The 56,214-nt window shown below is 61.0% G+C and carries 51 protein-coding genes, 2 rRNA genes and 3 pseudogenes (2 of these 56 running past the window's edge); 39 read left to right on the top strand and 17 right to left on the bottom strand.

Annotation, left to right across the window (positions count from 1 at the left end):
• The 8 genes from CXQ82_RS26560 to CXQ82_RS26525 all read left to right on the top strand — a co-directional run.
• Positions 1–686, top strand: a 23S ribosomal RNA gene (locus CXQ82_RS26560) (it extends 2,206 nt beyond the left edge of the window).
• A gap of 170 nt (positions 687–856) precedes the next feature.
• Positions 857–972: ribosomal RNA gene (rrf, locus tag CXQ82_RS26555) — 5S ribosomal RNA — on the top strand.
• A gap of 137 nt (positions 973–1,109) precedes the next feature.
• The gene (recC, locus tag CXQ82_RS26550; protein ID WP_101273001.1) at positions 1,110–4,562 is read left to right on the top strand and encodes an exodeoxyribonuclease V subunit gamma; all 3,453 of its coding nucleotides are present in this window, start codon (positions 1,110–1,112) and stop codon (positions 4,560–4,562) included.
• Positions 4,559–8,233 (top strand): exodeoxyribonuclease V subunit beta, encoded by a 3,675-nt coding sequence (gene recB / locus CXQ82_RS26545; protein ID WP_101273000.1) that lies wholly within the window; start codon positions 4,559–4,561, stop codon positions 8,231–8,233. The genes recC and recB overlap by 4 nt, the downstream gene beginning before the upstream one ends.
• The gene (gene recD / locus CXQ82_RS26540; RefSeq protein WP_101272999.1) at positions 8,230–10,284 is read left to right on the top strand and encodes an exodeoxyribonuclease V subunit alpha; all 2,055 of its coding nucleotides are present in this window, start codon (positions 8,230–8,232) and stop codon (positions 10,282–10,284) included. Before recB ends, recD begins: the two co-directional genes overlap by 4 nt.
• 64 nt (positions 10,285–10,348) lie before the next feature.
• Positions 10,349–10,915, top strand: a complete 567-nt coding sequence (locus CXQ82_RS26535; RefSeq protein WP_101272998.1) for a YfiR family protein — start codon at positions 10,349–10,351, stop codon at positions 10,913–10,915.
• Positions 10,912–12,174 carry a diguanylate cyclase domain-containing protein gene (locus CXQ82_RS26530; RefSeq protein WP_101272997.1) on the top strand — a complete coding sequence of 421 codons (1,263 nt, stop codon included), beginning with the start codon at positions 10,912–10,914 and terminating at the stop codon, positions 12,172–12,174. Before CXQ82_RS26535 ends, CXQ82_RS26530 begins: the two co-directional genes overlap by 4 nt.
• A gap of 4 nt (positions 12,175–12,178) precedes the next feature.
• Positions 12,179–12,670, top strand: coding sequence for an OmpA family protein (locus tag CXQ82_RS26525; protein ID WP_101272996.1), 492 nt, complete (start codon positions 12,179–12,181; stop codon positions 12,668–12,670).
• 113 nt (positions 12,671–12,783) lie between these two features.
• Here CXQ82_RS26525 and CXQ82_RS26520 read toward each other — a convergent pair.
• Positions 12,784–12,948 (bottom strand): annotated as a pseudogene (locus CXQ82_RS26520) (DUF3077 domain-containing protein); the annotation flags it as partial.
• A 174-nt stretch (positions 12,949–13,122) separates the two neighbouring features.
• Between CXQ82_RS26520 and CXQ82_RS26515 the strand changes: the two are divergent.
• The 4 genes from CXQ82_RS26515 to CXQ82_RS26505 are packed head-to-tail and all read left to right on the top strand — an operon-like array spanning position 13,123 to position 15,918.
• Positions 13,123–13,752 (top strand): TauD/TfdA family dioxygenase, encoded by a 630-nt coding sequence (locus CXQ82_RS26515; RefSeq protein WP_256581834.1) that lies wholly within the window; start codon positions 13,123–13,125, stop codon positions 13,750–13,752.
• On the top strand, positions 13,713–14,069 hold the full coding sequence (locus CXQ82_RS31720; protein ID WP_256581833.1) for a hypothetical protein: 357 nt from the start codon (positions 13,713–13,715) through the stop codon (positions 14,067–14,069). Before CXQ82_RS26515 ends, CXQ82_RS31720 begins: the two co-directional genes overlap by 40 nt.
• Before the next feature lie 53 nt (positions 14,070–14,122).
• Entirely contained in the window at positions 14,123–14,971 is an 849-nt protein-coding gene (locus CXQ82_RS26510; protein ID WP_101273875.1) for an EamA family transporter, read from the top strand.
• The gene (locus tag CXQ82_RS26505; RefSeq protein ID WP_101272995.1) at positions 14,971–15,918 is read left to right on the top strand and encodes a LysR substrate-binding domain-containing protein; all 948 of its coding nucleotides are present in this window, start codon (positions 14,971–14,973) and stop codon (positions 15,916–15,918) included. The genes CXQ82_RS26510 and CXQ82_RS26505 overlap by 1 nt, the downstream gene beginning before the upstream one ends.
• Positions 15,919–15,963: 45 nt before the next feature.
• On the opposite strand, the gene CXQ82_RS26500 is transcribed toward CXQ82_RS26505, so the two are convergent.
• Both CXQ82_RS26500 and CXQ82_RS26495 read right to left on the bottom strand, forming a co-directional pair.
• The gene (locus CXQ82_RS26500; RefSeq protein WP_101272994.1) at positions 15,964–16,254 is read right to left on the bottom strand and encodes a DUF3077 domain-containing protein; all 291 of its coding nucleotides are present in this window, start codon (positions 16,252–16,254) and stop codon (positions 15,964–15,966) included.
• Between the two features lie 333 nt (positions 16,255–16,587).
• Positions 16,588–17,535 (bottom strand): LysR family transcriptional regulator, encoded by a 948-nt coding sequence (locus CXQ82_RS26495; protein ID WP_101272993.1) that lies wholly within the window; start codon positions 17,533–17,535, stop codon positions 16,588–16,590.
• Positions 17,536–17,667: 132 nt separating this feature from the next.
• Here CXQ82_RS26495 and CXQ82_RS26490 point away from each other — a divergent pair, with 132 nt between their 5' ends.
• On the top strand, positions 17,668–19,185 hold the full coding sequence (locus tag CXQ82_RS26490; protein ID WP_101272992.1) for a CoA-acylating methylmalonate-semialdehyde dehydrogenase: 1,518 nt from the start codon (positions 17,668–17,670) through the stop codon (positions 19,183–19,185).
• 15 nt (positions 19,186–19,200) lie between these two features.
• Complete coding sequence (mmsB, locus tag CXQ82_RS26485; protein WP_101272991.1) at positions 19,201–20,088, top strand: 3-hydroxyisobutyrate dehydrogenase; 888 nt, start codon at positions 19,201–19,203, stop codon at positions 20,086–20,088.
• Positions 20,089–20,300: 212 nt separating this feature from the next.
• Here the strand turns inward: mmsB and CXQ82_RS26480 are convergent, their stop codons facing one another.
• Positions 20,301–20,645 carry a cupin domain-containing protein gene (locus CXQ82_RS26480; protein ID WP_003194115.1) on the bottom strand — a complete coding sequence of 115 codons (345 nt, stop codon included), beginning with the start codon at positions 20,643–20,645 and terminating at the stop codon, positions 20,301–20,303.
• 364 nt (positions 20,646–21,009) lie between these two features.
• On the opposite strand from CXQ82_RS26480, the gene kynB reads away from it, so the two are divergent.
• Positions 21,010–21,660, top strand: a complete 651-nt coding sequence (gene kynB / locus CXQ82_RS26475) for an arylformamidase (protein ID WP_101272990.1) — start codon at positions 21,010–21,012, stop codon at positions 21,658–21,660.
• Positions 21,657–22,514 (top strand): tryptophan 2,3-dioxygenase, encoded by an 858-nt coding sequence (gene kynA / locus CXQ82_RS26470; RefSeq protein WP_101272989.1) that lies wholly within the window; start codon positions 21,657–21,659, stop codon positions 22,512–22,514. Before kynB ends, kynA begins: the two co-directional genes overlap by 4 nt.
• A gap of 144 nt (positions 22,515–22,658) precedes the next feature.
• Here the strand turns inward: kynA and CXQ82_RS26465 are convergent, their stop codons facing one another.
• The 4 genes from CXQ82_RS26465 to antA all read right to left on the bottom strand — a co-directional run bounded on the left by CXQ82_RS26465 (position 22,659) and on the right by antA (position 27,251).
• The gene (locus tag CXQ82_RS26465) at positions 22,659–24,059 is read right to left on the bottom strand and encodes an amino acid permease (RefSeq protein ID WP_101272988.1); all 1,401 of its coding nucleotides are present in this window, start codon (positions 24,057–24,059) and stop codon (positions 22,659–22,661) included.
• Between the two features lie 56 nt (positions 24,060–24,115).
• Positions 24,116–25,123: an anthranilate 1,2-dioxygenase electron transfer component AntC gene (gene antC / locus CXQ82_RS26460; protein ID WP_101272987.1), complete on the bottom strand. Its 1,008-nt coding sequence runs from the start codon at positions 25,121–25,123 to the stop codon at positions 24,116–24,118.
• A gap of 245 nt (positions 25,124–25,368) precedes the next feature.
• Positions 25,369–25,860: an anthranilate 1,2-dioxygenase small subunit gene (gene antB, locus CXQ82_RS26455; protein ID WP_101272986.1), complete on the bottom strand. Its 492-nt coding sequence runs from the start codon at positions 25,858–25,860 to the stop codon at positions 25,369–25,371.
• On the bottom strand, positions 25,860–27,251 hold the full coding sequence (gene antA, locus CXQ82_RS26450; RefSeq protein WP_101272985.1) for an anthranilate 1,2-dioxygenase large subunit: 1,392 nt from the start codon (positions 27,249–27,251) through the stop codon (positions 25,860–25,862). Before antA ends, antB begins: the two co-directional genes overlap by 1 nt.
• A 314-nt stretch (positions 27,252–27,565) precedes the next feature.
• Here antA and CXQ82_RS26445 point away from each other — a divergent pair, with 314 nt between their 5' ends.
• Positions 27,566–28,558: a helix-turn-helix domain-containing protein gene (locus CXQ82_RS26445; protein WP_101272984.1), complete on the top strand. Its 993-nt coding sequence runs from the start codon at positions 27,566–27,568 to the stop codon at positions 28,556–28,558.
• Positions 28,559–28,594: 36 nt separating this feature from the next.
• Here CXQ82_RS26445 and CXQ82_RS26440 read toward each other — a convergent pair whose 3' ends face one another.
• A complete protein-coding gene (locus CXQ82_RS26440; protein ID WP_101272983.1) occupies positions 28,595–29,470 on the bottom strand; it encodes a LysR family transcriptional regulator in 876 nt (291 codons plus the stop codon).
• Between the two features lie 114 nt (positions 29,471–29,584).
• Between CXQ82_RS26440 and CXQ82_RS26435 the strand changes: the two genes are divergently transcribed.
• From CXQ82_RS26435 to catA, 3 genes are read left to right on the top strand one after another with little or no spacing between them, the layout of a single operon-like run.
• Entirely contained in the window at positions 29,585–30,712 is a 1,128-nt protein-coding gene (locus CXQ82_RS26435) for a muconate cycloisomerase family protein (RefSeq protein WP_101272982.1), read from the top strand.
• 12 nt (positions 30,713–30,724) lie between these two features.
• A complete protein-coding gene (gene catC / locus CXQ82_RS26430; RefSeq protein ID WP_101272981.1) occupies positions 30,725–31,015 on the top strand; it encodes a muconolactone Delta-isomerase in 291 nt (96 codons plus the stop codon).
• Between the two features lie 41 nt (positions 31,016–31,056).
• Positions 31,057–31,986: a catechol 1,2-dioxygenase gene (catA, locus tag CXQ82_RS26425; protein ID WP_101272980.1), complete on the top strand. Its 930-nt coding sequence runs from the start codon at positions 31,057–31,059 to the stop codon at positions 31,984–31,986.
• Positions 31,987–32,092: 106 nt separating this feature from the next.
• Here the strand turns inward: catA and CXQ82_RS26420 are convergent, their stop codons facing one another.
• Positions 32,093–32,566 (bottom strand): Lrp/AsnC family transcriptional regulator, encoded by a 474-nt coding sequence (locus CXQ82_RS26420; protein WP_016974903.1) that lies wholly within the window; start codon positions 32,564–32,566, stop codon positions 32,093–32,095.
• 144 nt (positions 32,567–32,710) lie between these two features.
• Between CXQ82_RS26420 and kynU the strand changes: the two genes are divergently transcribed.
• Positions 32,711–33,961 carry a kynureninase gene (gene kynU, locus CXQ82_RS26415; RefSeq protein WP_101272979.1) on the top strand — a complete coding sequence of 417 codons (1,251 nt, stop codon included), beginning with the start codon at positions 32,711–32,713 and terminating at the stop codon, positions 33,959–33,961.
• A 165-nt stretch (positions 33,962–34,126) separates the two neighbouring features.
• The gene (locus CXQ82_RS26405; RefSeq protein WP_101272978.1) at positions 34,127–35,530 is read left to right on the top strand and encodes an amino acid permease; all 1,404 of its coding nucleotides are present in this window, start codon (positions 34,127–34,129) and stop codon (positions 35,528–35,530) included.
• Here the strand turns inward: CXQ82_RS26405 and CXQ82_RS26400 are convergent.
• Positions 35,479–36,366: a LysR substrate-binding domain-containing protein gene (locus tag CXQ82_RS26400; RefSeq protein WP_101272977.1), complete on the bottom strand. Its 888-nt coding sequence runs from the start codon at positions 36,364–36,366 to the stop codon at positions 35,479–35,481. The genes CXQ82_RS26405 and CXQ82_RS26400 overlap by 52 nt on opposite strands.
• Before the next feature lie 189 nt (positions 36,367–36,555).
• On the opposite strand from CXQ82_RS26400, the gene CXQ82_RS26395 reads away from it, so the two are divergent.
• From CXQ82_RS26395 to CXQ82_RS26375, 5 genes and pseudogenes are all read left to right on the top strand, one after another.
• Positions 36,556–37,320, top strand: coding sequence for a sulfite exporter TauE/SafE family protein (locus CXQ82_RS26395; protein WP_101272976.1), 765 nt, complete (start codon positions 36,556–36,558; stop codon positions 37,318–37,320).
• A gap of 124 nt (positions 37,321–37,444) precedes the next feature.
• Positions 37,445–37,546: pseudogene (locus CXQ82_RS26390) on the top strand (NADPH quinone reductase MdaB); the annotation flags it as partial.
• 63 nt (positions 37,547–37,609) lie between these two features.
• Complete coding sequence (locus CXQ82_RS26385) at positions 37,610–38,506, top strand: LysR family transcriptional regulator (RefSeq protein WP_101272975.1); 897 nt, start codon at positions 37,610–37,612, stop codon at positions 38,504–38,506.
• 103 nt (positions 38,507–38,609) lie between these two features.
• Positions 38,610–39,503 carry an NAD-dependent epimerase/dehydratase family protein gene (locus CXQ82_RS26380; RefSeq protein ID WP_101272974.1) on the top strand — a complete coding sequence of 298 codons (894 nt, stop codon included), beginning with the start codon at positions 38,610–38,612 and terminating at the stop codon, positions 39,501–39,503.
• Between the two features lie 206 nt (positions 39,504–39,709).
• A complete protein-coding gene (locus tag CXQ82_RS26375; RefSeq protein WP_101272973.1) occupies positions 39,710–41,155 on the top strand; it encodes a SulP family inorganic anion transporter in 1,446 nt (481 codons plus the stop codon).
• 106 nt (positions 41,156–41,261) lie between these two features.
• Here CXQ82_RS26375 and CXQ82_RS26370 read toward each other — a convergent pair whose 3' ends face one another.
• Entirely contained in the window at positions 41,262–41,654 is a 393-nt protein-coding gene (locus tag CXQ82_RS26370; RefSeq protein ID WP_101272972.1) for a lysozyme inhibitor LprI family protein, read from the bottom strand.
• 248 nt (positions 41,655–41,902) lie between these two features.
• Here CXQ82_RS26370 and CXQ82_RS26365 point away from each other — a divergent pair, with 248 nt between their 5' ends.
• From CXQ82_RS26365 to CXQ82_RS26350, 4 genes are read left to right on the top strand one after another with little or no spacing between them, the layout of a single operon-like run.
• A complete protein-coding gene (locus CXQ82_RS26365; protein WP_256581832.1) occupies positions 41,903–43,252 on the top strand; it encodes a gluconate:H+ symporter in 1,350 nt (449 codons plus the stop codon).
• A gap of 13 nt (positions 43,253–43,265) precedes the next feature.
• The gene (locus CXQ82_RS26360; RefSeq protein WP_101272970.1) at positions 43,266–44,126 is read left to right on the top strand and encodes a MurR/RpiR family transcriptional regulator; all 861 of its coding nucleotides are present in this window, start codon (positions 43,266–43,268) and stop codon (positions 44,124–44,126) included.
• Between the two features lies 1 nt (position 44,127).
• Positions 44,128–45,591, top strand: a complete 1,464-nt coding sequence (locus tag CXQ82_RS26355; RefSeq protein ID WP_101272969.1) for an amidohydrolase family protein — start codon at positions 44,128–44,130, stop codon at positions 45,589–45,591.
• 29 nt (positions 45,592–45,620) lie between these two features.
• Positions 45,621–45,989: a glyoxalase superfamily protein gene (locus tag CXQ82_RS26350; RefSeq protein ID WP_101272968.1), complete on the top strand. Its 369-nt coding sequence runs from the start codon at positions 45,621–45,623 to the stop codon at positions 45,987–45,989.
• 125 nt (positions 45,990–46,114) lie between these two features.
• Here CXQ82_RS26350 and CXQ82_RS32085 read toward each other — a convergent pair whose 3' ends face one another.
• A complete protein-coding gene (locus CXQ82_RS32085; protein ID WP_371318427.1) occupies positions 46,115–46,819 on the bottom strand; it encodes a methyl-accepting chemotaxis protein in 705 nt (234 codons plus the stop codon).
• Positions 46,820–47,017: 198 nt separating this feature from the next.
• Positions 47,018–47,899: pseudogene (locus tag CXQ82_RS32080) on the bottom strand (methyl-accepting chemotaxis protein); the annotation flags it as partial.
• Between the two features lie 397 nt (positions 47,900–48,296).
• On the opposite strand from CXQ82_RS32080, the gene CXQ82_RS26340 reads away from it, so the two are divergent.
• The gene (locus CXQ82_RS26340) at positions 48,297–48,914 is read left to right on the top strand and encodes an FKBP-type peptidyl-prolyl cis-trans isomerase (RefSeq protein ID WP_014719893.1); all 618 of its coding nucleotides are present in this window, start codon (positions 48,297–48,299) and stop codon (positions 48,912–48,914) included.
• A 150-nt stretch (positions 48,915–49,064) separates the two neighbouring features.
• Here CXQ82_RS26340 and CXQ82_RS26335 read toward each other — a convergent pair whose 3' ends face one another.
• From CXQ82_RS26335 to CXQ82_RS26325, 3 genes are all read right to left on the bottom strand, one after another.
• Entirely contained in the window at positions 49,065–49,322 is a 258-nt protein-coding gene (locus tag CXQ82_RS26335; RefSeq protein ID WP_056858344.1) for a hypothetical protein, read from the bottom strand.
• Positions 49,323–49,483: 161 nt separating this feature from the next.
• On the bottom strand, positions 49,484–49,825 hold the full coding sequence (locus tag CXQ82_RS26330) for a zinc ribbon domain-containing protein YjdM (RefSeq protein ID WP_101272966.1): 342 nt from the start codon (positions 49,823–49,825) through the stop codon (positions 49,484–49,486).
• 196 nt (positions 49,826–50,021) lie between these two features.
• On the bottom strand, positions 50,022–50,990 hold the full coding sequence (locus CXQ82_RS26325; protein WP_032885595.1) for a polyprenyl synthetase family protein: 969 nt from the start codon (positions 50,988–50,990) through the stop codon (positions 50,022–50,024).
• Between the two features lie 239 nt (positions 50,991–51,229).
• On the opposite strand from CXQ82_RS26325, the gene rplU reads away from it, so the two are divergent.
• The 7 genes from rplU to CXQ82_RS26290 form a co-directional block, all read left to right on the top strand.
• Entirely contained in the window at positions 51,230–51,544 is a 315-nt protein-coding gene (rplU, locus tag CXQ82_RS26320) for a 50S ribosomal protein L21 (protein ID WP_007950961.1), read from the top strand.
• Positions 51,545–51,578: 34 nt separating this feature from the next.
• Positions 51,579–51,836 carry a 50S ribosomal protein L27 gene (gene rpmA, locus CXQ82_RS26315; RefSeq protein WP_003176049.1) on the top strand — a complete coding sequence of 86 codons (258 nt, stop codon included), beginning with the start codon at positions 51,579–51,581 and terminating at the stop codon, positions 51,834–51,836.
• Positions 51,837–52,029: 193 nt separating this feature from the next.
• Positions 52,030–53,253 (top strand): Obg family GTPase CgtA, encoded by a 1,224-nt coding sequence (gene cgtA, locus CXQ82_RS26310; protein ID WP_101272965.1) that lies wholly within the window; start codon positions 52,030–52,032, stop codon positions 53,251–53,253.
• 111 nt (positions 53,254–53,364) lie between these two features.
• Positions 53,365–54,483, top strand: a complete 1,119-nt coding sequence (proB, locus tag CXQ82_RS26305; protein ID WP_003176047.1) for a glutamate 5-kinase — start codon at positions 53,365–53,367, stop codon at positions 54,481–54,483.
• Between the two features lie 15 nt (positions 54,484–54,498).
• Positions 54,499–54,963: a CreA family protein gene (locus tag CXQ82_RS26300; RefSeq protein ID WP_101272964.1), complete on the top strand. Its 465-nt coding sequence runs from the start codon at positions 54,499–54,501 to the stop codon at positions 54,961–54,963.
• 101 nt (positions 54,964–55,064) lie between these two features.
• On the top strand, positions 55,065–55,547 hold the full coding sequence (locus CXQ82_RS26295; protein ID WP_101272963.1) for a glutathione peroxidase: 483 nt from the start codon (positions 55,065–55,067) through the stop codon (positions 55,545–55,547).
• Positions 55,548–55,977: 430 nt separating this feature from the next.
• A protein-coding gene (locus tag CXQ82_RS26290; protein WP_101272962.1) for an NADH:flavin oxidoreductase crosses the window boundary here: on the top strand, positions 55,978–56,214 show its 5' end (the start). It continues 867 nt past the right edge of the window; 237 of the gene's 1,104 nt are visible here — the first part of the coding sequence; its start codon is at positions 55,978–55,980; its stop codon lies off the right edge, out of view.

Raw genomic sequence — 56,214 nt, 5'->3', positions numbered from 1 at the left:
TCGAGGACAGTGTATGGTGGGTAGTTTGACTGGGGCGGTCTCCTCCTAAAGAGTAACGGAGGAGTACGAAGGTGCGCTCAGACCGGTCGGAAATCGGTCGTAGAGTATAAAGGCAAAAGCGCGCTTGACTGCGAGACAGACACGTCGAGCAGGTACGAAAGTAGGTCTTAGTGATCCGGTGGTTCTGTATGGAAGGGCCATCGCTCAACGGATAAAAGGTACTCCGGGGATAACAGGCTGATACCGCCCAAGAGTTCATATCGACGGCGGTGTTTGGCACCTCGATGTCGGCTCATCACATCCTGGGGCTGAAGCCGGTCCCAAGGGTATGGCTGTTCGCCATTTAAAGTGGTACGCGAGCTGGGTTTAGAACGTCGTGAGACAGTTCGGTCCCTATCTGCCGTGGACGTTTGAGATTTGAGAGGGGCTGCTCCTAGTACGAGAGGACCGGAGTGGACGAACCTCTGGTGTTCCGGTTGTCACGCCAGTGGCATTGCCGGGTAGCTATGTTCGGAATAGATAACCGCTGAAAGCATCTAAGCGGGAAACTAGCCTCAAGATGAGATCTCACTGGAACCTTGAGTTCCCTGAAGGGCCGTCGAAGACTACGACGTTGATAGGTTGGGTGTGTAAGCGCTGTGAGGCGTTGAGCTAACCAATACTAATTGCCCGTGAGGCTTGACCATATAACACCCAAGCAATTTGCTTCTCCTGATTTGGAAACAAAGAGGAGCATCAGATTGCGGTGTGTGAAGACGAAATGAACCGAAAGTTCGACCTCGCAAAACACCGAAAGCTGTCACATACCCAATTTGCTGAAGCGAAGCCAACTGGCTACGACTCAGTACCCGAATTTCTTGACGACCATAGAGCATTGGAACCACCTGATCCCATCCCGAACTCAGTAGTGAAACGATGCATCGCCGATGGTAGTGTGGGGTTTCCCCATGTGAGAGTAGGTCATCGTCAAGATTAAATTCCGAAACCCCTGTTTGCTAACGCAAACAGGGGTTTTGTTTTGGGCGGTCGAAAAGGGCGAAGAGGCTCATTACGGCGGCCTTCAATGCTAAAGTCCATGCCTCGATTTTGCTTTTCCCAAGGAAGCCGTTATGCCGGATGCGACGTCCCTCAGTGCTGGATTCATGGTGGTTCACGGTAACCGCCTGGACGAACTGCGCAGCCTCGTCGTCAGCTGGATGCGTCGCTATCCTTTGGCCCCTCTGGAAAACGAAATCGCCCTGGTGCAAAGCAACGGCATTGCCCAGTGGCTCAAGTTGGCCTTGGCTGAAGACCCGGAAGAGGACGACATGGGCGGCTGCGGAATCGCCGCAGCCATCGATGTGCAACTCCCCGGCAGCTTCATGTGGCAGCTCTACCGCATGGTCCTGGGCCGTGAAGAAATCCCGGCCAAGTCCCTGCTCGATAAAGCCCCACTGACCTGGCGCCTGATGCGCCTGCTCCCGGAGCTGATCGACCAACCGCACTTCGAGCCCCTGCAACGTTTCCTTACCCACGACACCGACCTGCGTAAACGCTACCAACTGGCCGAACGCTTGGCTGACCTGTTCGACCAATATCAGGTCTACCGCGCCGACTGGCTGGAAGACTGGGCCGCCGGCCGCCATCAGCTGCGCAACGGCCGAGGCGAAACCAAGCCCCTCAACCCCGCCAATTGCTGGCAAGCCGAATTATGGCGCGCACTGTTGCTGGATGTGGGGGCAGAGGGCATGGCCCAAAGCCGTGCCGGTGTTCACCAGCGCTTTATCGAGCGAATCAATAGCCTCAAAAAAGCTCCCCCTGGCCTGCCCTCCAGAGTGATCGTATTCGGCATTTCCTCGCTACCCGCGCAGGCGCTGGAAGCACTCGCCGGCCTGGCGCGGTTCAGCCAGGTCCTGCTGTGTGTGCACAACCCTTGCCGCCATCATTGGTCCGACATCGTTGCCGACAAAGACCTGCTGCGTAACGAATACAAGCGCCAGGCGCGTAAAGCCGGCATGCCCGTGATCATCGACCCCCAGACCCTGCACCAGCACGCCCATCCGCTGCTGGCTGCCTGGGGCAAGCAGGGCCGCGACTACATCAGCCTGCTGGATAGCTACGACGATCCCAACAGCTACCGCGCTGCATTTCGCGATGGTCGCATCGACCTGTTCAGCGACAGTCAGCCCACCACACTGCTTAACCAACTCCAGGACGATATCCTCGAGTTGCGCCCACTCAATGAAACACGCGAGCTGTGGCCCGCTGTCGATTTACAGCGCGATACTTCAATCCGCTTCCATATTGCCCACAGTGCCCAGCGCGAAGTGGAAATCCTCCACGACCAACTGCTCCAACGCTTCAGCGCCGACCCCACGCTACGCCCCCGGGACATCATCGTCATGGTCCCCGACGTCGACAGCTACGCGCCGCATATCCGTGCGGTATTTGGCCAGTTGGAAAGGGGTGACCCGCGCTTTATCCCCTTCACGCTCACCGATCAGGGCCAGCGCGGTCGCGACCCGCTGCTGATTGCTGTCGAACACCTGCTGAAGCTGCCGGACAGCCGCTTCCCCGTCAGCGAAATCCTTGACCTGCTCGACGTTCCCGCTTTGCGCGAACGTTTCGCCATCAAGGAGCGCGACCTGCCTACGTTGCACCGCTGGATCGAAGGCGCCGGCATCCGTTGGGGCCTGGACGCCGAGCAGCGTGCGGGTCTTGGGCTACCTGGCGAACTGGAACAAAACAGCTGGCGATTCGGCCTGCGCCGCATGCTGCTGGGGTACGCCGTGGGCACTGGCCTCGCCTGCGACGGCATCGAGCCCTATGATGAAATCGGTGGCCTCGACGCGGCGCTGATTGGTCCGCTGGTGGCCTTGCTCGACGCGCTGAATGACGCGCATCAAGCCCTGTCCCAGCCGGCGTCTGCGCAAGCATGGGGCGAACGCCTGCAGCGCATGATGCAGTTGTTCTTCCTGCCCAGCAGCGAACACGACGACTACCTGTTGGGCCAGCTCGAGCAATTGCGGGAAACCTGGCTGGAAACCTGCGAGTCGGTTGGTTTGCAGGACGAGTTACCCCTCACCGTAGTCCGTGAGGCATGGCTGGCCGGTCTGGACCAGGGCCGCTTGTCCCAACGTTTCCTCGCCGGAGCGGTCAATTTCTGCACCCTGATGCCCATGCGTGCGATCCCGTTCAAGTTGGTCTGCCTGCTCGGCATGAACGACGGTGACTACCCCCGCGCGCAGCCGCCGCTGGATTTCGACCTGATGGGCAGTGACTACCGCCCCGGCGACCGCTCGCGCCGCGAAGACGACCGCTACCTGCTGCTCGAAGCCTTGCTGTCGGCTCGCGACCAGCTCTACATCAGTTGGGTCGGCCGCAGCATCCGCGACAACAGTGAGCGCCCGGCATCGGTGCTTATCGGCCAATTGCGCGACCACATCGCCAGCGGCTGGCAGAGCGCAGATCCACAACACCCGCTGTTGGAGGCGATGACCCAGGAACATCCGCTCCAACCGTTCAGCGCTCGTTATTTCCACGCCGGCGACCCGCTATTCAGCTACGCCCGCGAATGGCAATTGCTGCATGAAAGCCCCGATGCCATTCCCACCGAAGACGCACTGGCGCCGCACCAACAGGACGAACCCCTGAGCCTCGGTCAGTTGCAGGACTTCCTTCGCAACCCGGTAAAACACTTCTTCAGTCAGCGTCTGAAAGTGTTCTTCGAGGCCGCCGAAGTCCCGCTGGCCGATGAAGAGCCCTTCGTCCTCGACGCGCTGCAACGCTACAACCTGAGCGACAGCCTGCTGAACGCAGCACTGAGCCACCCCGATCAACTCGACCAGGCGCTGAACGCCCAGGCCCTGCGCCTGCAAGGCAGTGGCCTGCTGCCCATGGTCGGTTTCGGTGAATGCCTGCGCAACGAACTGATCGAACCGTTGCCCGATTTGTTGCAGCGCTACCAACACCTGCTGGCCCTCTGGCCAACCCCGCACACGGCGGCTGAACCGATCAGTTTTGAGCATCAAGGCATCCAGTTGGAAGGCTGGATCAGCGGCCTGCACCGACGCAGTGATGGCGGCCTGCTCAGCGTGACCACCATCCCCAACAGCATCGGTTCGATCAAGACCCGCAAGTGGCACCGCCTGATTCGTCCGTGGGTCAACCACGTGGTTGCGTGCGCCTGTGGCTTGCCGTTGAGCACTGGTCTGGTGGCCAGTGACGACACCTTGCTGCTGGCCCCGCTGGATAAGCCGGCCGCCCAGGAAATCCTCGGCAACCTGCTGCTGGCCTGGCACAGTGGAATGCAAGCGCCACTTCCGGTGGCGGTCAAAACCGCCTTCGCCTGGCTCGGCCAAACCGACCCCGCCAAGGCGCAGGCCGCGGCGAGTAAAGCCTACGAAGGCGACAGCCTGACCACCGACGGCGAACGCCGTGAAACCCCGGCGCTCACCCGCCAATTCCCCGATTACGCGGCCTTGACCGACAGCGAAGAATTCGAAGGCTGGTGCGAAACCTTGTATCGCCCCCTGATCAACGCCCCATGGCGATCACTCACCAGCGAGGAGGCCGGCGCATGAGCAGCAAACCCTTGGCCCTGGCGTTCCCGCTAAAAGGCAGCCAGCTGATTGAAGCCAGCGCCGGCACCGGAAAAACCTTCACCATTTCCGCCCTGTACCTGCGCCTGGTGCTGGGCCACGGCGGCGACGAAACCGGCTTTGGCCGCGAGTTGCTGCCGCCGCAAATCCTCGTGGTGACGTTCACCGACGCCGCCACCAAAGAGCTGCGTGAACGCATCCGCATCCGCCTGGCCGAAGCCGCGCGCTTTTTTCGCGAAGAAATCGAGCAACCGGATGCGCTGATCGCCGACCTGCGCGACGAATACCTCCCCGCGCAATGGCCCGCCTGCGCCAATCGCCTGGACATCGCCGCGCAGTGGATGGACGAGGCCGCCGTATCGACCATCCACAGTTGGTGCCAGCGCATGCTGCGCGAACACGCATTCGACAGTGGCAGCCTGTTCACCCAGACCCTGGAAACCGACCACAGCGACCTGCTTGGCGAAGTGTTGCGCGATTACTGGCGGCTGTTCTGCTACCCGATGCACGACGACGCGCTCAACTGGGTGCGCAACAATTGGGGTGGCCCCGCCGCGCTGATGCCCCGGGTACGTGCCTTGTTCGGCAGCGAACGCCCCACCGATGAGGCTCGCGAGCCCGCCGAGCTGATCAACGCCTGCCTGCAGGAACGCCGCGAAGCGCTTTTGCAACTCAAGGCGCCTTGGCTGCAATGGGCCGCCGAGCTGCGGGATATCTGCCTGCAAGCCGTGGCCGCCAAAGCCGTCGACGGCCGCAAGATGCAAGCACGTTACTTCGAGCCCTGGTTCGAAAAAATCAGCGCCTGGGCGGCTGACGAGGCCCTCGAACAACTGGATATTGGCACCGGCTTCACCCGCCTGACCCCCGACGGCATGGCCGAAGCCTGGAAGGGCGAACCGCCGCACCATCCCGGCATCGACGCCATGGCCGGCCTCAAAGCTGCCCTCGACGCGCTGCCAACCCCCGACGCCGCCGTGTTGCAACACGCGGCCGGTTGGGTGGGCAAACGCTTCGAAGAAGAAAAACGCCGGCGCGCCGAAATGGGCTTCGACGACATGCTGATCCGCCTCAATGCCGCGCTTCAATCCGATGGCGGCGAGCGCCTGGCCAGTGTGATCCGCGAGCAGTTCCCGGTGGCCCTGATCGACGAGTTCCAAGACACCGACCCGGTGCAATACAGCATCTTTGACAGCATTTACCGCATCGAAGAAAACCACCTGGACAGCGGCCTGTTCCTGATCGGCGACCCCAAACAGGCGATCTACGCCTTCCGTGGCGCCGACATCTACACCTACCTGCGCGCGCGCAAGGCCACGCTCGGCCGCCATCACACCCTGGGCACCAACTTCCGCTCCAGCCACGCAATGGTCGAAGCGGTGAACCATGTGTTCCTGCGCGCCGAAGCCGGGCGTGGCGCGTTCCTGTTCCGCGAGCCGAGTGGCGATAACCCGGTGCCGTTCCACGCGGTGCTGTCCCAAGGCCGCAAGGAGCAGTTGCAGGTCGATGGCCAGACGTTGCCGGCGATGAACCTCTGGCACCTGCCCACCGATCAGCCGGTGTCCAACGCGGTGTATCGCCAGCAACTGGCGGCTGCCTGCGCCACGCAAATTGTCGAGTTGCTCAACGGCGGCCAGCAGGGCACCGCCGGTTTCCTACAACCAGACGCCAGCTTCAAGGGCGTACTGCCGTCAGACATTGCCATCCTGGTACGCGACGGCAAGGAAGCCCAAGCCGTGCGCGCCGAGTTGGCCGCCCGTGGCGTGCGCAGCGTTTACCTGTCGGATAAAGACTCGGTGTTCGCTGCCCAGGAAGCCCACGACCTGTTGGCCTGGCTCAAGGCCTGCGCCGAGCCGGACGTCGAGCGCCCGCTGCGTGCGGCGTTGGCCTGCGTCACCTTGAACCTGTCGCTACCGGAACTGGAGCGTCTGAATCAGGATGAACTGGCGTGGGAAACCCGCGTGATGCAGTTTCGTGGTTATCGTGCGATCTGGCGTACCCAAGGCGTGCTGCCGATGCTGCGGCGCCTGCTGCATGATTTCAAACTGCCGCAAACCCTCATCGCCCGTAGCGATGGCGAGCGCGTGCTGACCAACCTGCTGCACCTCAGCGAATTGCTGCAGCAGGCCGCTTCGGAACTGGACGGCGAACAGGCGCTGATCCGCCACCTCGCGGAGCACCTGGCGCTGTCGGGCCAGGCCGGTGAAGAACAGATCCTGCGCCTGGAAAGTGATGAGCAACTGGTCAAGGTGGTGACCATCCACAAGTCCAAAGGCCTGGAATATGACCTGGTGTTCCTGCCCTTTATCTGCTCGGCCAAACCGGTGGATGGCAGCCGTCTGCCGCTGCATTATCACGATGCGCAGGATAAACCGCAGGTGAGCCTGCGCCCGACCGCCGAGCTGATCGCCCGGGCTGATGACGAGCGCCTGGCCGAAGACCTGCGTTTGCTCTACGTGGCTCTGACCCGTGCGAAACACGCGTGCTGGCTGGGCATTGCCGACCTCAAACGCGGCAACAGCAGCAGTTCGGTGTTGCATCTGTCTGCGTTGGGCTACCTGCTTGGCGCCGGCGCATCGCTGGGGGAGTCCGCCGGCCTGGCGCGCTGGTTGCTGAACCTGCAGGAAGGCTGCGCCGCCATCCACTACGGCCAGGTGCCCGACGCGCAAGACATCCTGTTCCACCCGCCGCGCAACGAAGCCACTTTGCTCGCGCCATTGCTGCCCAAGCGCAAGGCGGCCGAAAACTGGTGGATCGCTTCCTACAGTGCATTGCGCATTGGCGACAGCATGAGCGCGGCGAATCTCGAAGCCCCGGAAAGCCCACAAGCGCAGAAGCTGTTCGATGACGAGCGCCTGGACCCCGACGCACCGCGCGAAGTGGCGGCGTCCGGCGGTGATATTCACCGTTTCCCACGCGGGCCTAATCCCGGCACCTTCCTCCACGGCCTGCTGGAGTGGGCCGGTGAGGAAGGTTTCAACGTGACCCCGGAGATCATCGAAAAAGCCGTGGGCGCACGCTGTAATCGGCGTAACTGGGAAGGCTGGATCGTCACCCTCAGCGGCTGGTTGGGGCACCTGCTTCACACGCCGCTGCCGGTGGATAACGATCGGGTCAGCCTCAGCGGCTTGCAGCAGTACCAGATTGAAATGGAGTTCTGGTTCGCCAGCCACAAAGTCGACGTGCTCGCCCTCGACAAGCTGGTATGCCAGTACACCCATAACGGCGTGTCCCGCGTGGCCGCTGAACCGGTGTTGCTCAATGGCATGTTCAAAGGCTTTATCGACCTGACGTTCGAACACGACGGCCGCTACTACGTGGCCGACTACAAATCCAACTGGCTCGGCCCCGACGATTCTGCCTACACCCATGACGCCATGGAGCAGTCGATCCTCGAGCATCGGTACGACCTGCAATACGTGCTTTACCTACTGGCCTTGCATCGCCAGCTTAAGGCACGCCTGCCGGACTACGACTACGACCGCCACGTCGGCGGCGCGCTGTACCTGTTCCTGCGCGGCACCCAGGCCACCAGCCAGGGCGCTTATTTCACCCGGCCACCCCGTGAGCTGATCGAAGGCCTGGACCTGGTGTTCCAGGGCAAGCCCATCCCGCCCAAGGTCGAGCCCGCCTGGGAACAAGGAGTGCTGTTATGAGCCTGTCACCGTTGCCGCTTGAGGAGCTCGCGCCCCTCAGCCACGCCGCCGACCTGCTGCAGCTGTTGGAACGGTGGGTCGAGCGTGGCTGGCTGCGTGCCCTGGACAAAGCCTTCGTTGGCTTCCTGCATGAACTCGACCCGCAGGCCGACCCCTTGGTGCTGCTGGCAGCGGCGCTCACCAGCCATCAGTTGGGCCATGGTCACGTGTGCCTCGACCTGTTCGAAACCTTGAATGCACCGGACTTTGCCCTGTCATTGCCCCCCGAAGGCGATTTGCAAACCGGCGCCATGCTGCTGCCGTCGCAATTGCTCGATGGCCTCGACGGCGCCCATTGGTGCAACGCCCTGGCCGCCAGTCGCCTGGTTGCGCTGGCCGTCGATGGCAGTGAGTCGGCCCAAAGCCGCCCGTTGGTATTGGCGGGCAAGCGCCTGTATTTGCGCCGCTACTGGACCTACGAGCGGCGCATCGACACGGCATTGCGCTTGCGCTTGGCGACCCAGGAGAGTGTCGCCGCCGATTTGCCGCAACGCCTCAATAGCCTGTTCGACCAAGCACCGCCCGACGGCGTGATCGACTGGCAGAAACTCGCCTGCGCCTTGGCCACTCGCGGTGCATTCAGCATCGTCACCGGCGGCCCCGGTACCGGCAAGACCACCACCGTGGTGCGCCTGCTCGCGCTATTGCAAGCGCCCGCCGTGGAAGCCGGCAGCCCCTTGCGTATCCGCCTGGCCGCACCCACCGGTAAAGCCGCCGCGCGCCTCACCGAGTCCATTAGCCAGCAAGTGCTATCGCTGAAAGTGCCGGAAAACGTGAAGGAAAAAATCCCGACCCAGGTCACCACCGTTCACCGCCTGTTGGGCAGCCGCCCGGGCACCCGCCATTTCCGTCACCACCTCGGCAACCCCTTGCCGCTGGATGTGCTGGTGGTGGATGAAGCGTCGATGATCGACCTGGAAATGATGGCCAACCTGCTCGACGCCTTGCCGCCCCACGCCCGCCTGGTGCTGCTGGGCGACAAGGACCAGTTGGCCTCGGTGGAGGCGGGCGCCGTGCTCGGCGACTTGTGCCGCGACGCCGAAGCCGGCTGGTACAGCGCCGAGACCCGTCAGTGGCTGCAAGCCGTCAGCGGCGAAAACCTCGGCGCCAGTGGCCTGCAGGAAGACCTCGACGGTAGCCACCCCCTGGCCCAGCAAGTGGTGATGCTGCGTTACTCGCGGCGGTTCGGCGAGGGCAGTGGCATCGGCCAACTGGCGCGTTGGGTCAACCAGCAAAACGCCGAAGAGGCACGCAAGCTGCTGGCCGCGCGCAGCCACGCTGACCTGTTCTGCGTCAGCCTCAAGGGCGAGCACGACCACGCCCTGGAACGCCTGGTATTGGACGGGCAGGGCGGTGGCGCCGAGGGTTATCGCTATTACCTCAACCTGCTGCACAGCGCGCGCCCGGCCCTGGATACCCCGCGCGAAGACCTCGCCTGGACCCACTGGGCGCAACAACTGTTGCAAGCCTTCGACGCCTTCCAGTTGCTCTGCGCCGTGCGCAAGGGGCCTTGGGGTGTGGAGGGGCTTAACCTGCGCATCACCGCGGCCCTGCGCAAAGTGCGGCTGATCGAGGGCGACGAGCAATGGTACGAAGGCCGCCCGGTGCTGATGACCCGCAACGATTACGGCCTGGGCCTGATGAATGGCGATATCGGCATCGCCCTCAAATTGCCCGAAAGCGACGGCGGCCCCCAGGTGCTGCGCGTGGCTTTCCCACGTAACGATGGCCAGGGCGGCGTGCGGTTTGTGCTGCCCAGCCGGTTGAATGATGTGGAAACCGTGTACGCCATGACCGTGCACAAGTCCCAGGGCTCGGAGTTCACCCACACCGCGCTGATTCTGCCGGATGCGCTTAACCCGGTGCTGACCAAAGAGCTGATCTACACCGGCATCACCCGGGCCAAGCGCTGGTTCAGCCTGATCGAGCCTCGTGGCGGCGTGTTTGAAGAGGCGGTACGGCGCAAGGTCAAGCGCTTGAGTGGGCTGATGCTGGAGTTGGGTCAGGAGTAAGAAATATCCGACGCTGTGCTATCGTTGCGGCATCACCCTGAAAACATCTAAGAGAAATCGCTGCATGAACGTGGCTGTCTCGCCCACAGAGCGTAGTTTGAGCTGGAGACGCATGCTAATCGTGGCGGTTCTGTGCCTGCTCGCCTCCAGCACTTTTGCCCAGGCACCCAGCCCTGCCGACTCCCGCGCCCAGGCGGTGACCCAGGTAGTCTTGGGTATTCTCAGTTATGCGCGGTGGCCGGTGGAGCCTGCGCAACTGCGCCTGTGCATCGTCGGGCCGACTCAGTACACCGACGACCTGGTCAAAGGCACCACCCAGGCCACAGGGCGCCCAGTAGTCGTACAACGCCTGCTGGCGGACCACCCCGATATCGTCAATGCCTGTGACGCCGTGTACATCGGCAAACTCACCGGCGATGAACGCAGCCGCCTGTTCACCTCGTTGATCGGCCACCCGGTGCTCAGCATCAGCGAAGGTGGCGACCAGTGCACCGTGGGCAGCTTGTTCTGCCTGCGCGTGGCCGATGAGCAGGTATCGTTCGAGGTCAACCTCGACTCGGTGGCGCGCAGCGGTGTGCGCATTCACCCGAGCGTGTTGCAACTGTCCCGCCGTCGGGCGCCTGCGTCATGAGCATCCAGACAGTCCGACCCACCCTGCGCTCGGTGATCGGCAGGGGGCATTTGATCCTGGCGCTGGTGGCCGTGACGCTGGCCAGTGTGTCCCTGACCCTGCTTGGCGTGCTGGCGCTGCGCGTGTATGCCGAGCACAACCTGCACCTGATCGCCCGCTCCATCAACTACACCGTGGAAGCGGCGGTGGTGTTCAACGACAGCGCGGCAGCCACCGAAGCCCTCAGCCTGATCGCCTCTACCGAAGAAGTGGCCCAGGCCGAAGTGTTCGACGCCAATGGCAAGTTGCTGGCGCAATGGATTCGCCCGGAAACCAGCATGCTGTCTCGGGTCGAACTGGAACTGGCGCACGCCCTGCTCGAACAGCCCATCAACCAGCCGATCCTGCACCAGGGGCGTACTGTCGGCAGTATTAATCTCACCGGTCACGGTGGCAGCCTCTTGCGCTTCCTGCTCAGCGGGCTGGCCGGGATTCTGATCTGCACGGCCCTCAGCGCCTGGGTGGCCCTGCACCTGGCGCGGCGTCTGTTGCGCGGCATCACCGGGCCGCTGCAAAGCCTCGCCGCCGTGGCCCACGCCGCCCGCAGCGAACGGGATTTCGACCGCCGCGTGCCACCGGCGCGAATCGCCGAACTCGACAGCCTGGGCAGCGACTTCAACGCGTTGCTCGGCGAAATGGAAGCCTGGCAAAGCCACCTGCAAAGCGAAAACGAAACCCTCGCGCACCAGGCCAACCACGACAGCCTCACCGGCCTGCCCAACCGTGCATTCTTCGAGGGCCGCCTGATTCGCACCCTGCGCAGCGCCGCCAAGGCCAAGGAACAGGTGGCAGTGCTTTACCTCGACAGCGACCGTTTCAAAGAGATCAATGACAGCTTTGGCCATGCTGCCGGCGATGCCGTGCTGGTCGCCGTCGCCGAGCGTGTGCGGGCGCAACTGCGTGAAGATGACTTGGTGGCGCGCCTGGGCGGTGATGAGTTCGCCATCCTGCTGGCGCCGCTGCACAAGGTCGAAGATGCCCAGCGCATCGCCGACAAGATCATCGCCAGCATGGACCTGCCGATTCCCGTGCCCGGCAACACCCAGGTGTTGACCTCCCTCAGCATCGGCATCGCCATCTACCCCGATCATGGCGCCACCCCCGGCACCTTGCTCAATGCTGCCGACGCAGCGATGTACCAGGCCAAGCGCCAGTCCCAGGGCGGCCAGCATACCGCGGAGCCGGAGAGCCCCGTCGTCAACGTACAACACAGGAGTTGATCCCTTGTTCACCACCACGCGTTTTCTGTTTATCACCCTGCTGGTGGCCCTGCTGGGCCTCGGCGGTTGCCAGACGGCCCCGCCCAAAGGCCTGACGCCGGCGCAAGTTGCGGTCCTCAAACAACAGGGCTTTGAGCTGACCGACGACGGTTGGGCGTTCGGCCTGTCCGGCAAAGTGCTGTTCGGCAGCGACGTCGAAACCCTCAACCAGCCCAGCACCGATATCGTCCAACGCATCGGCAAGGCCCTGCTCGGCGTGGGCATCCAACGCGTGCGCGTCGACGGCCACACCGATGCCTCGGGCAAGGAAATCTACAACCAGCAACTGTCCCTGCGCCGCGCCAAAAGCGTGGCCACGGTGCTGACCACTGTGGGTATGAAAGACGAAAATATCCAACTGCGCGGCCTGGGCAGCAGCCAGCCCGTGGCATCCAATGACACCGCTGCAGGGCGCACCGAGAATCGGCGAGTGTCGATTGTGGTGATTGCGGACTGAGCTACGTCCCCAGCTTCAATCTGAAACGCAGTCAAAATGTGGGAGGGGGCAAGTCGAATCGTCGCACCGCCCCTCCCACATTCGAACTGCATTGTGTTTGAGACCGTGTTCGCTTAACCGCTGGGCGTCATCGCTTGGGTCAGGTCATCCACCACCGCCTTGCCCATCTCGCACAAGTAGTGCGCAGCCCACGCGTATTGCTCGCCGCGCACATCCATGGCGGCTTCCATCGCGAGTTTCTTGGAGTAGAAGAGCAGGGTGGAGGCGTGTTCCAGGGCTTAGCCGAAGTTGATGTTCTATGCCCATTCTCCAGCGATGATCATCAAGTGTTTTTATTTGTAGGAAAGGTCTGTCATGACGAATATTGATGGCTAGGCTGACGAGGTTTCGCTTTTTCGCAACGAGTGGGCTTAGTTAAATGACACTCTAACTAACCTCCGTAAAGGATTGCGATGAACATAAATGTCAGTAGTTTTCGCCAAGAGGCGTCTAAGGTCAGGCTTTCAAAAAACGCTTTTGATGAACTGTTAAATGCGCAAGAAATTATAGAGTCTGATACACGGAATGGTCGATTCGACATTAAGCCCGCCTACGTTAATCCGCTACTGTTGCCCGTTCTGAGTGAGGAACTGCACAGAATACGAAACATGATTGATCATGAAAGCCATGTATTGATACTCGATGGGTTTAAGGTCGAAAAACTTGCCAGTTTCAAATCGCTGGTGTGGACATTCGGTTCTTTACTCGGTGTGCCAATGGTACAGAACCATCTCGGTCACAAGGTAATTGAAGTTTATGACCGCGGCGGTAAAAGCATTGAGGACGGTGCGAGATACCATCAGACCCGTCAAGGTGCCTACGTACACAATGACGGAGTGAGTGACCCGCTACCTATCGATTACTTGATCCTGGCATGCGGACAGAAAGCACTTTTGGGCGGCGAGAGCATCCTCATTGACGCAAGTGCGGTATACGCGGAGTTGATGGCGTTCCCAGAAATATTGGAAGAGCTCAAATGTGATTTCTTTTTGAGAATCGCGGCATGTCAGATGAGGAAAAATTGTTTAAAGCACCCATTCTGAGCTTTTCCAATGAAGGCATTCCACTGATCAGATATTTTCGCGTCTACATAGAATCAGCTCATGTTAAGGCGGGAGTGCCGTTAACGGTGGCTCAATCCCAAGCGCTGGACTTTCTGGATACGGTTCTCGATCAGTCATCGGTTCAGCATCGCGTATTGCTGGAGCCAGGGCAGGTGCTTATTTCAGCCGATAACAAGTTTCTGCATACCCGCACGCACTTCATTGATATGAATGCTCCACGCTCCGAGATTGAGGATACTGAGCCTTTGAGCGATCTGAATCGCTACATGCTACGGATGTGGTTACGTAAACAATGATTGCCCTATGTTTATAACGTATGTCCTCCCATATCCACCATAAGCCGAGCCCCATGGACAACTCCGATATCGCGATCACGCTGGTCTTAATCTCTGCCTTTATGCACGCCACGTGGAATGCCGTCGTTCGCGCCGGTAGCAGTCGCTTCATGACCTTGGCCATGGTGGATGGGACCGCGCTAGTGATATGCCTGCTGGCATTGCCGCTTGTCAGTGTGCCGAGCCTGGAGGTAGGGGGCTATATCCTCGTCTCTGTGGTCCTCAATACGGTCTATCGGCTATTTCTGATCAAAGCGTACGAAACGGGTGACTTCGGCCAGGTGTACCCGGTAATGCGCGGGGTGCCGCCCGTATTGGTCGCGCTGTTTTCCTACTTCCTGCTGCATGAGCAGTTGTCACTCCAGGCGTTCATGGGCGTATTGCTCATTTGTGTGGGGATTATCAGCCTGACCTTTGTGCGCAGGATGACGGCGCAGATGTTCAAGCCGATCCTGATGGCGGTGTGCGCCGGGGCGTTTATTGCGTCTTACACGGTGGTGGACGCCAAAGGTGTAAGAGCCAGTGAGACGGTGCTGCAGTACATCATCTACCTGACGGTATTCCAGAGTATTCCGATCCCGGTGCTGGCGTTTTCCAAAGAGCGCTCGACCTTGGTTCGTGCGATACGTGGACACTGGCAAGTCGGGCTGTTAGGGGGTGTTTTTTACCTGGCGTCGTACGGATTGGTGTTGTTTGCGTTGTCGCTGGACGCGGTGGCCAAGGTCTCAGCTCTGCGGGAGACCAGTGTTATTATCGGCGCTATTATTGCCGCGCTGTTCTTTCATGAACGGTTCGGTTGGCGACGGATGCTGTCGGCGTTCGTCATTGTTTGCGGGATCATTTTGATCAAAGTGAGCACCTGATGGGCCAGCGTCCGCCTCCCACACCGATGCTTCAAGCGTTCGTCAGCGCTGCGCAAACGGGTAGTTTTGCGCGCGCAGCGTCTGAGCTTAACCTTACCGCCAGTGCTATCAGTCATCAAATTGCAGGCCTGGAGGAGTGGTGGGACGTGCAGTTGTTTGAGAGGCACTCGCGTGGCGTCAAGCTGACGGCGGCGGGGCAGGCTTTGTTGCCCGTTACCGATGGTTTTTTCAAGGCGCTGGATGGGGTGTTGCATTCACTCAATCCCGGTAAATCCCAACCGTTGTACCTCGCATGTACATCTTCCCTCTGTTCGACGTGGCTGATCCCCAGGATGCATGGCTCTCACACTGAGGCCTCGTTTAACCTTGACTTGGTGTTAACCAGTGCCGATATGAGCGGCGCCAGCCTGGAGGCTCATCAATACGATGTTGCGGTGGTGATGGGTTACGGTGACTACCCGGATCATCATGTCGAACTGCTGATGCGAGACGCGGTGTTCCCGGTTTGTTCGCCGGAGTTCCTGCGGTTGAAGGGGGATATCTCACTGGAGGATGTGGCCCGGTATCCGTTGATTCATCGGGTGGACGATCAGGTGTGCCCGGGGTGGGAAAGCTGGTTTGCGTTCCAAGGGCTGATGGCGCCGCCTTATCACCATGGGCCGCGATTTCCGGATTCGAGTCTGGCAATCAGCCTGGCAGTGAAGGGCGGAGGGGTTGCGCTGGGCAGGACTGCATTGGTGTATGACCAATTGGAAGACGGCGCGCTGGTTGCGTTGAATAGCCCGGTGATGATGTCGCCAGCGGCCTACTACATCATTTGCAGGAATGGACGACAGTCGGAGCCTGATATCGCTCGACTAATTGATTGGCTCAAGATCCAAGCGGCTGAGTTTCTGGCGGATGTTCGGGTTCGGCATCCGCAAATAGCGGGAGCCGGCGCGGTTTAAATGTGGGAATGAGCAATCCTCCTCCCACAATTAAACCGTGTTCGCTTAACCGCTGGGCGTCATCGCTTGGGTCAGGTCATCCACCACCGCCTTGCCCATCTCACACAAGTAGTGCGCAGCCCACGCGTATTGCTCGCCGCGCACATCCATGGCGGCTTCCATCGCGAGTTTCTTGGAGTAGAAGAGCAGGGTGGAGGCGTGTTCCAGGGCTTGCTCGATCGGCATGCCGGAATTGACGCGGAACAGCGGTTTTTGGTTTTCGCCGTAATCGCCGAAGGTGACAACGCCGAGGGTGGTGATGGAGGAAAGCGGTGGGTCGGGGACGATTTTGGACATGGTTTTTCCTTAGGTTAATAAGTAGAAACCGCCACGGCACGTCGCTAAACATGGAGGGGTGGCAGCTGTACGCAGGTTAGCGAACCGGTAACCTAGGGAACCCGGTAGACCCCGAAGGTCTCCCGCGCACAGCCGCCATAACACGATAAGGCAGGCAAAAAATGCCGGCCAAAGCAGTTGAGGAAGTCGTACCTACGTTTCTCGGGTCGCTAAACCCAATCGCTGTTTTGCAGCGACCCGAGGAGGCTAGACACTCAAATCCTATGGCGCAATAGGGCAGAGAGTCTCTAGGAAACGTCCTGCAAATTAAAGCGAATCGTCGTTGATGGCCCTTTAATCCGCAAACTTTATCTCCCGCGTTTCCCCCATCAACAACCCCTGATTCTGCTCCGTCACCTCCCTGATGTAATCCCACAACAACGTAATCCGTTTCAACTTGCGCAGATCCTCCCGGCAATACATCCAGAACTGCCGCGTAATCGCAATCTGCTCCCCCAGCACCGGCAGCAATCGCGGGTCCTGCGCGGCCAAAAAGCACGGCAATATCGCCATCGACCGGCCCTGCTGCGCCGCCACGTACTGCGCGATCACGCTGGTGCTGCGCAAACTGGCGCTCGCGCCGGGCACCACGTTGGCCAGGTAGAGCAGCTCCGAGCTGAACGCCAGGTCATCCACATAGCTGATAAACGGATGCTCGGCCAAATCTGCGGGTTTGCGGATGGGCGGGTGTTGGTCGAGGTATTCCTGGGTCGCGTACAGCTGCAATTTGTAGTCGCACAGTTTGCAGCACACGTAGGGCCCGTGTTCCGGGCGTTCCAGGGCGATGACGATGTCGGCTTCGCGCTTGGACAGGCTGATGAAGTGGGGCAGGGGCAGGATGTCGACGGAGATTGCCGGGTAGGTGTCGACAAAGTGGCTGAGCTGCGGGGTGACAAAGAAGCTACCGAAACCTTCGGTGCAGCCCATGCGCACATGGCCCGACAACGCCACGCCGGAGCCGGAGACCTGCTCGCAGGCCATGTGCAGGGTGCTTTCGATGGACTCGGCGTAGCCCAGCAAACGCTGGCCCTCGGTGGTGAGCACAAAACCGTTGGTCCGGGATTTTTCGAACAGCAGCGTGCCGAGTGACACTTCCAGTGAACTGATGCGCCGCGACACGGTGGTGTAGTCCACCGCCAGGCGCTTGGCGGCCACGCTGGCCTTGCGGGTGCGGGCTACTTCGAGGAAAAACTTCAGGTCGTCCCAGTTCAGGGAGCCCAATGATGTGATGTTTTTTTGCATATTGGACCGGCTTTTATGTGCGTTCTTATTAGAGATTTGCACATCTATACTCCAAAAACAGTCCGAACGCCTCATTCTTCAAGGCGATTCAACGCCTTGGTTCTCTGCATAACTATAAGATTTGGAGACCACATGAACGCATCTGCCGATATTTCCGTGCAACAGGTCAAGTTGCTGATCAATGGTGAATGGGTCGAGTCCAAGACCACCCACTGGCAAGACATCGTCAACCCCGCCACCCAGCAAGTGCTGGCCAAAGTCCCGTTCGCTACCGCCGATGAAGTCAACGCTGCCATCGACGCCGCCCACAAAGCCTTCCAGACCTGGAAGCTGACGCCGATCGGCGCCCGCATGCGCATCATGCTCAAGCTGCAAGCGCTGATCCGCGAACATTCCAAACGCATCGCCGTAGTCCTTAGCGCCGAGCAGGGTAAGACCATTGCCGATGCCGAGGGCGATATTTTCCGTGGCCTGGAAGTGGTCGAGCACGCGTGCTCAATCGGCACCTTGCAGATGGGCGAATTCGCCGAAAACGTCGCCGGTGGCGTCGATACCTACACCCTGCGCCAACCTATCGGTGTGTGTGCAGGCATTACCCCGTTCAACTTCCCGGCGATGATTCCGCTGTGGATGTTCCCGATGGCGATTGCCTGCGGTAACACCTTCGTGCTCAAACCTTCCGAGCAAGATCCGTTGTCGACGCTGCTGCTGGTGGAGCTGGCGCTGGAAGCCGGTGTACCGCCTGGCGTGCTCAACGTGGTGCACGGCGGCAAAGATGTGGTGGACGCGCTGTGCACGCACAAAGACATCAAGGCGGTGTCCTTCGTCGGCTCGACCGCCGTCGGCACTCACGTGTACGACCTGGCCGGTAAACACGGCAAGCGCGTGCAGTCGATGATGGGCGCCAAGAACCATGCGGTGGTGCTGCCGGATGCCAACCGTGAACACACCCTCAATGCGCTGGTCGGTGCCGGTTTCGGCGCGGCGGGCCAGCGTTGCATGGCCACTTCGGTGGTGGTGCTGGTGGGCGCGGCCAAGCAATGGCTGCCGGATCTGAAAGCGCTGGCGCAAAAGCTCAAGGTCAATGCCGGCAGCGAAGCTGGCACGGACGTCGGCCCGGTGATTTCCAAGCGTGCCAAGGCCCGCATCCTGGAGTTGATCGAAAGCGGCGTGAAAGAAGGCGCCAAGCTGGAGCTTGATGGCCGCGACATCCAGGTGCCGGGCTTCGAACAGGGCAATTTCGTCGGCCCGACGCTGTTCTCGGGCGTGACCACGGACATGCAGATCTACACCCAGGAAATCTTCGGCCCGGTGCTGGTGGTGCTGGAAGTCGCCACGCTGGATGAGGCCATCGCGCTGGTCAACGCCAACCCGTTCGGCAACGGTACTGGCCTGTTCACCCAAAGCGGCGCGGCGGCGCGTAAGTTCCAGAGCGAAATCGATGTAGGCCAGGTCGGCATCAACATCCCGATCCCGGTGCCGGTGCCCTTCTTCAGTTTCACCGGTTCCCGTGGTTCCAAGCTCGGCGACCTGGGCCCGTACGGCAAGCAAGTGGTGCAGTTCTACACCCAGACCAAAACCGTTACGAGCCGCTGGTTCGACGACGACACGGTCAACGATGGCGTTAACACCACCATCAACTTGCGCTGATTCCGGGAGACCACCATGAAAATTGCATTTATCGGCTTGGGCAACATGGGCGCGCCCATGGCCCGCAACCTGATCAAGGCCGGCCACGCGCTGAACCTGTTCGACCTGAACCAGGCCGTGCTCAAGGAACTGGCCGAGCTGGGCGGCAGCATCAGCGACTCGCCGCGTGATGCGGCCCAAGGCGCCGAGCTGGTGATCACCATGCTGCCGGCCGCGGCCCACGTTCGCGCTGTCTGGTTGAATGAAGACGGCGTACTCGCCGGTATCGGCAACGGCGTGCCGGCAGTCGATTGCAGCACCATCGACCCACAAACCATCCGCGATGTGGCGGCGGCTGCGGCCAAGCAAGGCGTGACGGTGGCTGACGCGCCTGTCTCCGGCGGCACTGGCGGCGCACAGGCGGGCACCCTGACCTTCATGGTCGGCGCCACCCCGGAACTGTTCGCCACGCTGCAACCGGTGCTGGCGCAAATGGGCCGTAACATCGTGCATTGCGGCGAGGTGGGCACCGGGCAAATCGCCAAAATCTGCAACAACCTGTTGCTGGGTATCAGCATGGTCGGCGTCAGCGAAGCCATGGCGTTGGGCGATGCACTGGGCATCGACACCCAAGTGCTGGCGGGGATCATCAACAGCTCCACCGGGCGCTGCTGGAGTTCCGACACCTACAACCCGTGGCCGGGCGTGATCGAAACTGCGCCGTCATCTCGGGGTTATACCGGTGGGTTTGGTGCCGACCTGATGCTCAAGGACTTGGGCCTGGCCACCGAAGCCGCGCGCCAGGCGAAGCAACCGGTGATTCTGGGCGCTGTGGCCCAGCAGTTGTATCAATCGATGAGCCAGCGCGGGGAAGGCGGCAAGGACTTCTCGGCGATCATCAATAGCTATCGCAAGCCTAAGTAGGCGGTGATCGGCTTAACTGTGGCAAACCGCCTTCTTGTGGCGAGCGGGCTTGCCCGCGTTGGGCTGCGAAGCAGCCCCCGATCCAAACACTGCGATCTTTCAGAACGATCGTGGTGAGGGCATATGGGGCTGCTACGCAGCCCAACGCGGGCAAGCCCGCTCGCCACAACAAGCCAGTTCTCCACAAGCAAACGGTTGGCTGTAGGAGTGGCTCACGCAAACACAAAATACTTTCGCACCGTCTCGACCACTTCCCACGTCCCCTTCATCCCCGGTTCCACCACGAAGATATCCCCAGCCCGCAGGTGAATCGGCGCCATGCCTTCTGGCGTGATCACGCAGTAGCCTTCCTGGAAGTGGCAGTATTCCCACTTAACGTATTCCACGTACCACTTGCCCGGTGTGCAGATCCAGGTGCCCATGATCTTGCTGCCGTCTTCGCTGGTGTAGGCGTTGAGGTTGACGGTGTGTGGGTCGCCTTCGAGCTTTTCCCATTTACAGGCATCCAGGACCGGCAAAGGGTGGGTGTCGCGCAGTACGGTGATGGGCTTGGACATGGTGTCTCCGAGGCAGGCCAATGGAAAGATGCACCCTAAGGCCTCGGGCGCTGTGGCAGTGGTCTGAACTCGACATCGAGATGCCCAGAAGCGCAGGCGAATGCAATCCTCCAGGCTATTTGCATCCAGTGTGGGAGGGGGCTTGCCCCCGATGGCTGTGGGGCTGCCGGCACAGGTGTCAACTGATCCACCGCCATCGGGGGCAAGCCCCCTCCCACATTGGATCTCGTACGGCATTTCCGAGCGCGAATTGGCCATTTCCTCGCAGTAAGTGCGAAAGATTTCCCGCCTGACGCAGGAATTCGCAAGAAAATTCGCAGCAGGCCCTCGTATCATTCACTCCAGAACGAGTGAGAGCCTTGAAATGAACCCTATAAAAACGTGGTGGGATATCAGCCCGCCCTTGAGTACGGCGACCCCGACCTGGCCGGGGGATACGCCGTTCCAGGAAGAGCGCGTATGGCAGTTCGGCCCGGAGTGCCCGGTGAATGTCGGGCGCATTACGTTGTCACCACACACCGGCGCCCACGTGGATGCGCCGCTGCATTACAGCGCGGACGGTGCGCCGATTGGCGAGGTGTCACTGGACGTGTACATGGGCCCGTGCCGCGTGCTGCATTGCCTGGGCAGCGGCGCGCTGGTGCAGCCGCATCAACTGCAGGGGCGTGTGGATAACTTGCCGGAGCGGGTCCTGCTGCGTACTTATCCACAAGCGCCGCTGACTGAATGGGATTCGAATTTCACCGCTATCGCCCCGCAAACCATCGAGCTGCTCGCCAGCCTGGGCGTGCGCCTGATTGGTATCGACACCCCGTCCCTGGACCCGCAACAGTCCAAGACCATGGATTCCCACAACGCCGTGGCCCGCCATGGCATGGCGATTCTCGAAGGCATCGTGCTCGATGACGTACCGGAGGGCGACTATGAATTGATCGCGCTGCCGCTGCGCTTTGCCAACCTCGACGCCAGCCCCGTCCGCGCCATTCTGCGCCCGCTCAAGGAGCCCACGCGATGAGCCAGTGTCCTTTTTCTCCCGATTATCAGCCGCCCGAAGAATGGCATAACGCTGAACTGAATTTTTCCGAGTCCATGAGCTACGGCGACTACCTGGACCTGGGCAAAGTCCTCAGTGCCCAGCACCCGCTGTCGCCGGACCACAACGAGATGCTGTTTATCATCCAGCACCAGACGTCCGAGCTGTGGATGAAACTGATGCTCCACGAACTCAAGGCCGCCCGCGAGCACGTGCGCCTGGGCGAGCTGGCGCCGGCGTTCAAGATGCTGGCGCGGGTGTCGCGGATCTTTGATCAACTGGTGCACGCCTGGGCGGTGCTGGCGACGATGACGCCATCGGAATACAAGGCGATCCGCCCATTCCTGGGGCAGTCGTCGGGGTTCCAGTCGTTCCAGTACCGTGAGATCGAATTTATCCTCGGCAATAAAAGTGCGGCGCTGTTGCGGCCCCACGCCCATCGGCCGGAACTGCTGAACGAGTTGAAAGTGGCGATTGCCACGCCGTCGCTGTATGACGAGGCGATCAACCTGATGGCCAAGGCGGGCCTGGCGATTGACCCGGCCCGCGCCGAACGCGACCCGACGGCGGCCACGGTGCACGATGAATCCGTGGAGGCGGCGTGGCGTGAGGTGTATCGCGACCCGAGCCGCTACTGGGATTTGTATCAGTTGGCCGAGAAGTTTATCGACCTGGAAGATTCCTTCCGCCAGTGGCGCTTCAGGCATGTGACCACGGTGGAGCGGATTATCGGCTTCCAGCCGGGCACAGGCGGCACGGAAGGGGTGGGGTATTTGCGCAAGATGCTCGATACCGTGCTGTTCCCCGAGCTATGGCGAGTACGCTCCACGCTCTAAACAAAAAGCCCCGGATAACCGGGGCTTTTTCAGTGGAATGCGATCAAAAATGTGGGAGCGGGCTTGCTCGCGAATACGGTGAGTCAGTCACCGGATGGGCTGGCTGACACTCCGTATTCGCGAGCAAGCCCGCTCCCACAGGGGTTACTGCGTCACGGCTACTTTCGCGTTTTTCATCCGCAACCGATACGCCACATAGATAACCCCCACCCACACCGGCATCGCATACACCGACTCACGAATGCCCGGGATCGCCAGCATCACGCTGATGATCATCAGCATGAACGCCAGGCACAGGTAGTTGCTGAACGGGAACCAGAAGGTCTTGAACGACGGCGTTACGCCTTGCTCGCCCATGGCCTTGCGGAACTTGATGTGGGTGATGCTGATCAGCGCCCAGTTGATCATCAGCGAAGCAACCACCAGCGCAAACAGCAGCTCCAGCGCACTTTGCGGCGCCACGTAGTTGACCACCACGCAGAGCATCGTCACCAACGCTGAAATCGCCAGGGCGCGCAGCGGCACGCCTTGTTTATTCAGCTTCATCAGCGCCTTGGGTGCATCGCCTTGCTCGGCCAGGCCGAACAGCATGCGGCTGTTGCAGTACACGCCGCTGTTGTACACCGACAGCGCCGCGGTCAGCACCACGAAGTTGAGGATGTGCGCGGCGGTGTCGTTACCGATCAACGAGAAGATCTGCACAAACGGGCTGCCGCTGTAGGCATCGCCCGACGCGCCGAGGGTTTGCAGCAACTGGTCCCACGGGTACAGCGACAGCAGCACGGTGAGGGCGCCGACATAGAAAATCAGGATGCGGTACACCACCTGGTTGATCGCCTTGGGGATCACCTTGCGCGGCTCACTGGCCTCGGCGGCGGTGATGCCCACCAGCTCCAGGCCACCGAACGAGAACATGATGAAGGCCATGGCCATCAACAGCCCCATGCCGCCGTTCGGGAAGAACCCGCCGTGGCTCCACAGGTTGCTGAACGAGGCTTGTGGGCCGCCGGTACCGCTGAACAGCAGGTAGCAGCCGAGCACGATCATGCCGACAATCGCCACCACCTTGATGATCGCAAACCAGAACTCGGCTTCACCGAAGAACTTCACATTGAGGGTGTTGATCAGGTTCACCGCCACGAAGAACACCAGCGCGCTGACCCAGGTCGGGATCTCCGGCCACCAGAACTGAATGTACTTGCCCACGGCCGTCAGTTCGGCCATGCCCACCAGCACGTAGAGCACCCAGTAGTTCCAGCCCGCCAGGAAGCCCGCGTAGCCGCCCCAGTATTTGTGCGCGAAGTGGCTGAAGGAGCCGGCCACCGGCTCCTCGACGATCATCTCGCCAAGTTGGCGCATGATCAGGAACGCGATAAAACCGGCAATCGCGTAACCGAGGATCATCGACGGCCCCGCCGACTTGAGCACCCCGGCCGAGCCGAGGAACAGCCCCGTGCCAATCGCCCCTCCCAAGGCGATCAGCTGAATATGCCGGTTCTTCAGGCCACGCTTGAGGCCTACCGGGTTAACCATGTCATCCGCCATTAACATTCCCTTCTACTTGTATTCTCTGGGTTGAGCCCATCAGAAGTGCTGAGGGGTCAGATATTACTCTGCGTAAACTTTTCGTAATACAGCTGAACGCCATCAAGTGCCTGATCCGCCAGCCATTGTTGGATGGATTCGACCATCGGCGGGGGGCCGCACAGGTACATATCCGCCGATGTATCCCGCAATTCGGCCAGGTCGAAATGCTCGCTGAGGTAACCGCGCTTGCCGGGCCACTCGGGCGACGGGTTGCTCAGCACCTCGGTGTAGCGAAAGCCTGGGATCTTTGGCGCGTAGGCCTGGATGCGCGCCGCTTCGCACAGGTCCTCGGCACCGCGCACGCCGTAATACAGGTGCACGGGTTGCGTGCAGCCGCTGGCGGCCAGTTCATCGAGCATGCCCAGCAGCGCCGACAAGCCGGTGCCGCCTGCCACCAGCACCAGCGGTTTTGTCACGTGGCGCAGGTAGAACGCACCCAGCGGCGCCTCCAGCAGCAATTCGTCACCGACCTGGCAACGCTCGCGCAAGTAGTTGCTCATCACCCCATCCGGCAGCAGGCGGATCAGGAATTGCAACTGATGGCCCGGCAGGTTGGCGAAGGAATACGAGCGCCAACTATCGGTGCCGGGCACCGACAGCCGGGCATATTGGCCAGGCAGAAAATCCAGCGCCTGGTCCAATTGCACCTGCAGGATCGCGGTGCTGGCCGACACCTGCTGCACTTTGCTCACCGTGCCACGTACCTGCACCGGCCCGGGTGCATTGCACAAGCTGGAATCGAAGTCGAAGTAGAACGCCGCGTCGGACTGCACGCGGGTCTGGCAACTGAGCATCTTGCGGTGTTGCAGGTCGAGGCTGGAGAGGGCTTCTTCGTCGACATAATCCTGGGTGTAATCGCCCGACTCACACCGCCCCTGGCAAGTGCCGCATACGCCTTCGCGGCAATCCAGGGGGATTTTTATGCCGTTACGCAGTGCCGCATCCAGCAGGATTTCATTCGCGCTCACTGGAAAAAACAGGGTCTTGCCGTCGGCAAAACTGAAGGCCACTTTGTGATTCATTTTTTTACTCCACCTATTTTTTTGTGGTGAATGGGCTTCTTGTGGTGAATGGGCTTCTTGTGGCGAGCGGGCTTGCCCGCGTTGGGCTGCGAAGCAGCCCCTGGCCCAGGCACCGCGTTCTGCCAGCAAAGAATGCGCAGGCTTTTTTGGGTCTGCTCCGCAGACCAACGCGGGCAAGCCCGCTCGCCACAACAAGCTCGTTTGCCACAACAAGCCCGCCAGGCCAGTCGGCACAAAGCGCTTATTCAAAGGTGATAGAAATCCAGCACCGAGTTGATGGTGTCGTTGAGCAGCAAGGCGTGCTTGCGCGTGATCAGCCAGCTGTCGCCGTGGGGTTTGAGGCGGTAAGTGGCAGGCCCGTAGAACTGCTCCGAGGTGGCCAGGCGATAGAACAGCGTGTGCCAGTTCAACTTCACCTGCAGCGTGCCATCCGCCTGCTCGCTGATGCGCACGTTGTTGATCAGGTGCAAGGTGCGTGGCATCGGCGTGGCCGACGCGGCCTTGCCGGTGCGCAGGCGGAAGATGCGGTCTTCCAGGCCAGAGCGGTTGGCGTAGTAGATCAGCGACATCTCGCGCTTGGGGTCGCGGGTGTAGACGTGTTCGGAGTCCCACTGCGGCAGGTGGAACTCACTCTGCGGGTCAAACAACTGCACGTAGGCGTCCCAGTCCTGGGCGTCGCACAGCTCGGACATGCGGTAGAAGAACTGCTCGATCTGGTACTGCAATTGGGCATTCATCATTCAACCTCCCGCAGGCTCAGCGCTTGTCGGTCCAGGCCGTTGAGCAGGAACTGCTGCCAGTTGCGGTGCTGGTTGACGTAGAGGCCTTCATGGGTGAATTCGGTGCCGGTCATCGCAGGTGTGATGCCGATGGCTTCGCTGTTCGGCGTGGGGCCGGTTTCCCAGCGATGGCTGCCACGGGAGATATCGCTCCAGCGCTCCAGGCGGCCCTGGAAGCCACGCTGGGCTTCACGGAATTCCACCAGGTCGTCCGGCGTGCCCATGCCCGATACGTTGAAGAAATCCTCGAACTGGCGAATGCGGTTTTCGCGGTCGGCGTCGGACTCGCCCTTGACCCCCAGGCATTGGCTGATGATCTCGGTCTTGTTCCACGCCACAGGGCGGATGATGCGCAGCTGCGAGCTGATCTGGTCGAGGAAGAACAGGCTCGGGTAGATATTCAGGTTGCGCAGGCGGTGCATCATCCATTCGGCCTTTGGCTGGCCGTGCTCTGCCACCAGGCGCGGCATGATGGTGGCGTAGCCGGAGCGCACGCTGGGGTTGGGCATGTCACTGAACAACACGCTGTGGCCGTTGTTGAAGGCGAACCAGCCGTCATCGGTATTCGCGTCGCCGGCGCCGAGCTTGCTGTAGTCCAGGGTGCTGCCGGCGCTGGTGCCGTTCTCGGTGTTCACTTGCTGGCGATGCTGCACCGTGGCCACGTAGTTGTAGTGCACGGTGCTCACGTGATAACCGTCCAGGCCGTTTTCGTTTTGCAGCTTCCAGTTGCCGTCGTAGGTGTAGGCGGATTTGCCCGGCAGCACCTCCAGCTCACCGGTGGCGGACTGCGCGACCATCATGTCGAAGAACACTTTGGCGTCGCCGAGGAAGTCTTCGAGGCTGTCGGTGCCGTTGACGTCGAGGCTGATGAAGACGAAGCCCTTGTAGCTCTCGATGCGGGCTTTTTTCAGGCCGCGCGTGGCCTTGTCGAAACCGTCCGGGTATTCCCCCGGCGCCTTGACCTTCACCAGCCGACCGTCGCTCTTATAGCACCAGGCGTGGAACGGGCAGGTGAAGGTGGACTGGTTGCCCTTGCCGACGCGGGTGAGGGTGGTGCCGCGATGCTGGCAGGCGTTGATCAATGCATTGAGCCGGCCCTCGCCGTCGCGGGTGATGATCATCGGCTGGCGCCCGGCGCGCATCGTCACGAAGTCGTGGTTATTCGCCAACTCGCTTTCATGGCAGGCGTAGATCCAGTTTTTTTCGAAGATCAGTTCCATCTCCAGATCGAACAGTTGCGGCTCGGTGAACATGTCGCGGGCGATGCGGAACACCTCATCTGCCGGGCGAAAATCCAGGCAGCTTTCGATAAAGCTTTTCCATTGCTCGACGCTTCTTGCACCACTCATGGGAGGCACCTTTGGTTAATGGCTAAAACGGGTAGGCCATTAAGAGGCTGCGACGCGGTGGGCGGCTATCCGCTTAGTGGGGGAAGGTGGGCCGGATAATTGGGCAGCAACTACCCAATACGGTGCGGCGGGGTGACGTCATGCGCTACTGTCTGCTCGGGCCGCTGTAGGAGGCGTCCTGTTCTTATCCACATAGTCGGCCGTTGCTATCCACCCCGTTGCATTTGTACGGGCGTGGCGTAGAACTTGCTGTTCAACAACAATAACGACGCGCCGTCAGAGCGCGCAAAGCCTAACCGCCGTGGGTGCCCCTGATGAGTAGCCATACACGCGATATCCATATTCAACGCTTCGACCTGGAAGGCGCCCGCAGCTGGATGTCCGGCATCTGCGGGCCGCACCGCCTGGCGACGACCACGCCCGAGCGCCTGCGCTTTCACCACAGCGCCAACGTGTTCAAGTCCCGCGCCACCACCCTGGGCGTGATCGAATACGGTACCGATGTGACCATCGATATCGAAGACGCCGAGCACTTCAGCAGCTACAGCCTGACCCTGCCGCTGGTGGGCGAGCAGGAGTTGAGCAAGAACGGCCAACGGCTGATTTCCAATCGCGATCAGGGCGTGATCATTGCGCCCAACGAACACCAGGTGCTGGCGATTTCCGGCGACTGCCGCAAGTTGCAAGTGGTGATCACGCGGGCGGCGATGAGTGAATCACTGGAAGGCTTGCTGCAGCGGCCGATCGAGGCGCCGCTGCGCTTTGAGTCGGTGATGGATGCGGTGGACGGCGCGTCGGCGTCGTGGTGGCGCATGGCGCGTTACTTCATCGCCGAGCTGGAACGCAGCAGCGAATTGTATGAACAGGCGGCCTTTACCCGCGACCTGGAAAGTTCGCTGATCAAGGGGCTGATCCTCGCCCAGCCGAATAACTATTCAGAAGAATTGCGCGCTGTACTCGGCGTGAAGCTGCCGCAGTATCTGGTCCGTGCGCGGCAATACATCCACGACAACGCCCGCGAAGCCGTGCACCTGGAAGACCTGGAAGCCGCCACCGGGGTCTCGCGCTTCAAGCTGTTCGATGCCTTTCGCAAGTACTTTGCGCTATCGCCCATGGCCTACCTGAAGAAGCACCGGCTGGGCGGCGTGCGCCAGGAAATTCTCGAGCACGGTTCAATCCGCACCATCTCCGAGATCGCCCTCGGCTGGGGCTTTACTCACCTTGGGCGGTTTTCGGCGGAGTACAGAAAACTCTTTGATGAGTCCCCCAGCCAAACCTTGCAGCGCAACCGCCTACGCAGTCTCTGACCCCGATGAAGATCAAAATGTGGTGTTTGTGAGATCTCAGATCAGCTCTTCGACCAACTGCAAACAATGACTCAGCCCCGGCGACTGATCATTCACCCGCCGACTCAGAATGATCGGCGAAGTCGCCGTAGCCTCCACCACCGGCGTATAGCCGATATCCGCACGGTGCAACACCTGCACCGAGGCCGGCACCAACGTCACGCCCATACCCGCGCCCACCAGGCCAATAGCGGTCTGCAACTCGTTGGTCCACTGCGCCACCTTGAGGCTCAAGCCATGGGCGTCGAACAGCGCGATCACATGGTCGGCATAGCTCGGCCGTGGGTTGCCGGGGTACAGCACAAACGGCTCGGCGGCCAGTTGGGCGAGGGTCGCAGGGGCTTTGAGCAAGGGGTGGCCGGCCGGCAGCACGGCCACCAGCCGGTCTTCCACCAGTACGCGCTGGACGATGGCGGGGTCGTCGATGCGAATGCGCCCGAAGCCCACATCAATGCGCCCGGCCTTGAGGGCTTCGACCTGTTGCAAGGTGGTCATTTCCGACAGCCCCAACTCCAGCTCCAGGCTGTCGTGGTTGCGCAGCCGGCGAATCAGTTCGGGCAGCACGCCGTACAGGGTCGACGGCGCAAAGCCGATACCCAGCCAGGTCTTTTCGCCCTGGCCGATACGCCGGGTGCTGTCGCAGACTTTGTTCAACTGTTCGAGCAATACATTGGCGTGTTCATAGAAAAACCGCCCAGCCTCGGTCAACCGCAGCGGGCGGCCACGCTCGAGCAAAATCACCCCAAGCTCATCCTCCAATTGCTGGATCTGCCGGCTCAACGGTGGCTGGGCGATGTGCAGGCGTTCGGCGGCGCGGGTGAAATTGAGGGTTTCCCCCAGCACCTGGAAATAGCGCAGGTGTCGCAGTTCCATGATGGCTCCTTTCATACCTTGAGGGTATTGCTTAAGACTAATTCTATATTGGAAGCCTGGAAAGATGCGGGACAAAATCGGCTCAAACCTATAAAGAACCCAACGGGTATTGCCATGCCGATTTGCGCCATCGAGTCGATTGAAACCATCATCGTCGACCTCCCCACCATCCGCCCGCACAAGCTGGCGATGCACACCATGCAAAACCAGACCCTGGTGATCATCCGCGTGCGTTGCGCTGACGGTATCGAAGGCATCGGCGAAGCCACCACCATCGGCGGCTTGAGCTACGGCAATGAAAGCCCCGACAGCATCAAAATCAATATCGACCGGCATTTCGCGCCGCTCCTGGTTGGCCAGGACGCGAGCAATATCAACGCCGCCATGTTGCGCCTGGAGCGCAGCATCCGCGGTAACACCTTTGCCAAGTCCGGGATCGAAAGCGCCTTGCTCGATGCCTTGGGCAAACGCCTGAACCTGCCAGTCAGTGAACTGCTCGGCGGCCGTGTGCGCGATGCGTTGCCGGTGGCCTGGACCCTGGCCAGCGGCAACACCGAACAAGACATTGCCGAGGCCGAAAAAATGCTCGACCTGCGCCGCCACCGCATCTTCAAATTGAAGATCGGCGCCGGTGAAGTCAGCCACGACCTGGCCCACGTGATTGCGATCAAAAAGGCCTTGGGCGATCGCGCCAGCGTGCGCGTCGACGTCAACCAGGCCTGGGACGAAGCCGTGGCCCTGCGTGCATGCAAAGTGCTGGGCGACAACGCTATCGACCTGATCGAGCAACCGATCTCGCGCAACAACCGTAGCGGCATGGCGCGGCTTAACCGGTCGAGCCCGGCGCCGATCATGGCCGATGAATCCATCGAATGTGTCGAAGACGCCTTCAACCTGGCTCGCGAAGGCGCGGCCTCGGTGTTCGCCCTCAAGATCGCCAAGAATGGCGGGCCCCGCGCGGTGTTGCGCACGGCGGCGATTGCCGAAGCGGCGGGCATCGGCCTGTACGGCGGCACCATGCTTGAAGGCGGCATCGGCACCCTGGCCTCGGCGCATGCGTTTCTGACCTTGAACAAGCTGGCGTGGGACACCGAGTTGTTCGGCCCGCTGCTGCTGACTGAAGACATTCTTACCGAGCCGCCGCTTTACCGCGATTTCCAGCTGCATGTCTCCACCTTGCCGGGCCTGGGCCTGGCTATCGATGAAGAGCGCCTGGCGTTCTTCCGTCGTGATAAACACTAAGAGGCGCCCGCCATGTTGTTTCACGTAAAAATGACTGTGAACCTGCCCGTCGACATGAACCCCGAACGCGCAGCTAACCTCAAGGCCGAAGAAAAAGCCCTGGCGCAGCGCCTGCAAGCGCAGGGTAAATGGCGCCACCTGTGGCGCATCGCCGGGCTCTACGCCAACTACAGCGTGTTTGACGTCGACAGCGTGCAGGAACTGCACGACCTGCTGATGCAACTGCCGCTCTACCCTTACATGGCCATCGAAGTGAACGCCTTGTGCCGTCACCCTTCGTCGATCCATGAGGACGACCGCTGAGCCTGTTTTGCACCTAATAATTACAAGATGAGGATTGCACCATGTCCATCCGACTGTCCCAGACTGCCCACGCCCAACAGTTTCTCGAAGAAGCCAGCGGTAACCTCAACGACGCCGGCAACCCGCGCACCAAGGCGCTGATCTACCGGCTCCTGCGCGATACGGTCAATATAATTGAAGACCTGGAGGTGACCCCGGAAGAGTTCTGGAAGGCGGTCAACTACCTCAACGAGTTGGGCAAGAACCAGGAGGCGGGTTTGCTCGCAGCCGGGCTGGGCCTGGAGCATTACCTGGACTTGCTGATGGACGCTGCCGACGAACAAGCCGGCAAATCCGGCGGCACGCCGCGCACCATCGAAGGCCCGCTGTATGTGGCCGGCGCGCCGCTGTCCAAGTACGAAGCGCGTCTGGATGATGGGACGGATGCGGCGGCGCCGCTGTTTATGCGCGGGCAAGTACGCGACACCGATGGCAAGCCGTTGGCGGGGGCGATTGTCGATGTGTGGCAGGCCAACACCGGCGGCACCTATTCCTGGTTCGATCCGAGCCAGTCTGAATTCAACCTGCGCCGCCGCATCGAGACCGACGCCCAGGGCAATTACCGGTTCCGCAGCATCGTGCCCTCGGGTTACGGCTGCCCGCCCTCCGGCCCGACCCAGCAATTGCTCGACCAACTCGGGCGCCACGGCCAGCGGCCGGCGCATATCCACTTCTTTATTTCGGCGCCGGGGCATCGGCACCTGACCACGCAGATCAACCTGTCGGATGATCCGTACCTGCATGACGATTTTGCCTACGCGACCCGGGATGAATTGATCGCCGAGATTCGCTTCAGTGACGATCAGCAGTTGGCGCGGGAGTTTGGCGTGGAAGGGCGGTTTGCGCAGATTGATTTTGACTTTGAGTTGCAGCCCGCGTCGGCGCCGGTAGAGCAAAAGCGCATGCAGCGAGTCCGCGCCCTGGAAGATTGAACGCGGTTAAAAAATGTGGGAGCTGGCTTGCCTGCGATGGCGATGGTGCCTTCACCACCGTCATCGCAGGCAAGCCAGCTCCCACAGGGTTTTGTGGTGTGGCTGGTCATTTGCGGATGACCAGGTCCAAGACCTCATCCCGGTCCTTGATCTTCTGCAACACAATCTCCGAACGAATATCCATCACCCCCGCCGTGCGGTTCAGGTGGTTCACGATAAAGTCCGAAAAGTGCTTCAAATTCCTGGCCTGCACCCGCAGCACATAGTTGCTGGCGCCGGTGATCACATAGGCACTGGCTACCTCCGGCCAACCCTGCACCTTCTTGATAAACGTCTCGTGCCAATCCTCCACGTCCTGGCGTAACGACAGGTGCACGATGGCTTCCAGCTCAATCCCCAATTGCTCGGCATTGAGCACGGCGCGATAGCCGCTGATGATTCCCTCGCTCTCCAGCAGGCGCAAACGGCGCAGGCAGGCGGAGGGCGACAGGGCGACTTTTTCCGCGAGTTCCTGGTTGCTGATACGGCCATCCTGTTGCAGGAAATGCAGGAGGCGCAGGTCGGTGGCATCAAGAATCATGGTTAGAATAAATCCGCTTGTTTTCGGGTTAAATTCGAATTTCCTACAGCTTAATTAGCTTGTTACCCACCACTTTGCACGAAAATTCTGTAAATCTTCGTTCATTATTTGGTCCATCTTCACTGATAAGAACCAGGACTGCCCATGACCACTCGAAGCCACTGCCAAGCCCTCGACGCCCAAGACCCGCTGGCGCCCTTGCGTCGCCGGTTCGCCTTGCCCGAAGGGGTGATCTACCTCGACGGCAACTCCCTCGGCGCACGCCCGGTGGCGGCGTTGGCGCGGGCGCAGGCGGTGATTGCCGAGGAGTGGGGCAATGGCTTGATCCGCAGTTGGAACAGCGCCGGCTGGGCGCAGTTGTCCCAGCGCCTGGGCAACCGGCTGGCGCCGCTGATTGGGGCGCGCGACGGTGAAGTGGTGATCACCGATACCACCTCCATCAACCTGTTCAAGGTGCTCAGCGCGGCCTTGAGTGTGCAGCGTCAACGCGCGCCTGCACGCAAGGTCATCGTCAGTGAAGCAAGCAATTTTCCTACCGACCTGTACATCGCCGAGGGCCTGGCCGAGCTACTGCAACAGGGCTATTCGCTGCGCCTGGTGAACAGCCCGGACGAACTGCCCCAGGCCATCGACGCCGACGTGGCGGTGGTGCTGCTCACCCACGTCAACTACAAGACCGGCTATATGTACGACATGCAGGCGCTCACCGCCCTGAGCCACGAATGCGGCGCGCTGAGTATCTGGGACCTGGCGCACTCAGCAGGCGCGGTGCCCATCGACCTGCACCAGGCCGGCGCTGATTATGCGATTGGCTGCACCTACAAATACCTGAATGGCGGGCCTGGCTCCCAGGCGTTTGTGTGGGTCAACCCGGCGTTGGTGGACCTGGTGCGCCAGCCGCTGTCGGGCTGGTTTGGGCATACCCGACAGTTCGCCATGGAATCCACCTACGCGCCCAGCGCCGGTATCGCACGTTACTTGTGCGGCACCCAGCCGATCACGTCGTTGGCGATGGTGGAGTGCGGCCTGGAAATTTTCGAACAGACCGATATGGCCAGCCTGCGCAGTAAATCCCTGGCGTTGACCGACCTGTTTATCGCGTTGGTGGAAGCGCGTTGTGCCGCCCATGGCCTGGTGCTGATCACCCCGCGCGAACACGCCCGTCGCGGCAGCCACGTGAGCTTCGAACACCCCGAAGGTTATGCGGTGATCCAGGCCTTGATCGCCCGTGGCGTGATCGGTGATTACCGCGAGCCGCGCATCATGCGTTTTGGCTTTACCCCGCTGTATACGAGCTTTACCGAGGTGTTTGACGCGGTGGAAATCCTCGGTGAAATCCTCGATGAGAACACCTGGAACCAACCGCAATTCAAAGTCCGTCACAGCGTGACCTGACACTCCGCGAATCAAAAATGTGGGAGCGGGCTTGCTCGCGAATGCGGTGTGTCAGTCAACATTTCCATTGGCTGACACACCGCATTCGCGAGCAAGCCCGCTCCCACAGGGGGACGTGTTTAGCCATAAAATCGTGCAATCACAATAATAAAGGGGCACACCAACGTGACCACGCCAGACAACGGCTTTGCCGAGATCACCCACCGCGAACTGGGCCTGCGGCGCCAGCTCACTTCCGGCCAGATGAGCATGATCGCCATCGGTGGCGCCATCGGCACCGGGCTGTTCATGGGCAGCGCCTATGCCATCGGTTATGCCGGCCCGAGTGTGCTGGTGAGCTATGCCATCGGCGCCTTGATCACCCTGTTGCTGATGGGTTGCCTGGCGGAGATGACGGTGGCCCACTCCACCTCGGGCTCATTCGGCGCGTATGCCGAGTTCTATATCAGCCCGTTGGCCGGCTTCCTGGTGCGCTATGCCTACTGGGCGGCGATTGTGCTGGCGGTGGGCGCCGAGGTCACGGCGGTGGCGATGTACATGAAGTACTGGTTCGCCAACGTGCCGGAGTGGGTGTGGATCGTGTCGTTTTCCAGCGTGCTGATCCTGCTCAATGCTATCAGCGTGAAGACCTTCGGCAATTTCGAATACTGGTTCTCCACCATCAAGATCAGCGCCATCGTCGGCTTCATCATCCTCGCGGTGTATGTGGTGTTCGGCTCCGGCAACCCGGACTACGGCGTGCAGAACTACACGGCCCACGGCGGCTTTTTCGCGCATGGGCTGAGCGGGATGTGGATCGCGGTAATCGTGTCGATCTTCAGCTATTTGAGCGTGGAAATGATCGCCGTGGCGGCCGGTGAAGCGGCTGACCCGGAACAGGCGGTGAAGAAGGCTTTTCGCGCGACCATCGTGCGCCTGGTGGTGTTTTACCTGCTGACCCTGGCGCTGATGCTGGCCATCGTGCCGTGGAACCAGGCCGGCCAGGCCCAGAGCCCGTTTGTCACGGTGATGCAAACCATCGGCATACCCGGTGCCACCGGGGTGATGAATTTCGTGATCCTGATCGCTGCACTCTCGGCGATGAACAGCCAGCTCTATATCACCACGCGCATGATGTTCAGCTTGTCCCGCGCCGGCTTTGCGCCCAAGTCCATGGGCGCCTTGAGCAAGAGCGGCATCCCGCTGAATGCGTTGCTGCTGTCCAGCTCGGGCATCGCCCTGGCGACGTTGCTGAACGTGGTGTACCCGGAAAGCTCGTTCACCCTGATGATGGCGATCTCGATGTTTGGCGCGATCTTCACCTGGTTCATGATCTTCCTCACGCACCTGTTTTTCCGTCGCTATCGCAAGCGCCATGGCGGGGCGAAACTGTCTTTTGAGTTGCGCCTGTTTCCCTACAGCACCGTGCTTGGCCTGGTGCTGATGGGCGCGGTGATGATCACCACGTATTTCACCGACGCATTCAAGATGACCCTGGTGTTTGGTGTGCCGTTCCTGGTGATTCTGTCGGCGGTGTATTACGGGTTCTTCAGGGGCAGGGCCAAGGCGTCGAACAAAGCCTTGGCGTAGCCAGGCAGTTGTTCGAACGAGCGCGCGCATAACAGCAGCTTGCGGCAGGCCCAATCCTCTTGCAGTGGGTGGGCCTTGACGTTGGGTCGCGCCGGCCCGCGCGCCAACGCAGCCTGGGGCACGATGCCCAGGCCGGCGCCGCGGGCGACCATGCGGATCACCCCATCAAAGCCCTCGGCGCGGATCCGCGTTTGCAAGCGAAAGCCCGCGTGCAGCGCCTGTTCCTCCAGGTACACCGAGAGTGCGCTGTTGGCGGTCAGACCCACGTAGTCGTATTGCAGGCTGTCGATAAAACTGGCGGTGGTCAGTGGGTGGTCGAGGGGCATGATCAGCACCAGCGGGTCGTCGCGAAACGCCAGGGTCTGCAGGCCGTGGGTGTCTACCGCGTCGGAAATGATCCCGAGGTCTGCCGTGCCTTGGCGCAGGGCCTGAGTGATGCGCAGGCTGGGCAACTCTTGCAGGTCAATGTCGAGGTTGGGGTGTTCGCGCAAGAAATCCGCCAGCAGCTCCGGCAGGTATTCGCTGAGGGCGGTGGTGTTGCACAGCAGGCGTACCTGGCCTTTGACGCCGTTGGCGTATTCGGCCAGGTCTTGTTGCAGGTGATCGGCTTGTTGCAGCAGTAGGCGCGCGTGGCGGGCCAGGGCCTTGCCGGCGGGTGTTGGCGTGACGCCGCGGCGGCCGCGCTGCAGAAACTCGATGCCCAGCGAAGCCTCCATCGCCCGGATGCGCGCGCTGGCGGCGGCCAGGGATAAATGGCTGCGCGCCGCACCAGCGGTGATGTTGCCGGTATCGAGGATATGCAGGTAGAGGCGCAGGTCGATCAGGTCAAAGTGCATGGCTGAAGCTCTTCGGTGACTGGACTGGCGCCATCGGGGGCAAGCCCCCTCCCACATTTGGATGTATTCACAGTACAGAGTGTGGGAGGGGGCTTGCCCCCGATGACTGCATCAGCCTCACATTAAACAAGAGGCTGCCTCAGTATATGGCGAATTTCCGACGCTATCGAAAACCTCCACAATTCCCCCATGAATACCTTCCTAGCGTTCTACCAAAACCTCGGCCTCACCTTGACCCTGCTGGTGATCGGCACCTTTCTGCTGGCCGGCACCGTCAAGGGCGTGATCGGCCTCGGCCTGCCCACCGTCGCCATGGGCATGCTCGGCCTGGCTATGCTGCCGGCGCAGGCTGCGGCGTTGCTGATCATCCCGTCGACCGTCACCAACCTGTGGCAACTGGCATTCGGCGGCCACCTGAGCGCGTTGCTCAAACGCCTATGGCCGATGCTGCTGCTGATTTTCCTCGGCACCGGGCTCGGCACGTTGTGGCTGGGCATGGACGGTGGCCACTGGGTGGTGCGTGCATTGGGTGGTGCTTTATTGGTGTATGCGTTGAGCGGGCTATTCCTGCCAACGTTCAAGGTGAAGCCTCAGACCGAGCGCTGGTTGGGCCCGTTATGTGGGCTGATCACAGGGGTTATCACCTCGGCCACGGGCGTATTTGTGATTCCGGCGGTGCCTTATCTGCAGGCACTGGGCCTGAACCGCGACCAACTGGTGCAGGCATTGGGGCTGTCGTTCACCGTGTCCACCCTGGCGCTGGCCGCCGGGTTGGCCTGGCGCGGCACGCTGGGCGGCGGCGAAGTCAGTGCCTCCTTGCTGGCCCTGGTGCCCGCGCTGCTGGGGATGTGGCTCGGACAGGTGCTGCGCCAGCGCATCAGTGCGGTGTTGTTCAAGCGGGTGTTTTTTGTCGGCATGGCACTGTTGGGTGGCCATTTGTTGATCGGTGGGTAATTCACGAGTGTCGAGTTATTCGTGCATTTTGATCAAATGCATTTTGCCGTGCTGCTGCTTATTCCCAGAGGGTCGAGTCGATAGTCTGTCACCCAGACCTTTCTAACCTTCTGAATTCCCTCCCATGAAAAAAGTCCTTCTGCTCAACGGCGGCAAGAAATTCGCGCATTCCGACGGACGCTACAACGCCACCCTGCACGACGCCGCCGTCGCGTGCTACGAGCAGCATCTGGCGCAGGTGTTCAACCTCTCGGTGTAAGCTGGCGGGAATCGATAACGAGGACAGCCTGTGAAAGCCCGATCCGATGAGTTACAGATCTTCGTCAGCGTGATTGAGTGCGGCTCGATTTCCGCGGCGGCTGAGCAGATCGGGCAGACGCCGTCGGCGGTCAGCCGCACCTTGTCGCGCCTGGAAGCCAAGCTCGACACCACGCTGATCAACCGCACCACGCGGCGGATGGACCTGACCGAAGAGGGCAAGTACTTCTTCGAACAGGCCAAGGTGATCCTGGCGCAGATGGAGGAGCTGGAAGAGCGCCTGTCGTCACGCCAGAAAAAACCGGCCGGGCGCCTGCGCATCAATGCTGCCGTGCCCTTCATGCTGCATGGGATCGTGCCGTACATCGCCGAATTCCGTAGCTTGTACCCGGATATCCAGCTGGAGCTGAACAGCGATGACTTGATCATCGACCTGCTCGAGCAGAGCACCGATATCGCCATTCGCATTGGCGCCCTGGCCGACTCCACCTTGCATGCCCGCTCCCTGGGCTGTACGCCGCTGCATATCCTCGCCAGCCCCGACTACCTTAAGCAGTTCGGCACGCCGTCTACGGTGGCCGAGTTGGCGGACCACACCTTGTTGGGCTTCACCCAGACCGAGACCCTCAACCACTGGCCGCTGCGCCATGTGGAAGGCGACCGCTGGCTGATCCAGCCGAGCATTGCCGCCTCCAGCGGCGAAACCCTGCGGCAGCTGGCGCTGGAGGGGCAGGGCATTTGCTGCTTGTCCAACTTCATGACCATCGAAGATATCAACGCCGGGCGCCTGGTGCCGGTGCTGGAAGCCTACAACAGCGGTTATCGCCAGCCGATTCACGCGGTGTTCTACCGCAACTCGCAATTGGCGCTGCGAATCCAGTGCTTCCTGGACTTCATTCAAGCCAAGCTGGTGCGGTACGCCTGCTGATTCGTGACCGGCGCGCAAGATTGAATTGGGCAAGCGGGTCTTATTCGCCAGGGACGGGTCCTTGATACTGGCCCCATCACTTACCCCGTCAGGAGAGACTTCCATGAACGTATTCGTCACCGGCGCCGCCGGCTTTATCGGCGGTTCCATCGCCACCGGCCTGGTCAAGGCCGGCCATCACGTCACCGGGCTGGTACGCAGCGCCGACCAAGCCGCGGAAATGACCGCACTGGGCATTACCCCGGTGATCGGCAGCCTCGACGACAGCGCCGTACTGACCGAGCAGGCCAACAAGGCCGATGCGGTGATCAACGCCGCGAGCAGCGACCATCGTGCCGCCGTGGAAACCTTGCTGGCCGCCCTGAAAGGCTCGAACAAGCCGTTCCTGCACACCAGCGGTTCGAGCATTGTCGGCGACGCGTCGGGCGGCAAGGCCAGCGATGTCATCTACTTTGAAGACAACCTGCCTGAGCCGACCGTCGACAAGGCCGCCCGCGTGGCCATCGACAACCTGATCCTGGCCGCCGCCAACGACGGCGTGAATTCGGCGGTGATCTGCAACACCCTGATCTACGGCCACAGCCTGGGCGTGAAGCGTGACAGCGTGCAATTGCCACGTTTGCTCAAGCAGGCGCGCAAGAGTGGGGTGGTGCGCCACGTGGGCAGCGGGCAGAACATCTGGTCCAACGTGCATATCGAAGACGTGGTGGCGCTGTACCTGCTGGCGTTGACCAAGAATGTCCCGGGCACGTTCTACTTTGTGGAAAGCAGCGAAGCGGCGTTTATCGACATGACCAAAGCCATCGCCGAGGCCCTGAACCTGGGCCAGCCGCAGGATTGGCCATTGGCCGAGGCTGAAGCCGAATGGGGTTATGAAATGGCCAATTACGGCCTGGGTTCGAACAGCCGAGTGCGTGGCAAGCATGCCCGCGAACTGCTGGGTTGGGCGCCGAAGCGGACGTCGGTGGTGGAGTGGATTCGCAACGAGATGGTGTGATGTTCGCTTGAGACTGTGGTGCCTTCTTCGCGAGCAAGCCCGCTCCCACATTTGACTGCATTCCAAAGTTGGAACTCGGTCAGTGTGGGAGCGGGCTTGCTCGCGAAGAAGGCCACTCGGTCCATCTGTTGTTACACATTACTGGCCCCACCCGCCGCAATTCCGTACCATTCCCCGCCTTATCCCCCGCAACGCCCTGGTACCCCATGAACCTCACCCGTCTGCGCGCCGATGCCCTGGCCGGCCTCACTACGTCTTTCGCGTTACTGCCCGAATGCATCGCCTTTGCCCTGGTGGCCCACCTCAACCCGCTGATGGGGCTTTACGGCGCCTTTATCATTTGCACCCTCACGGCGTTGTTCGGCGGCCGGCCTGGCATGGTGTCCGGCGCGGCCGGCTCGATGGCGGTGGTGATCGTCGCGTTGGTGGTGCAGCACGGTGTGGAATACTTGCTGGCCACGGTGCTGCTGGGCGGGCTGATCATGGTCGCATTCGGCCTGCTGCGCCTGGGCAAACTGGTGCGCATGGTGCCGCACTCGGTGATGCTGGGGTTCGTCAACGGCCTGGCGATCATTATTGCGCTGGCACAGTTGGAGCATTTCAAGAGCGGTGAAACCTGGCTGAGCGGCACGCCGTTGTATGTGATGACCGGCCTGGTGCTGGTGACCATGGCCATCGTCTACTTGTTGCCGCGCCTCACTCGCGCAGTACCGCCGGCCCTGGTGGCGATTCTGGGCGTGGGCCTGGCGGTGTACCTGCTCGGCCTGCCGACCCGCACCCTGGGCGACATGGCCCACATCGCCGGTGGCCTGCCGAGCTTTGCACTGCCGCAGATCCCCTGGACCCTGGAAACCCTCACCATCATTGCGCCTTACGCGTTCCTGATGGCCATGGTTGGCTTGCTGGAAACTCTGCTGACCCTGAACCTCACCGATGAAATCACCGAAACCCGTGGCTACCCCGACCGCGAAAGCGTGGCGCTGGGCGCGGCGAATATGGTCTCGGGGCTGTTTGGCGGCATGGGCGGTTGCGCGATGATCGGACAAACCGTGATCAACTTGAGCTCCGGCGGGCGCGGGCGTTTCTCCGGGGTGTTTGCCGGGGTGATGATCCTGCTGTTCATTCTGTTTCTGTCACCGCTGATCGAGCGGATTCCGCTGGCCGCGCTGGTCGGGGTGATGTTTGTGGTGTCGCAGCAGACCTTCGCCTGGGCGTCGCTGCGGGTCATCAACAAAGTCCCGCTCAATGATGTGTTGGTCATTCTCGCGGTCACCGTGATCACCGTATTCACCGACCTGGCCACCGCAGTGCTCTGCGGCATTGTGATAGCCGCGCTGAACTTTGCCTGGCAACAAGCCCGTGAGCTGTATGCCGATGAGCACCTGGAAGCCGACGGCAGCAAGCTCTATCGCCTGCACGGCACCTTGTTCTTTGCCTCGACCACGCCGTTTTTGAACCGATTCGACCCGGCCAATGACCCGCCCCAGGTGACGCTGGATTGCCGCCACCTGAGCTTTGTCGATTATTCAGCGATTGCTGCGCTGATGACCCTGCGCGAGCGCTACACCAAGGCCGGCAAGCATCTGCGGGTGCTGCACTTGTCGGAGCGCTGCAAAAAGTTGCTCAAGCGCGCCCGGGTGCATCACGACTGACTGAGCCTCTGTGGCGAGGGAATTTGCGCCCGCTGGAGTGCGTAGCACTCCCAAAATCGTGGGGCCGCTACGCAGCCCAACGGGAGCAAACTCCCTCGCCACAAAATCACGGCCCGACCAGGTCTTCCAACTCTTGGGCGCGGGTCTGGGTCATGTCCAGCACGCAGCCCGAGCCGTTGACCTGGTCGATGGTGCCGCCGGTGGCGCTGCCGGCGAAGGCGCAATTGGCATCACGGTACTTTATCCACAGGCGCTGCACGTCTTGCAGCTGTTGTTTGCGTGGGCCTTCCTGGGCGGCGAGGGCGGTCTTGTAGGCGCGGTTCAAGCGATCGTCCTGCACTTTGGCTTCCTTGGCGTTGCAGCCCACCATGTCGGCGGTGGTGTTGGCGCTGTCCATGCATTTTTTCAAGGCCGCATTGTCGGCGGCCGCGGCGCTGCCGCAAACCGCCAAGAGCAGCGCGCTGGCGGCGAAAGGAACTAGCAGGGTCTTGCGCTTCATTGTTGGCTTTCCTGGTGGTGAAAAAGGCTGCCCTGTGAGACTCGGCCCTGGCCATTGAGTTTCCACGCGACAAAAAACTTCATGTAAGAACACCCCCCGAATTTTCATGCACTGGCGTCGGGCATATCCCGCTGCGACAGCGCTTATCCCTGGGCGAAAATTACTTTCATAAAAATTGAAAATACTCCTCGGTAATGATTTATGAGTTTCACAACCAATTCGACGTGACCCTTTCCGAGGAGTACCGCATGGCCGCATCACCGGGCTTTGGGCTGTTGGCATATGCTGCCATCGCCATCATTGCATTGATCGTGCTGATTGCACGTTACCGACTCAACCCGTTTATCGTCATCACCCTGGTGTCCATCGGCCTGGCGCTGATGGCCGGGATGCCGGCGGACACCGTCATGGGCTCGTATGAGGCGGGCGTCGGCAAGACCCTGGGGCATATTGCGCTGGTGGTGGCGCTGGGCACCATGCTCGGCAAGATGATGGCCGAGTCCGGCGGCGCCGAGCAGGTGGCGCGCACGCTGATCAACCGTTTTGGCGAGCGCAATGCCCACTGGGCCATGGTGTGCATTGCCTTCCTGGTGGGGTTGCCGCTGTTTTTCGAGGTCGGTTTTGTGTTGCTGGTGCCGATCGCCTTTACCGTGGCACGGCGCGTGGGCGTGTCGATCCTGATGGTCGGCCTGCCTATGGTCGCCGGGTTGTCGGTGGTGCATGCGCTGGTGCCACCGCACCCGGCGGCAATGATGGCGGTGCTGGCGTATAACGCGTCGGTGGGGCAGACCGTTCTTTACGCGATCCTCATCGGCATTCCCACGGCGATCATCGCCGGCCCGCTGTATGCCAAGTTCATCGTGCCGCGCATTCAATTGCCGGCGGAAAACCCGCTGGAGCGCCAATTCATCGAGCGCGAGCCGCGTACCCGTCTGCCGAGTTTTGCGCTGACCATGGGCACCATCCTGTTACCGGTGGTGCTGATGATGATCGGCGGTTGGGCCAATGTGATTTCCACGCCGGGCACGGCTCTCAACCAGTTCCTGCTGTTTATCGGCAACTCGGTGATCGCGCTGCTGGTGGCAACCCTGGTGAGTTTCTATACCTTGGGCCTGGCACAGGGTTTCAACCGCGAGTCGATCCTCAAGTTCACCAATGAATGCCTGGCGCCGACCGCCAGCATCACCTTGCTGGTGGGCGCGGGCGGCGGGTTGAATCGCATCCTGGTGGACGCGGGCGTGACCAATGAAATCCTCGGCCTGGCCCATGCGTTCAACCTGTCGCCACTGGTAATGGGCTGGCTGTTCGCCGCGTTGATGCGTATTGCCACCGGCTCGGCCACCGTGGCCATGACCACGGCATCCGGCGTGGTCGCGCCGGTTGCCATGGGCCTGGGTTACCCACACCCTGAATTGCTGGTGCTGGCTACCGGTGCGGGCTCGGTGATCTTTTCCCACGTGAATGACGGCGGCTTCTGGCTGATCAAGGAATACTTCAATATGACGGTGATCCAGACCTTCAAGACCTGGACCGTATTGGAGACGCTGATTTCGGTGGTCGCGTTCGGTCTGACCTACGGTCTGTCCTGTATTTTGTAACTCCGGAGCCCCCATGGACATCCTCTACCAGATCCGCGCCCGCCAGGCCTCTTTCAGCGCCGGCGAAGGGCGTATCGCCAAGCTGATGCTGGATGACGTGGGCTTTGCCGCGTCGGCCAGCCTGGAAGAGTTGTCGCAGCGCGCCGAGGTCAGCACGGCCACTTTGTCGCGGTTTGCCCGCAGCGTGGGTTGCCGTGATTTGCGCGACTTGCGCCTGCAATTGGCGCAGGCCAGTGGCGTCGGCAGTCGTTTCCTCGACCCGGCGGGGTTGCCGGAGCAGTCGGCGTTTCACCGGCAGATCCTCGGTGACATTGAAGCGACCTTGCGTCAGCACCTGTCGGGTTTTAATCAGGCCAGCTTTGTGGATGCGGTCAGCCTGCTCGGCAAGGCGCGGATGATTCACGCGTTCGGCATGGGCGGCCCATCGAGCCTGTGCAGCGACGAATTGCAGGTGCGCCTGGTGCGTCTGGGTTACCCGATTGCAGCCAGTCATGACCCGCTGATGATGCGTGTCACGGCCGCCACGTTGGGCCCCGAGCACGCGCTGATCGTCTGCTCGCTCACCGGCCGCACCCCCGAGTTGCTGGACGTGGTGGCACTGGCGCGCAACTACGACGCGCGCATCATCGCCATCACCCTGGCCGACTCACCCTTGGCCCAATTGGCGGATGTGGTGCTGCCGCTGCAACCGGCCGAAACCAGTTTTATCTACAAACCCACGGCGGCGCGCTACGGCATGCTGCTGGCCATCGACCTGCTCGCCACCGAGCTGGCGCTGGCCATGCCCGACGACAACCAGGAGCGCCTGCGCCGGATCAAGCTGGCCCTGGACGATTATCGCGGCGGCCCCGACAGCCTGCCGCTTGGAGACTGATATGAAGTACGACACGCTGATTCGCCAGGCGCTGATCATAGATGGCAGCAACACGCCAGGTTATGTCGCCGATGTGGGCTTGCGCGACGGGCGCATCGAAGCGATCGGCGACCTGGCAACCGCGCAGGCCACGCATGAAATCGATGGCACGGGCCGCGTGCTGGCACCGGGGTTTATCGACGTGCACACCCACGACGACACCGTGGTGATCCGCCACCCGCAGATGCTGCCCAAGCTCAGCCAGGGCGTGACCACGGTGATTGTCGGCAACTGCGGCATCAGCGCATCGCCGGTGAGTTTGCGCAGCGAGCCGCCGGACCCGATGAACCTGCTGGGCAAGCGCGAAGCATTCACCTACCCGCGTTTTGCCGATTACCGCGCCGCCGTAGAAAACGCTCACCCGGCCGTCAACGTCGCGGCGTTGATCGGCCACACAGCGCTGCGCAGTAACCATATGGACGACCTGCACCGCACCGCCAGCCCGGCTGAAATTGCCGCCATGCGCGTGCAATTGCAACAAAGCCTGGAGGCTGGCGCCCTGGGTTTATCCACCGGCCTGGCCTACGCCAGCGCGTTCAATGCCGACACCGATGAGGTGCTGCAACTGAGTGAAGAACTCACGGCCTTCGGCGCGGTATACACCACCCATTTGCGCAGCGAGTTCGAGCCGGTGCTGGAGGCGATGGACGAGGCCTTCCTGATTGGCCGGCATGCCAAGGCGCCGGTGATCATTTCCCACCTTAAATGTGCCGGCGCGGGTAACTGGGGGCGTAGTCCGCAGCTGCTGGCGGCCCTTGAGCTAGCGGCGAAAACCCACCCGGTGGGTTGTGATTGCTATCCGTATGCGGCCAGTTCTTCGACCCTGGATCTCAAGCAAGTCACCGATGCATTTCGTATCACTATTACCTGGTCCACGCCGCACCCGGAAGTAGGCGGGCGCGACTTGCAGGACATCGCCGCCGAGTGGGACGTTTCGCTGATGGACGCAGCACGTCGCCTGCAACCGGCGGGGGCGGTGTACTACGGCATGGACGAGGCGGATGTACGACGTATCCTCGCGCATCCGTTGTCAATGGTGGGCTCGGATGGGTTGCCGGAAGACCCGTTTCCGCACCCGCGTTTGTGGGGCGCATTTCCACGGGTGTTGGGGCATTTCAGCCGGGATGTCGGGTTGTTTCCGTTGCACACGGCGGTGCACAAGATGACGGGCCTGTCGGCCGCGCGATTCGGTCTGGCTGAGCGCGGTGAAGTGCGCGCAGGGCACTGGGCCGACCTGGTGTTGTTCGACCCGCTGCGGGTACGCGATGTGGCAGATTTCAAACAGCCGCAGCGCGCGGCAGAGGGCATTGAGGGGGTGTGGGTAAACGGGGTGTTGAGCTATAGCGACGGGCAGGCGAATGGTCAGCGGTCGGGGCGGTTCCTGGCGCGTAGCGGGGATTTGCGTAGTGGGTTTTCGCCTCTATAGTGGGCGCTTTCATACACGGAGCGGTTGCCATGCACTTAGGAAAAGTCACCCCCATTTTGCGCATTTTCGACGAGGCCAAGGCGTTGGAGTTCTACGTCGACTTCCTGGGGTTCAAGGTCGATTGGCAGCATCGCTTCGAGGCGAATTTCCCCTTGTATCTGCAAGTGTCGTTGGGTGACTGCGTGCTGCATCTGTCCGAGCACCATGGCGATGCTTCGCCAGGGGCGGCAGTGCGGATTCAGGCGCAAGGCGTGGACGCATACCAGCAGCAATTGCAGGGCAAGGACTACCGTTATGCCAAGCCTGAAGTTGAGGCAACGCCCTGGGGCTCGCGGGAGATGAGCATCAAGGACCCATTCGGCAATCGGGTGGTGTTTGTCGAGGAAGGCGAGGGCTGAAGGGCAAATCGCAGGTAATAAAAAACCGCCTTGATAGGCGGTTTTTTTTGCAATCCCAGTTTGCGGCTGGGGTTGCCGCCTCACAGGAACACTGACGTGCACCTGAGAGGCGGCCTTTTGGTTTGTTAAACCCGGAAGTGGCTGACCATCTGCTGCAACTGGCTACCCAAACGCGCCAGTTCCACACTCGATTTTGCCGTCTCGTCACTCGCGGTAGCGGTCTGTTCCGACACGTCACGCACATTGACGATGCTGCGGCTGATCTCTTCGGCCACGGCGCTTTGTTGCTCGGCGGCGGCGGCGATCTGCTGGTTCATCGACTGGATGTTCGACACCGTACGGGTGATGTTCTCCAGGGACACACCGGCCTTGCGCGTCAGTTCGACGCTGCTGTCGGTGAGGCTGCGGCTGTTGTTCATCACGTTGGCGACTTGCTGGGTGCCGTTCTGCAAACCGGCGACCAGGCCTTCGATTTCTTCGGTGGACTTCTGTGTGCGCTGGGCCAGGCCACGCACTTCGTCGGCCACCACGGCAAACCCACGACCGGCTTCACCGGCACGGGCCGCTTCGATCGCGGCGTTGAGGGCCAGCAGGTTGGTCTGTTCGGCTACGGCCTTGATCACGTCCATCACGCTGCCGATCTTGTTGCTCTCTTGTTGCAGGTGCGTCATGGCGTCGGTGGAGCGCGCCACTTCGGCCGCCAGGCGTTCGATCTGGGCGATGGCTTCGGCCACCACTTTGTCGCCAGCGCGGGCCTGGCCGTCAGCATCGGCGGCGGCCAGGGAGGCCTGCTCGGCGTTGCGTGCCACTTCCTGTACGGTCGCAGTCATTTCATGCATGGCGGTGGCGACCTGGTCGGTCTCGATCTTCTGGCTGTTGACGCCGGCGCTGGTCTGCTCGGTCACGGCCGACAGCTCTTCAGCGGCGCTGGCAATCTGGGTGACGCCGTCGCGGATGCCGCTGATCAGTTCGCGCAACGTGGTGCCCATGCGCTGGATGCCTTGTTGCAGCACGCCCAGTTCGTCGCGGCGGGTCACCTGGATGTTGTGGCTCAGGTCGCCCGAAGCAATGCGCTCCACGACAGCCAGGGTTTCCTGGATTGGGCGGGTAATCTGGCGGGTAATCACCAGGGCGGCAATGACGCCTACCAGCAGGGCGAGCAACGTGCTGATCAATTGCAGGCTGCGGGCCTGGGCGCTTTCGGCATCACGGCGATCCAGTTGGATGTCGTAGAGCTTGTCGCTGATGGTGACAATATCGGCACCCTGTGTGGTCATTTCCGCACGGGCAGACACGATGTTGGCGTTGGCCGCCTTGTAGTTCTGTACGGCCGTGCGATAGGCACCAAGAGCGGTTTCCAGTGCGGTCAACGCGCTCTGCTGGCTGGCGCCGAATGCCGCGCTGAGGTCCTTCAAGCCGGCGATGGCTTTTTCAATCTGTGCGGCGGCGCGGGCTTCGGTATCCGCGTTGACGTTGCCGGTGTAGCCGCGTACTTCGTAGCGAGCCAGCTGGAATTGCATCTTGGCGTCGGCCACGGCCTGGAACTGTGCAAGGTGCTCCGCACTGTCAGGCATTTGCTTGACGCTGGTTTCCAGCGCGTTGATCTGTGCGTTGGCTATGTCAGCCTTGTCGCCCATCACTTGGCGCGACGCGTTGCCGTTACGGTAGGCCTCGCGCATTTTGTTCAGGGATTGCTGATACGCGGTAATGATGGCTTTCTGCTCGTTGAGCAGCTTGAGGTTTTCCGGGCTCTTAAAGGTGTCCAGGAGTTTCTGTTGCTTGGCAGCGAAGGCATCCAGGTTGGTCTGTACGTTCTGCGCCACGGCTTCGTCGCCGTTGGCCAGCATGTATTGCAGGCGCACGATGCGCAGCTTGGTCAGCGAGGCGTTGAGCTGGGTGATGTCGCTCATCCAATTACTGCGGTCGATCAGACCGCCCAGGCTGGTCCAGCCGGTGAGGGCCAGGATCGAGGTGAGGACAAGCACCAGGCCGAAGCCCAGGCCCAGTTTGAGGTTGACGCTGATGTTACCGAACCAGCTGTTCATCGAATGCTCCGCAAGAATGATGTCTGTTTGCTGGACGGTGTTGTTGTTTGAGCCAGCCAATGTTTGTAGGCCTTTATCGGCGGCAAGAAATGAATCTGAAATGCTTTTCTCACAGGTGCGACGAAGGGTCGCCATCAGGCGGGTGCGCTGCCGAGGGGGGCTCATCAGGAGCGGGTCTTGTGTGCTAGTCTGCTGGCCCTTTTAGTTCTGGGCGGCGCAGGAAACCGGTGTTTTCAGCGCAGCCCTACAGCGGAGCCTCTTCATGTCCGAAGTTAATCTGTCCACCGACGAAACCCGCGTCAGCTACGGTATCGGCCGTCAGTTGGGCGACCAACTGCGCGACAACCCGCCACCGGGTGTGAGCCTGGACGCCATCCTGGCAGGCCTGACCGACGCGTTCGCCGGCCAGCCAAGCCGTGTTGATCAAGAGCAAATGGCTGCCAGCTTCAAAGTCATCCGCGAAATCATGCAAGCCGAAGCGGCGGCCAAGGCCGAAGCAGCAGCGGGTGCTGGCCTGGCATTCCTGGCTGAAAACGCCAAGCGTGATGGCATCACCACCCTGGCTTCCGGCCTGCAATTTGAAGTGTTGACTGCAGGTACCGGCGCCAAGCCGACCCGCGAAGACCAAGTGCGCACCCACTACCACGGCACCCTGATCGACGGCACTGTGTTCGACAGCTCCTACGAGCGTGGCCAGCCTGCAGAATTCCCGGTAGGCGGCGTGATCGCCGGCTGGACCGAAGCCCTGCAACTGATGAATGCCGGCAGCAAATGGCGTCTGTACGTGCCGAGCGAACTGGCTTACGGCGCTCAAGGCGTTGGCAGCATCCCGCCGCACAGCGTTCTGGTGTTCGACGTCGAGCTGCTCGACGTTCTGTAAGACCTGCTGACTGTGGGTGCTGGGCTTGTGTGGGAGCGGGCTTGCTCGCGAAGGCGTTGGATCTGTCAGCTTATCTGTAGCTGACACTCCGCTTTCGCGAGCAAGCCCGCTCCCACATAAGACCCACAACCACAGGTTTTGCGTAGTGGCTCATGGATGAAACTTGCCATTGAGCTCTGTCGCCGGGCGCAACGCTCGGGCATAGCAGAACAGAAACAAGTTACGCACCACCTCTTTCAGCACACCGGGTTCACTCGAGCTCAGGCCGTTTACGTCCAGGTCGCCCTGGTCCTGCAGTTCACTCAGCGCTTCTTCTTCCAGCACAGCACAGACTTCACCGGTTTCCCGATGCAGGATCCGCAGGTAGGGGTGTGGGCGGTCCAGCCAGGCATCTATCAAATAAGTCATGGGTCGCATCTCCTTGATGAGTTTCAATGAGAATAATTCTTATTCGTAGAATAGCAAGTGCCTATTGGCGATTTCCGGGTTTTTCTGTGTGGATATTGAGATCGGTCAAACGGGAGGGCAAAACGCCATCCCGCGGCGGGCGCGGGATGGAAGCAACGGATTCAGACTTTGCGCACGAACTCGGACTTGAGTTTCATTGGGCCGATACCGTCGATCTTGCAATCGATATCGTGGTCGCCGTCGCACAGGCGGATGTTCTTGACCTTGGTGCCGACCTTGACCACCAGGGAGGTGCCCTTGACCTTGAGGTCCTTGATCACGGTGATGGTGTCGCCGTCCTGCAGGACATTGCCTACAGAGTCTTTCTTCACGGTTTCGTCGCCCGCCACGTCAGCTTCGGCATTGGCGGACCACTCGTGGGCGCATTCCGGGCAGATCAGCTGGGCGCCGTCTTCGTAGGTGTATTCGGAATTACATTTCGGGCAGGGTGGCAACGTGCTCACTAAAGCTCCTTGAGAGTCAGGATGACTAAAAGTCGCACATTATATAGGGTTTTGTGGTCTTACAGGTTGTATGAAATCTAAATGTGGGAGGGGGCTGGCCTCCGATGACGGTGTGCCAGTCTATACAGAGGCTGGCTGATCTACCGCTATCGGGGGCAAGCCCCCTCCCACATTGGTCTGCGTTTGCAGGTCTGACTTAGTGAGTACGCGCGACCGCAAACTCACTCAGCTCAACCAGGGCGTCCCGGTATTCGCTGGCTGGAAGGGCTTCCAGGCACTTGATTGCACGGGCCACGTAGTCACGCGCCAGTTGCGCGGTGTAGTCCAGCGAGCCCGAGGCTTCCACGGCAGCGCGGATGCTTTCCAGGTCTTCGATGCCGCCTTTCTGGATCGCCTTGCGCACCAGGGCCGCCTGTTCCGGCGTACCTTCGCGCATGGTGTAGATCAGTGGCAGGGTCGGCTTGCCTTCGGCGAGGTCGTCACCGACGTTCTTGCCCAGGGTTTCCGCATCGCCACGGTAGTCGAGCAGGTCGTCTACCAGTTGGAAGGCCACGCCCAGGTGATCGCCAAAGGTGCGCAGCGCTTCGGCCTGTTCGGCGGTGGCGCCACACAGGGCGGCGGCGCTGTGGGTCGAGGCTTCGAAGAGCATCGCGGTTTTGCCGCGAATCACTTCCATATAGGTTTCTTCAGTGGTGCTGGCGTCGCGGACTTTCGACAGCTGCAACACTTCGCCTTCGGCGATGATGCGCGTGGCCTGTGAAAGAATCTTCATCACCGGCATCGAGCCCAGCTCGACCATCATTTCGAACGAGCGCGAGTACAGGAAGTCGCCCACCAGTACGCTCGGGGCGTTGCCCCACATCGCATTGGCGGTCTCGCGGCCACGGCGCATGCCGGACATGTCGACCACGTCGTCATGCAGCAGGGTGGCGGTGTGCAGGAATTCGATGGTAGCGGCCAGCAGGCGCAGGTCATCGCCTTCGCGGCCCAGGGCCTTGCCACACAGCAACACTAATAAAGGACGCAGGCGTTTACCGCCCGCCGACGTAATATAGTCGCCAATTTTGGAGACCAGCGGCACTTTAGACGTCAGCTGCTGCTTGATGATGCCGTCGACGGCGCTAAAATCGTCCGCGACCGCGCGGTAGAAAGCTTGGGGTTGCATCAGCGACAGTCGCTCCAGAAGGGTTGCGCGGCATGCTAGGACCCTGACCCCGTAGTGTCAAGGCGCGATAGACAGCCACTTGCAAGCCTCTTATAGCTTGCGTACAATCGCGCACCCTGAACTTCCTGGGCAGCACCTGCCTTACGCAATTGCATTCGGGACGTCCATCCCATGCAGCCATGCCAGCCAATACCTTTTCTTATAAAGCGCTGGGTGAGCAGGATTATCGGAGAAATACCATGTCGTACGCAGTAATTGTTACTGGTGGCAAGCAATACAAGGTCGCCCCAGGTGAATACCTGAAGATCGAAAAACTGGAAGTCGCTACTGGCGAATCCGTTACCTTTGATCGCGTTCTGTTGGTCGCCAATGGCGATGACGTGAACATCGGCGCTCCAGTTGTTGCTGGCGCTACCGTTGTGGCTGAAGTGATCTCCCAAGGTCGTCACGATAAAGTCCGCATCATCAAGTTCCGTCGTCGTAAGCACCACATGAAGCGTATGGGCCACCGCCAGTGGTACACCGAGATCAAAATCACCGGTATTCAGGCTTAATTTCAGCCTAATTCCTCACTAGGAGAATTGACTCATGGCACACAAAAAAGCTGGTGGTAGTACCCGTAACGGTCGCGACTCAGAAGCCAAACGCCTTGGCGTGAAGATGTATGGCGGCCAGAAAATCATTCCGGGCAACATCATCGTGCGTCAGCGCGGCACCCAATTCCACGCCGGTTACGGTGTTGGCATGGGTAAAGATCACACCCTCTTCGCTAAAATCGAAGGCGTGATCAAGTTTGAAGTAAAAGGCGCGTTCAACCGCCGTTACGTGAGCGTTGTCGCCGCTTAATTGCGCGATCGCTGGAAAAGCCCTGTCTCGCGACGGGGCTTTTTCGTTTGTGGGGTGAGTCTCTTGCAAAGCTGTTTGTGATGGGCTCCAGCGCTGGATTTGCAGGTGCTGATAGAGGTCTCTACGCTCATTTTTGCAAGAGTCTTATGTCTTGGTTTTTTAAGCTCGTCCGTGCGGCGAGGGGCGTTTTGTTATGAAGTTCGTTGATGAAGTTTCCATCCGAGTAAAAGCAGGCGACGGCGGTAACGGTTGCATGAGTTTCCGTCGCGAAAAGTTCATCGAAAACGGTGGCCCCAACGGCGGTGACGGCGGTGACGGCGGTTCCATCTACATGATGGCCGACGAAAACCTCAACACCCTGGTCGACTACCGTTACACCCGGCACTTCGATGCCGAGCGTGGCTCCAACGGCGGCAGCACCGACTGCACCGGTAAAAAAGGCGAAGACCTGGTACTGCGCGTACCGGTCGGCACCACGATCATCGACTCCGCTACCCAGGAAGTGATTGGCGACCTGACCAAGGCCGGCCAGAAGCTGATGGTTGTACAGGGCGGCTGGCACGGTCTGGGTAACACCCGATTCAAGTCCAGTACCAACCGTGCGCCACGCCAGACCACCCCTGGCAAGCCCGGCGAGCAGCGTGACCTGAAGCTGGAAATGAAAGTACTCGCCGACGTAGGCCTGTTGGGCCTGCCGAACGCTGGCAAAAGTACCTTTATCCGTTCGGTCTCGGCCGCCAAGCCGAAAGTCGCCGACTACCCGTTCACCACCCTGGTGCCAAACCTCGGTGTGGTCAGCGTCGACCGCTGGAAAAGCTTCGTGATCGCCGACATTCCGGGCCTGATCGAAGGCGCTTCCGACGGCGCAGGCCTGGGGATTCGCTTCCTCAAGCACTTGTCGCGTACCCGTTTGCTGCTGCACCTCGTCGACATGGCGCCGCTGGATGAAACCAGCGCACCGGACGCCGCCGAAGTGATCGTCAGCGAGCTGACCAAGTTCAGCCCGGCCCTGGCCGAACGCGATCGCTGGTTGGTGCTGAACAAGTGCGACCAGATCCTCGAGGAAGAGCACGAGGAGCGCGTCAAGGAAATCGTTGATCGCCTGGAGTGGGAAGGTCCGGTCTACGTGATCTCGGCCATCGCCAAAGAAGGCACCGAGCGCTTGACCCGCGACATCATGCGCTACCTGGAAGACCGCGCCGACCGCCTGGCGGCCGACCCGGTGTTCAAGGCCGAACTGGCCGAACTCGACCAGCAGATCGAAGACGAAGCCCGCGCCCAGCTGCAAGCCCTGGACGACCAGCGTGCCCTGCGCCGCAGCGGCGTGAAGTCGGTCCATGATATCGGTGACGATGATTGGGACGAAGAAGACGTGGATGATGAAGACGGTCCGGAAATCATTTACGTGCGCGACTGATTCGTTGCGATAAACTTGAACGCCGCTCCTTATCGAGCGGCGTTTTAGTATCCGGGTTTAACGTTATGGGCCGCGCTGGGTCGCGCAGCCCTCACTCTAAGGTTGAAGATGATGCGGAGCAAAGTGACAGGTGCGCAGCGCTGGGTCGTGAAGATCGGAAGTGCGCTGCTGACGGCGGATGGCAAGGGGCTGGATCGCGCAGCCATGAGCGTCTGGGTCGAGCAGATGGTGGCCTTGCATGAGGCGGGTGTCGAGTTGGTGCTGGTGTCGTCCGGGGCTGTTGCCGCCGGGATGAGCCGCCTCGGCTGGACCGCGCGACCCAGCGCGATGCATGAGCTGCAAGCCGCCGCCGCCATCGGCCAGATGGGCCTGGTGCAAGCCTGGGAATCCAGCTTTGCCGAGCACGGCCGCCACACGGCGCAGATCCTGCTGACCCACGACGACCTGTCCGACCGCAAGCGCTACCTCAACGCCCGCAGTACCTTGCGTGCGCTGGTGGAGCTCAAGGTGATCCCGGTGATCAACGAGAACGACACGGTGGTCACCGACGAAATCCGCTTCGGCGACAACGACACCCTGGCCGCGCTGGTGGCCAACCTGGTGGAAGCCGACCTGCTGGTGATCCTCACCGACCGTGACGGCATGTTCGACGCCGACCCGCGCAACAACCCCGACGCCCAGCTTATTTATGAAGCCCGCGCCGATGACCCGGCGCTGGACGCCGTGGCCGGCAGTGTCGGCGGTGCCCTGGGCCGTGGCGGCATGCAGACCAAACTGCGTGCTGCGCGCCTGGCGGCACGTTCCGGTGCGCATACGATCATCGTCGGTGGGCGCATCGAACGTGTGCTGGACCGCCTCAAGGCCGGTGAGCGCATCGGTACGCTGCTGTCACCGGAGCGCGGCATGCTCGCGGCGCGCAAACAGTGGCTGGCCGGTCACCTGCAGACCCGTGGCACCCTGGTACTGGACGATGGCGCCGTATCGGCGCTGTCCCAAGGCAACAAGAGCCTGCTACCGGTAGGCGTCAAGTTGGTGCAGGGTAGCTTCCGTCGTGGCGAGATGGTGGTGTGCGTGGCGCCGGACGGTCGTGAGATCGCCCGTGGCCTGGCCAACTACAGCGCCTTGGAAGCACAGAAAATTATTGGACAATCGTCTGACGCGATTGTCGGACTCTTGGGTTACATGGCCGAACCGGAACTGGTTCACCGCGATAACCTGATCCTGGTCTAACCAAAGGAATACACCATGCGTGTGATGAAGGGATTGCTCGGCCTGCTGCTGGCCATGCCGCTGCTGGCGTCCGCCGAAGAGATCGGCCAGGTGTCGACGGTATTCAAGTTCGTCGGCCCCAACGATCGCATCGTGGTCGAGGCGTTCGATGACCCCAAGGTTGATGGCGTGACGTGCTACTTGTCCCGTGCCAAGACTGGCGGCGTCAAAGGCGGCCTGGGCCTGGCTGAAGACCGTGCCGAGGCGTCGATTGCCTGCCGTCAGGTCGGGCCGATTCGCTTCAAGGGCGACCTCAAGGATGGCGACGAAGTGTTCAAGGAGCGCACCTCCCTGGTGTTCAAGACCATGCAGGTGGTGCGTTTCCTCGACAAGAAGCGCAATACCCTGGTGTACCTGGTCTACAGCGACCGCTTGATCGAAGGCAGCCCGCAGAATGCGGTGACGGCGATTCCGATTTTGCCGTGGCCTACCGCTCAGTAACTCGCAGGCGGGTTTTGTAATCGGCGTCTATGATTGCAGGCTTGCGGGTTGTAATCTCGAAACGCAGCTTTGCTAAGAACATCGGATATCTGGAGTTCGTCATGAGTGCTTTCCACGACCTGAAACTCAAAGCTTTGGACGGACAAGAGCTGCCGCTGGCGCCCTTCAAGGGGCAAGTAGTGCTGGTGGTCAACGTGGCCTCCAAATGTGGCTTGACCCCGCAATACGCGGCGCTGGAAAACCTCTATCAGCAGTACAAGGATCAGGGGTTTACCGTGCTTGGCCTGCCTTGCAACCAGTTTGCTGGCCAGGAGCCGGGCACCGAGGAAGAAATCCGTGAGTTCTGTAGCCTGAACTATGGGGTTACATTCCCGCTGGGCAGCAAACTCGACGTGAACGGCCCTGATCGTCACCAGCTGTACCGCCTGCTGGCGGGTGAGGGCGCGGAGTTTCCAGGGGATATCACCTGGAATTTCGAGAAGTTCCTGCTCGGCAAGGATGGGCGAGTGCTCGCTCGCTTCTCGCCGCGCACCCCACCGGATGACCCGACCATCGTCCAGGCCATCGAAAAAGCCCTGAGCTAACCCTCAAGGCTTGCGGGTTTCTGTAGCAAGCGGGCTTTCTGTGCCCAACGGGCCTCTGTGACAAGCAGACTTTCTGTAACAAGCGGGCTTTCTGTGACAAGCGGGCCTCTGTGACAAGCAGGCTTTCTGTAGCAAGCGGGCTTTCTGTGGCGAGCGGGCTTGCCCGCGTTGGGCTGCGCAGCAGCCCCCTCTAAAATCCCCGCTTTCCCTCAGACAAAACGCAATGCCTTTGGGGCTGCTTCGCACCCCAACGCGGGCAAGCCCGCTCGCCACAGAAGCCTGCTCGCCGCATAGGGGCGCTCCGCAGGGATGCGTGGCGGTTCAGTTCCGCCACTTTTACCCCTTAATCACCCAGATCAATAGTGCTATTCAGCACGGCCCACTGCTCATATTATCCACATCATAAACCCCTCTCCTGTGGAGTGCTCCCATGCCCGTCCAAGCGCTGTTCAAACCCTTCCAGCTCGGTGCATTGCAACTGTCGACCCGTGTGGTCATGGCGCCAATGACCCGTTCGTTCTCCCCGGGCGGGGTGCCCAATTCCAAGGTCATCGAGTACTACCGCCGCCGTGCGGCTGCCGGTGTGGGCCTGATCATCACCGAAGGCACCGTGGTCAATCACCCGGCCTCGAATGGTTACCCTAACGTCCCGCATTTCTACGGTGAG

The sequence above is a fragment of the Pseudomonas sp. S09G 359 genome, assembly GCF_002843605.1.
In the GTDB taxonomy this organism is placed as follows: Bacteria; Pseudomonadota; Gammaproteobacteria; order Pseudomonadales; family Pseudomonadaceae; genus Aquipseudomonas.
This window is presented reverse-complemented; position numbering and strand designations above follow the sequence as displayed.

What these genes read in the sequence shown, in the direction of transcription:
- CXQ82_RS26380 (WP_101272974.1), top strand. Translation starts at nt 38,610, where the DNA reads ATGAACGTATTCGTCACCGGCGCCGCCGGCTTTATCGGCGGTTCCATC.
- CXQ82_RS26495 (WP_101272993.1), bottom strand. Translation starts at nt 17,535, where the DNA reads ATGCAAAAAAACATCACATCATTGGGCTCCCTGAACTGGGACGACCTG.
- cgtA (WP_101272965.1), top strand. Translation starts at nt 52,030, where the DNA reads ATGAAGTTCGTTGATGAAGTTTCCATCCGAGTAAAAGCAGGCGACGGC.
- CXQ82_RS26355 (WP_101272969.1), top strand. Translation starts at nt 44,128, where the DNA reads ATGAAGTACGACACGCTGATTCGCCAGGCGCTGATCATAGATGGCAGC.
- CXQ82_RS26440 (WP_101272983.1), bottom strand. Translation starts at nt 29,470, where the DNA reads ATGGAACTGCGACACCTGCGCTATTTCCAGGTGCTGGGGGAAACCCTC.
- CXQ82_RS26395 (WP_101272976.1), top strand. Translation starts at nt 36,556, where the DNA reads ATGAATACCTTCCTAGCGTTCTACCAAAACCTCGGCCTCACCTTGACC.
- proB (WP_003176047.1), top strand. Translation starts at nt 53,365, where the DNA reads ATGCGGAGCAAAGTGACAGGTGCGCAGCGCTGGGTCGTGAAGATCGGA.
- catC (WP_101272981.1), top strand. Translation starts at nt 30,725, where the DNA reads ATGTTGTTTCACGTAAAAATGACTGTGAACCTGCCCGTCGACATGAAC.
- antB (WP_101272986.1), bottom strand. Translation starts at nt 25,860, where the DNA reads ATGAATGCCCAATTGCAGTACCAGATCGAGCAGTTCTTCTACCGCATG.
- CXQ82_RS26465 (WP_101272988.1), bottom strand. Translation starts at nt 24,059, where the DNA reads ATGGCGGATGACATGGTTAACCCGGTAGGCCTCAAGCGTGGCCTGAAG.
- CXQ82_RS26505 (WP_101272995.1), top strand. Translation starts at nt 14,971, where the DNA reads ATGGGCCAGCGTCCGCCTCCCACACCGATGCTTCAAGCGTTCGTCAGC.
- CXQ82_RS26300 (WP_101272964.1), top strand. Translation starts at nt 54,499, where the DNA reads ATGCGTGTGATGAAGGGATTGCTCGGCCTGCTGCTGGCCATGCCGCTG.
- CXQ82_RS26435 (WP_101272982.1), top strand. Translation starts at nt 29,585, where the DNA reads ATGCCGATTTGCGCCATCGAGTCGATTGAAACCATCATCGTCGACCTC.
- CXQ82_RS26360 (WP_101272970.1), top strand. Translation starts at nt 43,266, where the DNA reads ATGGACATCCTCTACCAGATCCGCGCCCGCCAGGCCTCTTTCAGCGCC.
- CXQ82_RS26500 (WP_101272994.1), bottom strand. Translation starts at nt 16,254, where the DNA reads ATGTCCAAAATCGTCCCCGACCCACCGCTTTCCTCCATCACCACCCTC.
- CXQ82_RS26515 (WP_256581834.1), top strand. Translation starts at nt 13,123, where the DNA reads ATGAACATAAATGTCAGTAGTTTTCGCCAAGAGGCGTCTAAGGTCAGG.
- antA (WP_101272985.1), bottom strand. Translation starts at nt 27,251, where the DNA reads ATGAGTGGTGCAAGAAGCGTCGAGCAATGGAAAAGCTTTATCGAAAGC.
- antC (WP_101272987.1), bottom strand. Translation starts at nt 25,123, where the DNA reads ATGAATCACAAAGTGGCCTTCAGTTTTGCCGACGGCAAGACCCTGTTT.
- kynA (WP_101272989.1), top strand. Translation starts at nt 21,657, where the DNA reads ATGAGCCAGTGTCCTTTTTCTCCCGATTATCAGCCGCCCGAAGAATGG.
- CXQ82_RS26420 (WP_016974903.1), bottom strand. Translation starts at nt 32,566, where the DNA reads ATGATTCTTGATGCCACCGACCTGCGCCTCCTGCATTTCCTGCAACAG.
- CXQ82_RS26535 (WP_101272998.1), top strand. Translation starts at nt 10,349, where the DNA reads ATGAACGTGGCTGTCTCGCCCACAGAGCGTAGTTTGAGCTGGAGACGC.
- rpmA (WP_003176049.1), top strand. Translation starts at nt 51,579, where the DNA reads ATGGCACACAAAAAAGCTGGTGGTAGTACCCGTAACGGTCGCGACTCA.
- CXQ82_RS26400 (WP_101272977.1), bottom strand. Translation starts at nt 36,366, where the DNA reads ATGCACTTTGACCTGATCGACCTGCGCCTCTACCTGCATATCCTCGAT.
- kynB (WP_101272990.1), top strand. Translation starts at nt 21,010, where the DNA reads ATGAACCCTATAAAAACGTGGTGGGATATCAGCCCGCCCTTGAGTACG.
- recB (WP_101273000.1), top strand. Translation starts at nt 4,559, where the DNA reads ATGAGCAGCAAACCCTTGGCCCTGGCGTTCCCGCTAAAAGGCAGCCAG.
- CXQ82_RS26370 (WP_101272972.1), bottom strand. Translation starts at nt 41,654, where the DNA reads ATGAAGCGCAAGACCCTGCTAGTTCCTTTCGCCGCCAGCGCGCTGCTC.
- CXQ82_RS32085 (WP_371318427.1), bottom strand. Translation starts at nt 46,819, where the DNA reads ATGACTGCGACCGTACAGGAAGTGGCACGCAACGCCGAGCAGGCCTCC.
- CXQ82_RS31720 (WP_256581833.1), top strand. Translation starts at nt 13,713, where the DNA reads ATGTCAGATGAGGAAAAATTGTTTAAAGCACCCATTCTGAGCTTTTCC.
- CXQ82_RS26325 (WP_032885595.1), bottom strand. Translation starts at nt 50,990, where the DNA reads ATGCAACCCCAAGCTTTCTACCGCGCGGTCGCGGACGATTTTAGCGCC.
- rplU (WP_007950961.1), top strand. Translation starts at nt 51,230, where the DNA reads ATGTCGTACGCAGTAATTGTTACTGGTGGCAAGCAATACAAGGTCGCC.
- CXQ82_RS26510 (WP_101273875.1), top strand. Translation starts at nt 14,123, where the DNA reads ATGGACAACTCCGATATCGCGATCACGCTGGTCTTAATCTCTGCCTTT.
- CXQ82_RS26375 (WP_101272973.1), top strand. Translation starts at nt 39,710, where the DNA reads ATGAACCTCACCCGTCTGCGCGCCGATGCCCTGGCCGGCCTCACTACG.
- mmsB (WP_101272991.1), top strand. Translation starts at nt 19,201, where the DNA reads ATGAAAATTGCATTTATCGGCTTGGGCAACATGGGCGCGCCCATGGCC.
- CXQ82_RS26350 (WP_101272968.1), top strand. Translation starts at nt 45,621, where the DNA reads ATGCACTTAGGAAAAGTCACCCCCATTTTGCGCATTTTCGACGAGGCC.
- kynU (WP_101272979.1), top strand. Translation starts at nt 32,711, where the DNA reads ATGACCACTCGAAGCCACTGCCAAGCCCTCGACGCCCAAGACCCGCTG.
- CXQ82_RS26295 (WP_101272963.1), top strand. Translation starts at nt 55,065, where the DNA reads ATGAGTGCTTTCCACGACCTGAAACTCAAAGCTTTGGACGGACAAGAG.
- CXQ82_RS26490 (WP_101272992.1), top strand. Translation starts at nt 17,668, where the DNA reads ATGAACGCATCTGCCGATATTTCCGTGCAACAGGTCAAGTTGCTGATC.
- recD (WP_101272999.1), top strand. Translation starts at nt 8,230, where the DNA reads ATGAGCCTGTCACCGTTGCCGCTTGAGGAGCTCGCGCCCCTCAGCCAC.
- CXQ82_RS26530 (WP_101272997.1), top strand. Translation starts at nt 10,912, where the DNA reads ATGAGCATCCAGACAGTCCGACCCACCCTGCGCTCGGTGATCGGCAGG.
- CXQ82_RS26480 (WP_003194115.1), bottom strand. Translation starts at nt 20,645, where the DNA reads ATGTCCAAGCCCATCACCGTACTGCGCGACACCCACCCTTTGCCGGTC.
- CXQ82_RS26365 (WP_256581832.1), top strand. Translation starts at nt 41,903, where the DNA reads ATGGCCGCATCACCGGGCTTTGGGCTGTTGGCATATGCTGCCATCGCC.
- catA (WP_101272980.1), top strand. Translation starts at nt 31,057, where the DNA reads ATGTCCATCCGACTGTCCCAGACTGCCCACGCCCAACAGTTTCTCGAA.
- recC (WP_101273001.1), top strand. Translation starts at nt 1,110, where the DNA reads ATGCCGGATGCGACGTCCCTCAGTGCTGGATTCATGGTGGTTCACGGT.
- CXQ82_RS26335 (WP_056858344.1), bottom strand. Translation starts at nt 49,322, where the DNA reads ATGACTTATTTGATAGATGCCTGGCTGGACCGCCCACACCCCTACCTG.
- CXQ82_RS26445 (WP_101272984.1), top strand. Translation starts at nt 27,566, where the DNA reads ATGAGTAGCCATACACGCGATATCCATATTCAACGCTTCGACCTGGAA.
- CXQ82_RS26340 (WP_014719893.1), top strand. Translation starts at nt 48,297, where the DNA reads ATGTCCGAAGTTAATCTGTCCACCGACGAAACCCGCGTCAGCTACGGT.